The organism is Glycomyces endophyticus (genome assembly GCF_039531525.1).
GTDB classification, from domain to species: Bacteria; Actinomycetota; Actinomycetes; order Mycobacteriales; family Micromonosporaceae; genus Glycomyces; species Glycomyces endophyticus.
The window spans coordinates 1-55537 of record NZ_BAAAQF010000001.1; the positions used below are offsets into that span (position 1 = coordinate 1).

At 74.2% G+C, this 55537-nt stretch carries 55 protein-coding genes and 1 pseudogene (1 of these 56 cut by a window edge); 31 read left to right on the plus strand and 25 right to left on the minus strand.

What is annotated here, in order from left to right; translation table 11 throughout:
• Positions 1-23: 23 nt before the first annotated feature.
• Positions 24-1010 (minus strand): aldo/keto reductase, encoded by a 987-nt coding sequence (locus ABD419_RS00005; RefSeq protein ID WP_344480099.1) that lies wholly within the window; start codon positions 1008-1010, stop codon positions 24-26.
• A gap of 473 nt (positions 1011-1483) precedes the next feature.
• Here ABD419_RS00005 and ABD419_RS00010 point away from each other — a divergent pair, with 473 nt between their 5' ends.
• The 9 genes from ABD419_RS00010 to ABD419_RS00050 all read left to right on the plus strand — a co-directional run bounded on the left by ABD419_RS00010 (position 1484) and on the right by ABD419_RS00050 (position 15393).
• On the plus strand, positions 1484-2014 hold the full coding sequence (locus ABD419_RS00010) for a bacilysin biosynthesis protein BacA (RefSeq protein ID WP_344480102.1): 531 nt from the start codon (positions 1484-1486) through the stop codon (positions 2012-2014).
• A gap of 9 nt (positions 2015-2023) precedes the next feature.
• Entirely contained in the window at positions 2024-3286 is a 1263-nt protein-coding gene (locus ABD419_RS00015) for a DUF6421 family protein (RefSeq protein WP_344480106.1), read from the plus strand.
• A complete protein-coding gene (locus ABD419_RS00020) occupies positions 3280-4527 on the plus strand; it encodes an ATP-grasp domain-containing protein (RefSeq protein WP_344480109.1) in 1248 nt (415 codons plus the stop codon). The genes ABD419_RS00015 and ABD419_RS00020 overlap by 7 nt, the downstream gene beginning before the upstream one ends.
• On the plus strand, positions 4524-6596 hold the full coding sequence (locus tag ABD419_RS00025; protein ID WP_344480112.1) for a branched-chain amino acid transaminase: 2073 nt from the start codon (positions 4524-4526) through the stop codon (positions 6594-6596). Before ABD419_RS00020 ends, ABD419_RS00025 begins: the two co-directional genes overlap by 4 nt.
• Entirely contained in the window at positions 6589-7836 is a 1248-nt protein-coding gene (locus ABD419_RS00030) for an MFS transporter (RefSeq protein WP_344480115.1), read from the plus strand. Before ABD419_RS00025 ends, ABD419_RS00030 begins: the two co-directional genes overlap by 8 nt.
• A 150-nt stretch (positions 7837-7986) precedes the next feature.
• Complete coding sequence (locus tag ABD419_RS00035; protein WP_344480117.1) at positions 7987-9939, plus strand: ATP-binding cassette domain-containing protein; 1953 nt, start codon at positions 7987-7989, stop codon at positions 9937-9939.
• Positions 9940-10027: 88 nt separating this feature from the next.
• Positions 10028-13381 carry a DUF4132 domain-containing protein gene (locus ABD419_RS00040; protein ID WP_344480120.1) on the plus strand — a complete coding sequence of 1118 codons (3354 nt, stop codon included), beginning with the start codon at positions 10028-10030 and terminating at the stop codon, positions 13379-13381.
• 204 nt (positions 13382-13585) lie between these two features.
• Complete coding sequence (locus tag ABD419_RS00045) at positions 13586-14422, plus strand: sugar phosphate isomerase/epimerase family protein (protein ID WP_344480122.1); 837 nt, start codon at positions 13586-13588, stop codon at positions 14420-14422.
• A complete protein-coding gene (locus ABD419_RS00050; RefSeq protein ID WP_344480125.1) occupies positions 14419-15393 on the plus strand; it encodes a Gfo/Idh/MocA family protein in 975 nt (324 codons plus the stop codon). The genes ABD419_RS00045 and ABD419_RS00050 overlap by 4 nt, the downstream gene beginning before the upstream one ends.
• 36 nt (positions 15394-15429) lie before the next feature.
• On the opposite strand, the gene ABD419_RS00055 is transcribed toward ABD419_RS00050, so the two are convergent.
• Positions 15430-16065, minus strand: a complete 636-nt coding sequence (locus ABD419_RS00055) for a TetR/AcrR family transcriptional regulator (protein ID WP_344480128.1) — start codon at positions 16063-16065, stop codon at positions 15430-15432.
• A gap of 79 nt (positions 16066-16144) precedes the next feature.
• Here ABD419_RS00055 and ABD419_RS00060 point away from each other — a divergent pair, with 79 nt between their 5' ends.
• The 6 genes from ABD419_RS00060 to ABD419_RS00085 all read left to right on the plus strand — a co-directional run bounded on the left by ABD419_RS00060 (position 16145) and on the right by ABD419_RS00085 (position 22239).
• The gene (locus ABD419_RS00060) at positions 16145-16522 is read left to right on the plus strand and encodes a DUF1761 family protein (protein WP_344480131.1); all 378 of its coding nucleotides are present in this window, start codon (positions 16145-16147) and stop codon (positions 16520-16522) included.
• Positions 16523-16544: 22 nt separating this feature from the next.
• Complete coding sequence (locus ABD419_RS00065; RefSeq protein ID WP_344480134.1) at positions 16545-16826, plus strand: DUF1905 domain-containing protein; 282 nt, start codon at positions 16545-16547, stop codon at positions 16824-16826.
• A gap of 217 nt (positions 16827-17043) precedes the next feature.
• On the plus strand, positions 17044-17415 hold the full coding sequence (locus ABD419_RS00070; protein WP_344480137.1) for an acyl-CoA thioesterase: 372 nt from the start codon (positions 17044-17046) through the stop codon (positions 17413-17415).
• Between the two features lie 28 nt (positions 17416-17443).
• A complete protein-coding gene (gene rocD, locus ABD419_RS00075) occupies positions 17444-18643 on the plus strand; it encodes an ornithine--oxo-acid transaminase (protein WP_344480140.1) in 1200 nt (399 codons plus the stop codon).
• A gap of 159 nt (positions 18644-18802) precedes the next feature.
• Positions 18803-19996: a sulfotransferase family protein gene (locus tag ABD419_RS00080; protein WP_344480143.1), complete on the plus strand. Its 1194-nt coding sequence runs from the start codon at positions 18803-18805 to the stop codon at positions 19994-19996.
• 131 nt (positions 19997-20127) lie between these two features.
• Positions 20128-22239: a heavy metal translocating P-type ATPase gene (locus tag ABD419_RS00085; protein WP_344480146.1), complete on the plus strand. Its 2112-nt coding sequence runs from the start codon at positions 20128-20130 to the stop codon at positions 22237-22239.
• A gap of 36 nt (positions 22240-22275) precedes the next feature.
• On the opposite strand, the gene ABD419_RS00090 is transcribed toward ABD419_RS00085, so the two are convergent.
• From ABD419_RS00090 to ABD419_RS00100, 3 genes are all read right to left on the minus strand, one after another.
• On the minus strand, positions 22276-23202 hold the full coding sequence (locus ABD419_RS00090) for an EamA family transporter (RefSeq protein WP_344480149.1): 927 nt from the start codon (positions 23200-23202) through the stop codon (positions 22276-22278).
• 50 nt (positions 23203-23252) lie between these two features.
• On the minus strand, positions 23253-25772 hold the full coding sequence (locus ABD419_RS00095; RefSeq protein WP_344480152.1) for a glycosyl hydrolase: 2520 nt from the start codon (positions 25770-25772) through the stop codon (positions 23253-23255).
• A gap of 112 nt (positions 25773-25884) precedes the next feature.
• A complete protein-coding gene (locus tag ABD419_RS00100; protein WP_344480155.1) occupies positions 25885-26247 on the minus strand; it encodes a DoxX family protein in 363 nt (120 codons plus the stop codon).
• Positions 26248-26284: 37 nt separating this feature from the next.
• Between ABD419_RS00100 and ABD419_RS00105 the strand changes: the two genes are divergently transcribed.
• A complete protein-coding gene (locus ABD419_RS00105; protein WP_344480158.1) occupies positions 26285-26821 on the plus strand; it encodes a TetR/AcrR family transcriptional regulator in 537 nt (178 codons plus the stop codon).
• A gap of 22 nt (positions 26822-26843) precedes the next feature.
• Here ABD419_RS00105 and ABD419_RS00110 read toward each other — a convergent pair whose 3' ends face one another.
• Entirely contained in the window at positions 26844-27608 is a 765-nt protein-coding gene (locus tag ABD419_RS00110; protein WP_344480160.1) for an AraC family transcriptional regulator, read from the minus strand.
• A 70-nt stretch (positions 27609-27678) separates the two neighbouring features.
• On the opposite strand from ABD419_RS00110, the gene ABD419_RS00115 reads away from it, so the two are divergent.
• Both ABD419_RS00115 and ABD419_RS00120 read left to right on the plus strand, forming a co-directional pair.
• Positions 27679-28491, plus strand: a complete 813-nt coding sequence (locus ABD419_RS00115; protein WP_344480162.1) for a phytanoyl-CoA dioxygenase family protein — start codon at positions 27679-27681, stop codon at positions 28489-28491.
• Positions 28488-28748 (plus strand): hypothetical protein, encoded by a 261-nt coding sequence (locus tag ABD419_RS00120; RefSeq protein ID WP_344480165.1) that lies wholly within the window; start codon positions 28488-28490, stop codon positions 28746-28748. Before ABD419_RS00115 ends, ABD419_RS00120 begins: the two co-directional genes overlap by 4 nt.
• A 39-nt stretch (positions 28749-28787) precedes the next feature.
• Here the strand turns inward: ABD419_RS00120 and ABD419_RS00125 are convergent, their stop codons facing one another.
• The 5 genes from ABD419_RS00125 to ABD419_RS00145 all read right to left on the minus strand — a co-directional run bounded on the left by ABD419_RS00125 (position 28788) and on the right by ABD419_RS00145 (position 31668).
• Positions 28788-29105 (minus strand): DMT family transporter, encoded by a 318-nt coding sequence (locus ABD419_RS00125; protein WP_344480168.1) that lies wholly within the window; start codon positions 29103-29105, stop codon positions 28788-28790.
• Complete coding sequence (locus ABD419_RS00130) at positions 29105-29461, minus strand: DMT family transporter (protein WP_344480171.1); 357 nt, start codon at positions 29459-29461, stop codon at positions 29105-29107. Before ABD419_RS00130 ends, ABD419_RS00125 begins: the two co-directional genes overlap by 1 nt.
• Positions 29458-29988: a TetR/AcrR family transcriptional regulator gene (locus ABD419_RS00135; RefSeq protein ID WP_344480174.1), complete on the minus strand. Its 531-nt coding sequence runs from the start codon at positions 29986-29988 to the stop codon at positions 29458-29460. The genes ABD419_RS00130 and ABD419_RS00135 overlap by 4 nt, the downstream gene beginning before the upstream one ends.
• Before the next feature lie 82 nt (positions 29989-30070).
• Entirely contained in the window at positions 30071-30715 is a 645-nt protein-coding gene (locus ABD419_RS00140) for a response regulator (RefSeq protein ID WP_344480177.1), read from the minus strand.
• Positions 30712-31668, minus strand: coding sequence for a sensor histidine kinase (locus ABD419_RS00145; protein ID WP_344480179.1), 957 nt, complete (start codon positions 31666-31668; stop codon positions 30712-30714). Before ABD419_RS00145 ends, ABD419_RS00140 begins: the two co-directional genes overlap by 4 nt.
• Positions 31669-32010: 342 nt before the next feature.
• Between ABD419_RS00145 and ABD419_RS00150 the strand changes: the two genes are divergently transcribed.
• The gene (locus tag ABD419_RS00150) at positions 32011-32892 is read left to right on the plus strand and encodes a CPBP family glutamic-type intramembrane protease (protein WP_344480181.1); all 882 of its coding nucleotides are present in this window, start codon (positions 32011-32013) and stop codon (positions 32890-32892) included.
• Here the strand turns inward: ABD419_RS00150 and ABD419_RS00155 are convergent.
• A complete protein-coding gene (locus tag ABD419_RS00155) occupies positions 32854-33546 on the minus strand; it encodes a hypothetical protein (protein WP_344480184.1) in 693 nt (230 codons plus the stop codon). The genes ABD419_RS00150 and ABD419_RS00155 overlap by 39 nt on opposite strands.
• Before the next feature lie 79 nt (positions 33547-33625).
• On the opposite strand from ABD419_RS00155, the gene ABD419_RS00160 reads away from it, so the two are divergent.
• Positions 33626-34108 (plus strand): hypothetical protein, encoded by a 483-nt coding sequence (locus ABD419_RS00160; protein WP_344480187.1) that lies wholly within the window; start codon positions 33626-33628, stop codon positions 34106-34108.
• A gap of 7 nt (positions 34109-34115) precedes the next feature.
• Here ABD419_RS00160 and ABD419_RS00165 read toward each other — a convergent pair whose 3' ends face one another.
• The 3 genes from ABD419_RS00165 to rraA form a co-directional block, all read right to left on the minus strand.
• Positions 34116-34652, minus strand: a complete 537-nt coding sequence (locus ABD419_RS00165; RefSeq protein ID WP_344480190.1) for a hypothetical protein — start codon at positions 34650-34652, stop codon at positions 34116-34118.
• A gap of 137 nt (positions 34653-34789) precedes the next feature.
• On the minus strand, positions 34790-35203 hold the full coding sequence (locus ABD419_RS00170; protein WP_344480193.1) for a hypothetical protein: 414 nt from the start codon (positions 35201-35203) through the stop codon (positions 34790-34792).
• Between the two features lie 57 nt (positions 35204-35260).
• Positions 35261-35740, minus strand: a complete 480-nt coding sequence (gene rraA / locus ABD419_RS00175) for a ribonuclease E activity regulator RraA (RefSeq protein ID WP_344480196.1) — start codon at positions 35738-35740, stop codon at positions 35261-35263.
• Positions 35741-35884: 144 nt separating this feature from the next.
• Between rraA and ABD419_RS00180 the strand changes: the two genes are divergently transcribed.
• Positions 35885-36352, plus strand: a complete 468-nt coding sequence (locus ABD419_RS00180; RefSeq protein ID WP_344480199.1) for an iron chaperone — start codon at positions 35885-35887, stop codon at positions 36350-36352.
• 32 nt (positions 36353-36384) lie between these two features.
• Here ABD419_RS00180 and ABD419_RS24925 read toward each other — a convergent pair.
• A pseudogene (locus ABD419_RS24925) lies at positions 36385-36561 on the minus strand (siderophore-interacting protein); the annotation flags it as partial.
• A 19-nt stretch (positions 36562-36580) separates the two neighbouring features.
• Here ABD419_RS24925 and ABD419_RS00185 point away from each other — a divergent pair.
• Positions 36581-36748 (plus strand): hypothetical protein, encoded by a 168-nt coding sequence (locus ABD419_RS00185; RefSeq protein WP_344480202.1) that lies wholly within the window; start codon positions 36581-36583, stop codon positions 36746-36748.
• Between the two features lie 19 nt (positions 36749-36767).
• On the opposite strand, the gene ABD419_RS00190 is transcribed toward ABD419_RS00185, so the two are convergent.
• Together ABD419_RS00190 and ABD419_RS00195 are read right to left on the minus strand one after the other, a co-directional pair.
• Entirely contained in the window at positions 36768-37592 is an 825-nt protein-coding gene (locus ABD419_RS00190) for an MBL fold metallo-hydrolase (RefSeq protein ID WP_344480204.1), read from the minus strand.
• 84 nt (positions 37593-37676) lie between these two features.
• Positions 37677-38498 (minus strand): helix-turn-helix domain-containing protein, encoded by an 822-nt coding sequence (locus ABD419_RS00195; protein WP_344480207.1) that lies wholly within the window; start codon positions 38496-38498, stop codon positions 37677-37679.
• A 108-nt stretch (positions 38499-38606) separates the two neighbouring features.
• On the opposite strand from ABD419_RS00195, the gene ABD419_RS00200 reads away from it, so the two are divergent.
• The gene (locus ABD419_RS00200) at positions 38607-39809 is read left to right on the plus strand and encodes a Gfo/Idh/MocA family protein (RefSeq protein ID WP_344480210.1); all 1203 of its coding nucleotides are present in this window, start codon (positions 38607-38609) and stop codon (positions 39807-39809) included.
• Positions 39810-39847: 38 nt separating this feature from the next.
• Here the strand turns inward: ABD419_RS00200 and ABD419_RS00205 are convergent, their stop codons facing one another.
• The 6 genes from ABD419_RS00205 to ABD419_RS00230 form a co-directional block, all read right to left on the minus strand.
• Positions 39848-40471 (minus strand): copper resistance CopC family protein, encoded by a 624-nt coding sequence (locus ABD419_RS00205; protein ID WP_344480213.1) that lies wholly within the window; start codon positions 40469-40471, stop codon positions 39848-39850.
• 90 nt (positions 40472-40561) lie between these two features.
• A complete protein-coding gene (locus ABD419_RS00210; RefSeq protein WP_344480485.1) occupies positions 40562-42397 on the minus strand; it encodes a glycoside hydrolase family 127 protein in 1836 nt (611 codons plus the stop codon).
• Between the two features lie 80 nt (positions 42398-42477).
• On the minus strand, positions 42478-43287 hold the full coding sequence (locus ABD419_RS00215) for a carbohydrate ABC transporter permease (protein WP_344480216.1): 810 nt from the start codon (positions 43285-43287) through the stop codon (positions 42478-42480).
• Complete coding sequence (locus ABD419_RS00220; RefSeq protein ID WP_344480219.1) at positions 43284-44255, minus strand: carbohydrate ABC transporter permease; 972 nt, start codon at positions 44253-44255, stop codon at positions 43284-43286. The genes ABD419_RS00215 and ABD419_RS00220 overlap by 4 nt, the downstream gene beginning before the upstream one ends.
• 16 nt (positions 44256-44271) lie before the next feature.
• The gene (locus ABD419_RS00225) at positions 44272-45528 is read right to left on the minus strand and encodes a sugar ABC transporter substrate-binding protein (RefSeq protein ID WP_344480222.1); all 1257 of its coding nucleotides are present in this window, start codon (positions 45526-45528) and stop codon (positions 44272-44274) included.
• A gap of 73 nt (positions 45529-45601) precedes the next feature.
• The gene (locus tag ABD419_RS00230) at positions 45602-46624 is read right to left on the minus strand and encodes a LacI family DNA-binding transcriptional regulator (RefSeq protein ID WP_344480225.1); all 1023 of its coding nucleotides are present in this window, start codon (positions 46622-46624) and stop codon (positions 45602-45604) included.
• Between the two features lie 203 nt (positions 46625-46827).
• Between ABD419_RS00230 and ABD419_RS00235 the strand changes: the two genes are divergently transcribed.
• A complete protein-coding gene (locus ABD419_RS00235) occupies positions 46828-48540 on the plus strand; it encodes a CBM35 domain-containing protein (protein ID WP_344480228.1) in 1713 nt (570 codons plus the stop codon).
• A gap of 99 nt (positions 48541-48639) precedes the next feature.
• Here ABD419_RS00235 and aztA read toward each other — a convergent pair whose 3' ends face one another.
• On the minus strand, positions 48640-49299 hold the full coding sequence (gene aztA, locus ABD419_RS00240; protein WP_344480231.1) for a zinc ABC transporter ATP-binding protein AztA: 660 nt from the start codon (positions 49297-49299) through the stop codon (positions 48640-48642).
• 60 nt (positions 49300-49359) lie between these two features.
• On the opposite strand from aztA, the gene aztB reads away from it, so the two are divergent.
• The 7 genes from aztB to ABD419_RS00275 form a co-directional block, all read left to right on the plus strand.
• Positions 49360-50208, plus strand: coding sequence for a zinc ABC transporter permease AztB (gene aztB, locus ABD419_RS00245; protein WP_344480234.1), 849 nt, complete (start codon positions 49360-49362; stop codon positions 50206-50208).
• Entirely contained in the window at positions 50209-51369 is a 1161-nt protein-coding gene (locus ABD419_RS00250) for a PQQ-binding-like beta-propeller repeat protein (protein WP_344480237.1), read from the plus strand.
• Positions 51363-52280 carry a zinc ABC transporter substrate-binding protein AztC gene (gene aztC / locus ABD419_RS00255; RefSeq protein ID WP_344480240.1) on the plus strand — a complete coding sequence of 306 codons (918 nt, stop codon included), beginning with the start codon at positions 51363-51365 and terminating at the stop codon, positions 52278-52280. The genes ABD419_RS00250 and aztC overlap by 7 nt, the downstream gene beginning before the upstream one ends.
• A gap of 56 nt (positions 52281-52336) precedes the next feature.
• Positions 52337-53491 carry a zinc metallochaperone AztD gene (aztD, locus tag ABD419_RS00260; RefSeq protein WP_344480243.1) on the plus strand — a complete coding sequence of 385 codons (1155 nt, stop codon included), beginning with the start codon at positions 52337-52339 and terminating at the stop codon, positions 53489-53491.
• 174 nt (positions 53492-53665) lie between these two features.
• Positions 53666-54328 carry a hypothetical protein gene (locus tag ABD419_RS00265; protein ID WP_344480246.1) on the plus strand — a complete coding sequence of 221 codons (663 nt, stop codon included), beginning with the start codon at positions 53666-53668 and terminating at the stop codon, positions 54326-54328.
• Positions 54329-54497: 169 nt separating this feature from the next.
• Positions 54498-55118, plus strand: coding sequence for a DUF4333 domain-containing protein (locus ABD419_RS00270; protein ID WP_344480249.1), 621 nt, complete (start codon positions 54498-54500; stop codon positions 55116-55118).
• A gap of 208 nt (positions 55119-55326) precedes the next feature.
• On the plus strand, positions 55327-55537 hold the beginning of the coding sequence (locus ABD419_RS00275; RefSeq protein WP_344480252.1) for a BTAD domain-containing putative transcriptional regulator. Its footprint extends 3152 nt past the window's final position; only the first 211 of its 3363 coding nucleotides appear in the window; its start codon is at positions 55327-55329; the stop codon falls past the right edge of the window.

Sequence of the window (55537 nt, forward strand, 5' to 3'; positions counted from 1 at the left end):
CGCGGGCCCGCGCGGCGGACGGTTCAGGCGGCGAGGACGGCGTCGACGTCCGCGACATGGGCGGCGGTGAGCGGGCCCTTGTCGAGGGCGCCGGCGTTGTCCTCGACCTGGGCGACCGTGCGGCAGCCCGGGATCGGGATCGTGGCGCCGCTGACGGCCCAGAGCCAGCCGAGAGCGCCCTGGGCGAGGGTGCGGCCGCCGCCGGTGAGGATCTCGCGGACCGACTCGACGCGGGCGAGGTGGTCGGGCGAGGGGCGGCCGTCCTCGCCGAACAGGGTCATCCAGCCGACGCCCGATCCGCGCACGTCTCCGGCGCCGACCCGCGTCTCGGCGGTGTACTTGCCGGTCAGGAGGCCCATGGCGAGCGGGCCGCGGTTGATCGAGGCGAGGCCGTAGCGCTCGCACACCTCCAGCACGCCGCGGTCCGCGCCGTGGACGACCGAGAAGTCGTGCTGGACCGCCGCGCAGTGCGCGCCGTCGCGGCCCCAGGCCTCGGCCCGGTCGGGGAGGTCGGTGCTCCAGCCGTACGCGCGGATCACGCCCTCCGCGACGAGGTCCTCCAGGGTCCCGAGCAGGTCGGCGGCGCGGTCGGGCGCGAGGTCGCCGATGTGGAGCTGGTACAGGTCGACGTAGTCGGTGCCGAGCCGGGCGAGGGACGCGGTGACCGCCTGGCGCACATAGGCGGCGGTGTCGTTCCCGCCCGCGGCGTACTTGGTGGCCTCGTCGAAGGTCCAGCCCCACTTGGTGGCGATGACGACCTGGTCGCGGCGGCCCGCGAGGGCGCGGCCGAGGACGCGCTCGCCGTGCCCGGCGCCGTAGACGTCGGCGGTGTCGAAGAAGTCGACGCCGAGGTCGAGGGCGCGGTGGATCGCGGCGGTCGACTCGGCGTCGTCGACCTCGCCCCAGCCGCTGGGGCCGCTGTCGTTGTGGAAGGGACCGCCGATCGCCCAGCAGCCCATGCCGATCCCGCTGACGTCGATGCCGCTGTTTCCGAGAGTTCGTCGCATCATGGGTCCGACGCTATGGCCTGGAGTGCACTCCAGCGCAAACCCGCAGTTCAGTCCGGGGCGCGCGGCGGCGGCCCACCTGGACAGTGCACTGTGGCCTCATGAACGCGCACAGCGCACATGGTGGCCCATGGGCCACAAAAGCCGATTCGGAACTCACACGGCGCATTCAGTGAAAAGCACTATCGACGGTCATGAGGCACGCCTATCTCTCTATTTGGGACAGCTCTATTGAAAGTGGAAGTGCTTCAGTAGCATCACCTTCGGTTGCCGTCCCGTACCCCAGGGCGCACCGCGCGCCCCCGCTCCCCCACCCCGAGCGCGGCGCCCCGACCCCGGCCACGACCCCCTCGCCGGCGGACCTCCGACCCGGCCCCGCGGTCAGCGGGCCGGCCCCGCCGACGCTCAACGGCGAGCGGACGGCCCTCCGCGCCATGCACGCCGGCCACTCCGCCGCTCCAAGAAGGACCCGACGCGTGAACACCCCCGAATGGCGCCGCCGCTTGCGCCGCCTGCACACCCTCGGCCCCGCGGGCACCAACCTCGAAGCCGCCGCCCTGGCGTACGCGGAGGGCACCGGGCCCACTGTGGACGTCGTCCTCCACACCGCCATCGAGGAGGCGCTCGACGAGCCCGTCCTCGACGGCACCCACGCCATCGTGGCCTGCGCCGTGTACCCCGACCTCCACACCCTGGTCTTCTCCAACCTCCACCGGCTGCGGATGGTCGACAGCTTCCTCATGCCGACCCACAACATGGTGCTGGCCGCCCGCACCGAGGCGCAGCCGCGCACCGTCGCCACCCACCCGGCGCCCGCGCAGCTCGTCGCCGACCGCGACCGCACCCTCGTCACCAGCAACTCCCAGGCCGCCATCGACTGCGCGAACGGCCTGGTCGAAGGCTGCGTGACCACGATCGTCGCCGCGCGGCGGCACCGGCTCCACGTCCTCACCGACTTCGGCCCGGTCCCGATGATCTTCACCGTCCACCTGCTCAGCGCCTCCTGAAGGAACCCCATGACGACCACCCCCGACGCCGCGAGCGAGCAGCTCCGGCGGGCGCACCGGCTCCACGCCTCACTCGTCGCCGACGTCGACCGGTTCCGCCTGCGCCAGAGGCCCGACGGCACGGTCGCCGACCCGCACGCCGAGGACGAGAAGGACCTCGGCGGCATCCGCGACCAGGCCGTGGCCTGGTACACCGAGCACGGCTTCCACGCCCAGGCCGAGGCGCTCGACGCCGACGTGCGCGGCTGGCTCGGCGCGGGCATCGACACCGTCCCGGACTTCACCCGCAGCCGGGACGCCCTCGCCGCGCCCGAGGACGGCGCGGACTTCCTCTTCGTGGCCCCGCTGCGCAACACCAACGGCGTCGCGCCGGTCGGCCAGCGCCTGGAGTGCTTCTACGGCCGCCGCGAGGAGCCCGACTGCTACCCCGAGCTCCAGCGCGACCACCCGCACCCCAAGAACAACAGCCAGTGCGTGCGGCTCCTGGCCGGCAGCGCGGGGATCGCCGAGGGCAACTGCCTGGTGTTCTTCCCCGAGAACGTGGCCGCGCCGCAGAAGCCGCCGGTCCAGCCGTACGCGATGTTCCTGTTCAGCAAGTTCCGGCGCATCCACGAGACGTACGCGCTGCCGGGGGCCGAGGCGGTCCTGGAGGAGGTCACGATCCCGCGCGCGTCGACGGGCATGAGCGCCTACGACTGCTACCAGGCCCGGTCGGTGTGGGGCTACCTGCACGACTCGGCGCACTACCAGGGGCCGTGGCCGTTCGACGAGCACATCGCGCTGAAGATGAACTGGTTCGTGGGCGTGCTCGAAGAGATCAAAGTGGACGCCAAGACGGTGATCGCCTGCGCCGACGGGGACATCGCGCGGGCCGACGCGGTGATCGACATGATCCTGCTCGAGCGGATCTTCCGGTACCCGCTGGAGCCGGACGCGACCCGGCTGTTCGACTCGGGCACCGGGGTGTTCCTGTACTCGTGGTTCCGCGAGGCCGGGGCGATCACCGCGGGCGCGGGCGGGCTGCTGCGGCTCGACCGGGAGGCCGCGATCGCGGCGCTGCGCGTGTACGAGGCGACGATCGAGGCGCTGGAGCGCAGCGTGTCTACTGAGGACGAGTATCGCGAGCGGGCGAAGGCGCTGGTGCGGCGGTACCTGCCGCCGGGCGAGGGCAAGGACCGGTACCGGTTCACCGACGACCAGCGGGTGCTCCTGCGCGCGCAGCCGGCGCTGGCGCAGGTCCCGCCGCTGCGGTTCGGGATCGCGGCGTGGTGAGCGCGCGGCGGCCGCGGGTCGTCCTCGTGCAGCCGCGGCTGAACATGCCGTGGGTGTTCGCCAGCGCGGCCGAGGCCGGGTTCGACCTGGTCGTGGTGCCGCGGCCCGGCGACGACCTCTCGGACCCGCCCGCGCCGGTGGTCGGCGTGCTCGAACTCGACACCGGCGATCCGGAGGCGGCGATCGCGGGGCTGCGCGCGGCGCACGCGCGGCGGCCGTTCCAGGGGATCGCGACGTTCTTCGAGGCGGCCGTGCCGTTCACGGCCCTCGCGGCGCGGGAGCTGGGCCTGCCGGGGCTGCCGGTGTCGGTCGCGGCGGCGGTGCGCGACAAGAGCGCCATGCGGATGGTGTGGACGGCGGCGGGGCTGCACTCGCCGCGGTTCCGCACGATCACCTCGCCGCGGCGGTGGAGCGAGGCGCTGGACCTGCGGTTCCCGGTGGTGGTGAAGCCCGCCAACGGGTTCTCGAGCATCGCGGTGTCGAAGGTGGACGATCCGGCGCATCTGGAGCTGGCGGTCGTGGCCGCGTGGGACCTGACGCGCCGCCAGCTGGGCGGCATCGACGCGGTCGTGGTGGAGGAGTTCCTGACCGGGCCCGAGTACGCCGTGGAGGCCATGGGCCACCGGGGCGAGACCCGGATCTGCACGATCGGGTACAAGGGCGAGCCGCAGGGGCCGTACTTCGAGGAGGGCGTCTACCAGGCGCCCGCCGACCTGCCGGCGGCCGCGGTTGCCGCGATCGAGCGGGAGGTGTCGGCCGCGCTCGCGGCGATCGGCGTCGAGGACGGGCCCAGCCACACCGAGCTGCGGCTGGTGGACGGCGTCCCCCATGTGCTGGAGACGGGGGCGCGCATCGGGGGATCGGGCGTGTCGTCGTATCTGGCGAAGGAGGTCGCGGGGGTGGACCTCGTGGCGGACGCGCTGCGGGTGGCGGTGGGGGCGGTCCCGCACAGCCACCTGCGGCCGATCGTGGCGCGCGGGGCGGCGGCGAACTACATCGTGCCGTGCGGCGGGCAGGGCGTGATCGCGGCCGTCGACGGGCTCGACGAGGTCGCGGCGCACCCGGACGTGGACCACGTGGTGCAGATGCTCGGGCCCGGCGACACGGTGCGACCGTACCCGGACTTCTCCGGCTACCCGGCGTTCGTGCTGTCGCGGCACGCGGACGCGAAGGCGGCGGTCGCGTTCCACGAGCAGCTGCCGGCGATGGTGCGGATCTCGTACACGGAGGAGGGCGCGTGAGCTTCGAGGACCGCGACGGCCGGATCTGGCTGGACGGGCGGCTCGTGCCGTGGCGCGACGCGCGGCTCCACGTCCTGAGCCACGGGCTCCACTACGGCGGCGCGGTGTTCGAGGGCGAGCGCGCGTACGGCGGGCGGGTGTTCCGGCTCCGCGCGCACACCGAGCGGCTGCGGGCCTCGGCGGCGGCGATGGGCATGGACCTGCCGTTCACCGACGCGGAGATCGACGCGGCGACCGCGGAGGTGCTGGCCGCCAACGGCATCGGCGACGGGTACGTGCGGCCGGTGGTGTGGCGCGGGGGCGAGCAGCTGAGCGTCTCGGGCGAGGGCAACCGCGTCCACGTGGCGATCGCGCCCTGGGAGTGGCCCGCGGTGTTCGACGGCGACGCGAAGCGGCGCGGACTGGACCTGGCGGTGTCGTCCCGGCGGCGGCCGCATCCGGCGGCGTTCCCGGTCACGGCCAAGTGCGCGGCGCTGTACAGCGCGGGCACGCTCGCGCGGGCCGAGGCCGAGGCGCGCGGGTGCGACGACGCGCTGCTGCTCGACCACCGCGGCGACCTCGCCGACGCGACCGGCGCGAACGTGTTCCTGCGCTTCGGGGACGAGCTCCACACGCCCGAGCCGGGCGCGATGCTCGCCGGGATCACCCGGGCCGCGGTCATCGGGCTCGCGGGCGAGGCCGGCATCGCGGTCGTGGAGCGGCGCATCGCGCCCGAGGAGGTCGCGGACGCCGACGAGGTGTTCCTCACGGGCACCGCGTACGAGGTGCAGCCGGTCCGGTCGGTCGACGGCGCGGTGTTCCCGGTCGGCGAGTGGACCCTGGCGCTCATGGACCGGTACGCCGCGCTCGTGCGCGAGGGCGCGGGCGCGCCGGCCGCGGTCCCGGAGGCGGGCCCGCCGACGGTGGCCCTGCTCGGCGGCAAGCTGAACCTGGTCGAGCGGGTGCGCGCGCTCGGCTGCCGGACCGTGGTGTTCGAGCGGCCCGAGCTGATCGCGCCGGAGGTCGTGGCGGCCGCCGACCACGTCGTGCTCGGCGACTACGCCGACCTCGACCGCACCTGCGCGATCCTGCGGGCGTTCGCGGACGACCCGGGCGGCCTGCGGGTGCTGTCGTACACCGAGCCCGGGATGCTCCCGGTGGCGGAGGTCAACGCCCGGCTCGGCCTGGAGGACAACGACATCGCGACCGTGATGACCACGGTGGACAAGACGCTCATGCGCCGGCTCCTGGACGACGAGCCCCGGTTCGCCGTCGTCCACGCGATCGTCTGCGACTGGGACGGCGTCGACGCGTTCCAGGCCGCGCACGGCGACGCGGTGATCGTCAAGCCGGTCGACGGGGGCGGGAGCATCGGCGTCGTCCGGCTGCGGCGGCGCCACTCCCCCGGCGACCGGCCCGAGCTGCCGCCGTTCCCGCTGCTGGCCGAGCGGTTCCTGGAGGGCCGCGAGTTCTCCGTCGAGGGGATCGCGGCGCACGGCAAGCACACCGTCGTCGGGGTGACCGAGAAGTTCCTGCACCCGAACGGCCCCGTGGAGATGGGGCACCGGTTCCCGGCAGCGATCGACGAGGCCGATCGGGCCGCGATCGCGGCGTACACCGACGAGTTCCTGGCGCTCGTGGGCGTCGAGCACGGGCTCACCCACACCGAGGTGATCCTCACGGCCGACGGCCCGCGGATCGTGGAGACCCACACCAGGCACGGCGGCGACCACATCACCGACCTGGTGCGGATCAGCACCGGGTACGACCTCCTCGACGCCGCCGTGCGAGCCCGGTGCGGCCTCCCGTTCACCGCCGACGCGCCGCCGCCCGCCCGCACCGCGGTCATCCGCTACCTCGACGCCCCGCCCGGCGTGGTGCGCCGCGTCAGCGGCGTCGAGACCGCGCGGTACCTGCCGGGGGTGCAGGAGGTCCGCGTGGACGTGGCGCTCGGCTCGCGGGTGCGCGAGGTGCGGTCCTCGCTCGACCGCGTCGGGCACGTCGTCGCCGCGGCCGAGGACGCCGAGACCGCCGACCGGATCGCCCGGGAGGCGCTGGAGGCCGTCGTGATCGAGACCGACGGTGGCTGACCTCGCCGCGGGAGCGCGGCGCTGGCTCGGCGAGCTCGTGCCGCCGCGGGGCCCGGTGCGGCGCTTCGCGGTCGCGACGCTGTGCAAGTCGGCGGGGGCGGGCCTGTTCATGGTCGCGGGCGCGCTCTACTTCACCCGCATCGTCGACCTCGGCGCGGCGCAGGTGGGCCTGGGGATCGCGGCCGGGTCGCTGCTGGCGATGGCGCTCATGATCCCGGCCGGCCGCGCGGCGGACCGCCTCGGCGGCAAGCCGTCCTACACGGCCGTCCTGGGGCTCGCGGCGGCGGCGATGCTCGCGTTCGCGTTCGTCGACGGGTTCGGGGCGTACCTCGCGGTGATGGCCGTGTACCTGGTGGCGGACAAGGCGCTCGGGGGGATCACCGGGCTCGTGGTGCACGGGCTGGGCCTGGACGGCGGCACCGACCGCGTCCTCATCCGCTCGTACCTGCGGGCCGCGGGGAACACCGGCATCAGCCTGGGCTCGCTGGCGGCAGGGGTCGTGCTGTTCGTCGACACCGCCGCCGCGTACCGGATCATGATCGCCGCCACGGCGGTGCTGCTGGCGACGGCGGCGGTCCTGGCCGCGTCGGTGCCCGTGCCGCGCACCGCGTCGGAGCCCGTGCGGCGCTCGCCGCGCCGGGTCCTGCGCGACCGCGTGTACCTGCTGGTCACGGCCACCACCGGGGTCACCTCGCTCCAGTACCACGTGCTGGCGTTCGCGATCCCGCTGTGGGTCGCGCAGTGGACCGAGGCGCCGCTGTGGACGGCCTCGGTGGTGCTCATCGTCAACACGCTCATCGTGATCGGCCTCCAGGTGCGCGTCGGCGCCCGCGTGCGCACCGTGCCGGAGGCCGGGGACGCTGCCCGCACCGCGGGGGTCCTGCTCGCGGCCGGGTGCCTGGTCGTCATGGCGTCGGCGGCCGTCCCGGCCCTCGCCGCCGTCGCGGTCCTGCTGGTGTGGACGGTCGTGCACTCGGTCGCGGAGATGCTCCACGCCGCGTCGGACTTCTGCCTCAGCTTCGAGCTGGCCCCCGACGACGCGCAGGGCGAGTACCAGGCGGCGTTCGCGCTCGGCGACTCCCTCGCCCACGCCGCTGGGCCGGCGCTCCTCGCGGTCACGGTCCTCGCCCACCCGTACTGGGCGTGGCCCGCGCTCGGCGCGCTGCTCCTGGCCTCGACCCTCGCCACCCGCGCGATCGCGGCCCGCAGCGCCGCACCGGCGGTGACGGCCGCGGCGTGAGGACGGCGGCTCGCCGGGCTTCGGGCCCGGCACGGGCAGCGCGGGCGGGTGTCGCGATCCCGACAGGTCGCGAGTCCCGTTCGGGTCCCCGTTCCGTCGGTGGCGCTTGGGATGATGCCTGCCGTGCGTGCGCGAACCCCGGGAGGCCGAATGCGACGTAGGTGGAGACTGGTCCCGAGACCGCGGCGGCGTTCGAAGCCCGAGGCGGCGGACCTGCCCGAGCTGGAGGACGTCGCCTGGTACCGGCATGCGGAGGACGCCGAGACGGCCTCGTTCTGGCGGATGGCGCGGCGCCTCCCGCGGCTGCTGCGGCAGGCGTTCACGACCGCGTGGACCGCGTCCCGCACGTGGACCGCGACCGCGGTCGGCCTGAGCGCGTTCGCGGGCGTGGCGACGACGACCGCGCTGCTGGCGGTCTCGGACGTGACCGGGACGCTGTTCGCGGCGGCGCCGACCTGGGACCGGGTCGCGGCCGCGGCCCCGTCGCTGGCGCTGCTGGCGGCCGCGACCGCGGCCCGGGCGACGCTCGGCATCGGGGCCGGGTACGCGCAGCAGCGCCTGAACCCGCTGGTGCTCAACCGGACCGAGCGCGAGTTCTTCCGGCTCATCACCGGCGTGCCGCGGTCGGCGTTCGACGACGACACGTTCGCCGACCGCCTCAAGGCCGCCAAAGACCGCGGGTCGCGGGCGGTGGTCGACCTCGTCGGCGACGTCGTGGACCTCTTCACCGCCGCCGTCACGGTCGCCGCGGTCGCCGTCGCGCTCGCGGTCATCGAACCGGTCCTCATCCCGCTGCTGTTCGCGGCGGCCCTGCCGACCGGCTGGGCCGCCGTCCGGTCGGCCCGTCTGATGTACGTGTCGAGCCGGTCGCGGGTCTCGCGCCGCCGCCGCCTGTGGATGGTCGAGTACCTCATGGACAACCGCTGGACCGCCGACGATCTGCGCTACCACGAGGCGGGCCCGTGGCTCCGTGGCCAACACCGGGCCATGGTCGACGCCGAGACGCAGGCCGACCTCGAGGTGATCCGGTCGCAGACGGTCACGCGCGCAACGGGACAGGCCCTCTCGGGCGTCGCGGTCGCGGGCGTGTACGCGATCCTGCTGTGGATGCTCGCCACCGGGACGGTGCCGCTCGCGGTCGCCGCGGCGGCGGTCGTGGCGCTCGGGCAGGGCTCGGCGGCCATGTCGAACCTCCTCGTCGCGGTCAACACCGTGTACGAGGACGGCCTGTACGCCGCCGACCGGCACGAGTTCGACACGCTCGCGGCCGAGCGCATCGCCGTCCAGCCGCACCTCGCGGCTCCCGCGCCGGCCGGCGGGGACGCCGGGCCGCTGCCGGTGCCGGAGGTGATCGAGCTCGTCGACGTGTCGTTCCGCTACCCGGGCAAGGAGACCGACGCGGTCAACGGCGTCTCGCTGGTGATCCGCCGGGGCGAGACCACCGCGCTCGTCGGCGAGAACGGGTCCGGCAAGACCACGCTGGCGAAGCTCCTGTCCGGCCTGTACACGCCCACCGGCGGCCGGATCCTGTGGGACGGCGTCGACATCGCCCGCATCGACCCCGGCCGATGGCGGCCCCACGTGGCCGTCATCGCGCAGCAGGTGCAGCGGTGGCCGTTCACGGCCGAGCTGTCGGTGCGCCTGGGGCGCTCGCAGGTCCCGGCCGACCGCGAGCGCCTCGCCGCGGCGGCGCGCGACGCCGGGGCGCTCGACATGATCGAGGGGTTCGACCACGGCTGGCAGCAGCTCCTCGACACCGAGTTCCGCGGCGGCACCGACCTCTCCGGGGGCCAGTGGCAGCGGCTGTCCTCGGCCCGCGGCCTGTACCGCGACGAGCTGGGCCTCCTGGTCGCCGACGAGCCCTCGGCCGCCCTCGACGCCCGCGCCGAGGCGGCCCTGTTCGACACCCTCCGCGCCCGCTCGGGCCGGGCCGCGACGGTGTTGATCTCGCACCGGCTCCAAGGGGTCGTCCACGCCGACCAGATCGCGGTCCTCCAGGACGGCGCGCTCATCGAGCTCGGACCGCACAGGTCGCTTGTGGACTCCGACGGCGCGTACCGGGAGCTGTGGAGCCTCCAGGCCCGCTCGTACGCGACCGAGTGAGCCGCGGTTCCGTAACCGCGCCTTGACGATCGGTGCGTTCGAACCGGCGGGCGACGGGGTGTCGGGCGGTGTCCCTATGCTTCGCGGCATGACGCAGCTTCCTGACGAAGACGTTCTCATCCTCCCCGCCGGCTGGCGGCGGCACGTGCCCGCGCGGCGAGGGCGGCCCGCCGCGGCCCCGGCCCCGGTCGACCCCGGGGCACCCGGGGCGCTCGCCGACCGGATCGCCGGGCTGCGGCCGCTGCTCGACCGGTGGCTGACCGAGAAGCACGACGCGCGCTCCGCGGCGGAGCTGGCCCGGCACCTCGACACCGCTCCGGACCCGGTCGGCGCGGCGGCCCTCCTGCACCTCGTCGAGGTCAGCGGAAGGAAGGCGATCGACCCCGCGGCCCGGCTGCGCCACCTCGACGCGTGGGTCGCCGAGCACGGGCTCGGCTTCGCCGCGGTCGCGGTCATGGAGTCGGCGACGGTCTACAACTGGACGTACTCGACCGGCGACGCCGCGATCGGCGAGTCGGGCCTGAGCACCTACCTCGAATGGGAGGAGCCGGAAGGCTGGCGCAAGGCCCAGGCGGCGGTCGTGCGGATCCGGGCGCTGCTGGCGGCGGCGTCCGAACAGGACTACCGGGAGGCCGTGGCGGTGATGGCCGCCCACCGGACCGACCCGCAGCGGCGCATCGGGTCCGCGCTGCTCATGCCGGCCGAGGCGGCGTGGGTGGCCGAGGCGGTCCCGCTGGTGACCGGGTACTTCGAGGAGCGCCGCGCCGACGACTGGATGTTCTGGGCGATCGCGGCCGACCCGCGCGACTGGGAGCTCACGCTCCACCGCGGCGTCGACGGCAAGCACGTGGACGAGCGGTCGCTCGCGGTCCTCCTCGACGGCGTCGGGACGCTCGCGCTGCCCGCGCTCGCCCGCGTCCTGGAGTACTCGTTCGCCGGGCTGTCCAAGCCGCGGCGCGCCGCCCTCCTGACCGCGATCGGACTGCTGCCCGACGACGAGGCGACCGCGCTCCTGGTCGCCCACCTGCACCTGCCCGGGGCGATCACCGCCGCCAGGGAGACCGCCGAGCGGTTCCCGCGGCGCACGCTCCGCGCGGTCGCGGCCCGCGCGGCGGATCCGGAGGCGCGCAGCGACCTCGAAGGGCTCGTCCGGGCGTCACCCGCGCTGGAGGCGGCGCTCGCGGACGCCGAGGAGCCGGTGCGGGCGGCGGTGGCGGCGCTGTTCGACACCGACGGCCGGGTGCCGGAGGCCGAGCCGGGGTCGCTGCCCCCGCTGCTGGCAGACCCGCCGTGGAAGCGCAAGCGCCGCAGGGAGGACCGCCCCGTCTTCGAGGGCCTGGCGCCGGAATCGGCGACGCGCCTCGTCTGGGGTGGTCCCGATGAAGCACGGGAGTGGGCGGCGCTGCGCGAGGACAACCCGTACACGACGTACAGCGAGCGGGAGGTGCGGTCCAGGCTCGCCCGGCTGGAGGAGCACGGGACGTGCGAGGGCATGGACACGTTCCTCGGCTGGGCGCGCATGGAGGACGCCGAACCGCTGCTCGACCGGTGGGACGGCGACTCGAGCCACCCCTACGACGTGACGCTCCAGCGGATCCTCGGCCGCTTCGGCGCGCGGGCCGCCGACCGGGTCGTACGGCTCGTGAAGGGCCGCAACGCACTCGCCGAGGTGCTGATCCCGGTCGAGAGCCTCGACGCCGCACGGATCGCCGCCGACTGGCTCGCCCGCTCCCGCGCCTCGGCGCCCGCCGCCACGCGCTGGTTCGCACGGCACGCGGCCGCCGCGCCGCACCTGCTCGTCCCCGACGCCCTCGGGAGCGACGCGGACCTGCGCCGCGCGGCCACGGTCGGCCTGCGGCACTGCATTACCGAGTGGGGGGCCGAGCCCGTCGCGGCCGCCGCGAAGGCGTACGGCGAGGAGGCCGCGGCGGCGATCGGCGCGCTCATCGACGCCGACCCGCTGGACCCGCTCGACGCGAAGATCCCGAAGCCCGGCGCGTGGGCGGCGCCCGAGATGCTCCCGCAGCTGCTCCTCGAGGGACGGCGGTCGGCGCTGCCCGCCGCGTCGGTCGGGCACCTCCTCACGGTCCTCGCGCTCGACACCCCCGAACGGCCGTACCCCGGCGTCGGCGTGGTGGCCGAGGCCTGCGACCCCGACTCGCTCGCCGCGTTCTCCCGGGCCCTGTTCGACCTGTGGGCGGCGGCCGGGTCGCCGTCGAAGGACGCCTGGGCCTTCACGCAGCTCGCGCACTTCGCCGACGACGGCACCGTCGCGCACCTCGCCGAGCTGGTGCGCCGCTGGCCGGGCGAGGGCCAGCACAAGCGCGCGGTCGAGGGGCTGCGGGTGCTCGGCGCGATCGGCTCCGAGACCTCGCTGCGGGCCCTGCACGCGATCGCCCGCAAGGTGCGCTTCAAGGCGCTCAAGCAGGAGGCGGGCCGCCAGGTCGAGGCGGTCGCCGCGCGGCTCGGCCTCTCCGCCGACCAGCTCGCCGACCGCCTCGTGCCGCGCTTCGGGCTCGACGACGCGACCGGCCTCGTCCTCGACTACGGGCCGCGGCGGTTCGCGATCGGCTTCGACGAGCGGTTGCAGCCCTTCGTGACCGACGAGGACGGCCGGCCGCTCAAGACCCTGCCGAAACCCGGCGCGACCGACGACGACGCGCTCGCCGACCCCGCGTACCGGCGCTTCGGCGAGCTCAAACGCGAGCTGCGCGCGACGGCGAAGGAGCAGGTCGCGCGGCTCGAACGGGCCATGGCCGTGCAGCGGTCGTGGACCACCGCGCAGTTCGGGGACTTCTTCACCGGCCACCCGCTCATGCGCCACCTCGCCCGCAGGCTCGTGTGGGAGGCCGAGACGGCGCACGGCAAGGCGCACTTCCGAATCGCCGAGGACGGCACGTTCACCGACGCGGCGGACGACGTGTACGCGCCGCCCGCGGAGGCGGCGATCAGGCTCGCGCACCCCGCGTCGCTCGGCGAGCGCCTGGCGGACTGGTCTGAGCTGTTCGCCGACTACGAAGTGCTGCAGCCGTTCCGGCAGCTGGACCGGCCGGTCTACGCGTTCACCGCCGAGGAGGCGGCGACCGGCCGCCTGGACCGGTTCACCGGCACGACCTTCCCGGTGGCGCGGATCTACCCGCTCGCGCACGCGGGCTGGCGGCGCGCGGCCGAGACGAACGCGCTCTGGCTCTCGCCCGGCCTCCACTTCCCGCTGCCCGCAGGCGGGTTCGTCATGCTCGTCCTCGACCCCGGCGTCGACGGGTACCTGGGCCGAGTGGACACCGACCAGCCGGACCAGACCGTCCGCAGCGTCCACTTCGCACCGACAGCGGACTACGACGCCGCGCCCGAGGGCGGCCGCCTGGACGCCGTCGACCCCGTCACCGCCTCCGAGGTCCTGCACGCCCTCGCCAAGGCCACCGGGGGCGCGGCCCGGCCGTGAGCGGCCCGCCTCCCGCCGGTCGGAATCGATCGGCGGGAGGCGTTGCGGAATCGGGACAGGGTGCGTAGAGTGACCGGCAAACGCTTCCCAATCCCTCGTCCGCGACCGCGCGCACCGCCGCGCGGCGGCGGGGCCGCGCCCTCCGCAGGGCGCACGGGAGGCGCAGGCTCGGTTCCGCAACGGCGAGGAAGCAGGTGAGCGCCAGTGCAGGCGCAGTGGACCCTCTCAGGATTCGGCGACGAGATCGACCCCGACCCGTCCGTCCAGGCCGCCGTCCTGGCGGCGTACGACGCACGGCACGTCGAGGTCCGCAGCGCGTGGGGGGTGAACGTCGTCGACATGGACGACGAGGTACTCGGCCGCGTCAAGCGGGCGCTCGACGCGCGCTCGGCCACCGCCTCCGCGGTCGCCTCCCCCATCGGCAAGAGCCAGGTGTCGCAACCGGTCGAGTACGAGGTGGAGCGGCTGCGGCGGCTCGTGCGCGTCGCCGACGCCCTCGGCACCCGCTACGTGCGGATCTTCTCCTACTACCGCGAGGCCGACCAGACCCCCGAGGCGGTGCGCGACGCCGTCCTCGAGCGCATGGGCCGCCTCGCCGAGACCGCCGCCGCCGAGGGCCTGGTCCTGCTGCACGAGAACGAGAAGGACATCTACGGCGACACGCCGGCCCGCGTGCTCGACCTCGTGTCCACCGTGGACTCCCCCGCGCTCCGCGTCGCCTGGGACAGCGCGAACTTCGTGCAGGTCGGCGTGCGCCCCTTCGACGAGGGGTACGCGATCCTGCGCCCGTACATCGAGTACCTCCAGGTCAAGGACGCCTACCTCGACACCGGCGCGGTCGTCCCCGCCGGCGAGGGCGACGGGCAGCTCCGCGAGACCCTGGCCGCGCTGGTCAAGGACGGCTTCACCGGGTTCGCCTCCCTCGAACCCCACCTCGCCGCCTCGCCCTCGGAGCCCAACCGCGAAGGGCCCGAGTCGTTCGGGCGCGCCGCCCGCGCGTTCGCGGCGCTGGCCGCCGAGGCCGGGGCGGTGCTGGTGTGAGCGCCCACCGCTTCGCACTCGTCGGCGCCGGGGTCATCTCCGCCCGCCACGCCGAGGCCCTCGCCGCGTTCCAGGGTGAGGCCGAGCTGGTGGCCGTCGTGGACCTCGACCCCGCGCGGGCGAAGGCCGCGGCGGAGCGCTACGGCGCCGAGCCCTTCGGCGACGTCGCGGCCGCGATCGAGGCCACCGGTGCCGACGTCGCGGTCGTGTGCACCCCGACCGGCCTGCACGGCGAGGCCGCGATCCGGGCCCTCGACGCGGGCGCGCACGTCGTCATCGAGAAGCCCGCCGACACCACGGTCGCGAAGATCGACCGCATCATCGAGGCGCAGCGCCGGACCGGACGGATCGTCGCCGTCGTCTCGCAGCACCGCTTCGACCCCGCCACCGAGGCCGTCGTCCGGGCGATCCGCGACGGCGAGCTGGGCCGGCTCACCTCCGGGACCGCGAACATCGACTGGTGGCGCGGCCAGACCTACTACGACTCCGGCGCGTGGCGCGGGACGTGGGAGTTCGACGGCGGCGGCGCGCTCATGAACCAGGGCGTCCACACCGTCGACCTGCTCGTGGCCGCGATGGGCGAGCCGGTCGAGGTCACCGGGTACACCGCCACGCTCGCCCACGAGCGCATGGAGACCGAGGACGTCGCCGTCGGCGCCGTGCGCTTCGCCTCCGGCGCGATCGGCACCGTGCACGCCTCCACCGCGGTCTACCCGGGGCTGTCCTCCCGCCTCCAGATCCACGGCGACAAGGGATCGGCGGTCATCGAGGACGACCGCCTCGTGTACCTCCACCGCACCCCGCCCGGGACCGACCGCCCCGAGGTGTTCATGGGGATCCAGGGCGAGCGCCCGAACCAGGCGGCCGAGGCGCTCGATCCCGATGCGCCCCAACCGGACGCGCTGGTCGAGCAGTACCGGGACCTCTTCGCCGCGCTGCGCGGCGAGGGGCCGGTCCGCCTGGACCGGTGAGCCGACGGTCCCGGCCGGAGCCGCGGCGCTCCGCGCTCAGCTCCGGCCGGGACCGTATCCGGCGAGGAAGAGGTCCACGGCGCTCGCGACCGGTGCGGGCGGCGTCTCGGCGTCGTCGGCGCCGGTCAGCAGCAGCCGGTTGAGCGGTGACCCGATGACGAGCCAGGTGAGCTGGTCGGCGGCGGCGAGGGGGTCGGGGACGTCGAGCCGGCCCTGGTCGCCGAGGGTCTCGAGCGCCGCCGCCAGCGCGCGGATGTTGCGCTCCCAGCTGTGCTCGAGGTAGCCCGCGGCGACGTGCGGGAGGCGGCGGGCCTCGCCGGTGACGAGGCGCCGCATGCCGAGCACGGCCGGGGAGAGGATGCCTGCGCGCATGACCTCGGCGAGGGCGGTGAGGTCGGCGCGGGTGTCCGCGCCGGCGGTGAGCCGGTCGAGGTGGGGCCGCATGGCGTCGCGTCCGGCGTCGGCCCAGGCGCGGACGACGGCGGCGAACAGCGCGTCCTTGGAGGGGTGCTCGCGGTAGAGCGAGGCCTTGGAGATGCGGGCCCGGGCGGCGACGGCGTCCATGGTGGTGCCGGCGTATCCGGATTCGAGGAAGACTTCGCGGGCGGCGGCGATGAGGTCGTCGCCGGTCCTCCCTGGCGGGCGGCCGCGTCGGCGGGCGGTGTCGGTCATGCCCTCATTTTAGTACTTGACGGGACTGAAAACGAGGGCTAGCGTATTTCAGTACTAGCAAGTACTGAAGGAGTCCACCATGATCCTCGCCATCGCGGTCGCCGTGATCGCCTCGTTCGCCTGGAGCGCGGCCCTGTACGCCGCGCCGCCGGTCGCCGCCTACGTGGGACGGCACAGCACGCCGCGGCCGGGCGTGCCGGTCGCCGTCCAGATGGGGGCGGTCCTCGCCCGCAGCCTCGTCGCGGCGTGCCTGGTCGCAGGGCTCATGCACGCGGCCGGGTGGGACGGCTTCGGGGCCGGGGCCCTGCTCGGCCTGGCGCTCGGCGCGCTCCCGGCGGCGATCCTCTCGGGCGCGGTGGTGCACGAGGGCGTCCCGGTCGCGCTCGCGGCGGTCCACGCGCTCGACTGGGTCGTGAAACTGGCCGTGATCGGCGCGCTCGTCGGCGCGCTCGCCTAAGCTGCGGATCGGAGGAGGCGTCATGACCGCAGGACCGCTCGACATCACGTTCAGCGCCGTGCTCGGCAAGGTCCGGGCCGGGGACACCTGGACCTGCGTCCAGCTGCCCGGGTCGGCCGAGGTGTTCGGCACCCGGGGCCTGGTCAAGGTGGAGGGGACCGTCGACGGCGTGCCGTTCCGGGGCGCGTTCATGGCCCTGGGCGACGGGACCCACAAGCTCCCGGTCGCGGCCGCGATCCGCAAGCGGCTCGGCAAGGGCGACGGCGACGAGGTCGAGGTCCGCCTCACCCGGCGCCTGAACTGACACCGCCGTCTCGTTCCAGGAGGCGGGCGCGCCGTGGGCGCCGCCGGACCTGTCGGCCGACTCCTCCGCGCCGCTGACGGCCGCGTCGCTCCACCCGCGGCGTTCACAACGTTTACAGTGCGGTCGGAAAGATTCCACAAGAAACCACATTCGCAACGCTTCCAACGGGAATCACGGCTGCGCATACTGAGGGCCACGTGACGGGAAGGAAGTCCGGATGAGCACAGGTCCGACGATCGCCGATGTGGTGTTCCCCGAGCAGCTCAACCACCGGGGGACGCTGTTCGGCGGGGCCGCGATGGCGCTGATGGACCGGGCCGCGTTCGTGGCCGCGAGCCGGGAGGCCCGTGCCGACGTGGTGTGCGCCGGGGCCGACGAGATCACGTTCTCGCAGCCCATCAAGCCCGGCGACCTGGTCGAGGCCACCGCGGTCGTGGAGCGCCGCGGGCGCCGCTCGATGACCGTCTCGGTCGTCGTGGTCGCCGAGACCCTCCCGACCGGCGAGCGCCGCGAGGCGGTGCGGGGCCTCTTCCACATGGTCGCGGCCGCCCCGCCGAAGTGGGAAGCGGAAGCGCCGCAAGCAGACTGACGACCAGCCGCCTACCGAAGGGACGTCCATGAACCGATCGAGCGACCTGACCGCACTCGAAGACCGCTACGGCGCGCACAACTACCACCCGCTGCCGGTGGTCCTGGCCGAGGGCGAGGGCGCGTGGGTGACCGACACCGAGGGCAACCGCTACCTCGACTGGCTCGCGGCCTACTCGGCGGTCAACTTCGGACACCGACACCCGCGGCTGGTCGAGGCGGCGAAGGCCCAGCTCGACCGGCTCACCCTCGCCTCCCGAGCCTTCCGCACGGACACGCTCGGGCCGTTCCTGTCCGGCCTGGCGGAGCTGTGCGGCAAGGACGCGGTGCTGCCGATGAACACCGGCGCCGAAGCGGTCGAGACCGCGATCAAGGCCGCCCGCAAGTGGGGGTACACCCGCAAGGGGGTCGCCGCGGGGAAGGCCCGGATCGTGGTGTTCGACGGGAACTTCCACGGCCGCACCACCACGATCGTCGGGTTCTCCTCCGACCCGGACTCCCATGAGGGCTTCGGGCCCTACGGCGGCGGGTTCGACTCGGTCCCTTACGGCGACGTCGAGGCCCTGCGCGCCGCGATCGGTCCGGACACCGTGGCCGTCCTCATCGAACCCGTCCAGGGCGAGGCAGGCGTGGTCGTCCCGCCCGAGGGGTACCTGCGCGCGGTCCGCGAGGCCTGCGACGAGCACCGGGTGCTCATGATCGCCGACGAGATCCAGTCCGGGCTCGCCCGCACCGGCCACACGTTCGCCTGCGACCGCGAGCAGGTGGTGCCCGACGTGTACCTGCTCGGCAAGGCCCTCGGCGGCGGCATCGTCCCGGTCTCGGCGGTCGTCGCCGACCGGGAGGTCATGGACGTGTTCACGCCCGGCACCCACGGCTCGACGTTCGGCGGCAACCCGCTCGCGGCCGCGGTCGCGACCGAGGTCGTCGCCATGCTCGCCACCGGCGAGTGGCAGGCCCGCGCCCTGGAGCTGGGCAAGCACCTCGAAGCCGCGCTCGCCGGGCTGGAGGGCGTGGACGGCGTCCGCGTCTGCGGCCTGTGGGCCGGCGTCGACCTCGCCGAGGGCGGGCCGACCGCCCGCGAGGTGTGCGAGCGCGCGGCGGCGCTGGGCCTGCTGTGCAAGGAGACCCACCACCGCACCGTGCGCATCGCCCCGCCGCTGGTCGTCGAGCCCGAGGAGATCGACCGCGGCGTCGCGATCCTGAAGCGGGCCCTCGCGGGCGGGTAGCATGGGAACCCCCGGGCCCGCATGCACCCCACCGCATGAGGGCCCGGGTTCCACGTCCCGGGCCGCGCCGCCCCTCCGGTCCCCAATGGCCGGGAGCGCGAGTACGTTGGGGCCGAACGATCACACGGCCGGCCCCTTCCCCATCACCCGAGGACGTCCATGAAACGACTCTCCACCACCGCCAAGGTCTTCAACGGCGTGCTCGCCGTGGCCGGCGGGCGGCGCGACCCCGACCGCGCCTGGGACAAGCTCGTCAACCAAGCGCTCGACAACACCGGCGGCGACCTCGCGGGCAGCGAGGCGTACATCGCCGACTACCGGTTCCTGTTCGACTGCTTCGTCGAGTCCGACCTCTCGCCGCTCGGCTGGGTGTCGGTCAACGGCGAGGCCCGCGGACGCCTGGAGAACCGCTTCCGCATCCTCAAGACCATCGCCGAGCGCCCCGAGATCGCCCGCGAGCGCGTCACCGCCCCGATCTTCGTGACCGGCCTGCCGCGGACGGCGACCACGCTGACGCACAACATCATCGCGGGCTCCCAGGGCCACCGGGGCCCGCTGCTGTGGGAGCTGCACTACACCGACGTCGAGGTGGACGAGGCGACCCGGGCGCAGCGCGTGCGCAGCGTGAGCCAGCAGACGAACGGCCTCCTGAAGTTCTCCCCCATCTACGAGCTGATCCACCCGCTGCACCCCGAGAAGCCCGAGGAGTGCGTCTACATCCTCCCGCACGGCGTGCACCAGCAGACGCGCGCGACGATGCCGAAGTACTGGAAGTGGTTGCAGCAGCACGACTTCACGGCCGACTACGAGTTCCTCAAGCAGGCGCTCCAGGTGCTCCAGCACGGCCGTCCGCGCGCCCGCTGGGTGCTCAAGACGCCCGAGCACCTGAACCACCTCGACCTGCTCGTGCGCACGTTCCCCGGCGCGAAGGTCGTGTGGACGCACCGCGACCCCGTCACGGTCATGGGCTCGGTGTGCAGCCTCGTGGAGACCACGAGCATGCTGCACCAGCGCCGGGTCGACCCCCACGACGTCGGGGCGCTGTGGCTCGACGTCCTGTCCTCGGCCACCGAGCGCGGCCGCCGGGCCCAGCCGCAGCTGCCCGCCGGAACGGTCGTGAACCTGCCGTACCACGCCGTCGCCTCGGACCCGGCGAGCCACCTGCCCGGTCTGTACCAGAAGCTCGGCGCCACCTGGACCGACCTGGACGAGGGCCGGCTGGAGAAGGTCATGGAGCGGCCCATCCGCGACCGCCGCCACGAGTACACGCTCTCGCGCTACGGCCTCGACCCCGACCAGGTCCACGCGGCGTTCGGCGACTACCAGAACCTCGTCGCCGGGCTCAGCCGCTAGGGCCTGTCCTGTCCGTCCCGGCGGGGCGGCGCCGGTCGCCGCCGCCCCGCCGGCGTTCGCGGGGCGCGTCGGTTTGCAATATACCCCCTAGGGGTATAAGGTCGGGCGACGGACGACGAGAGGAGGCTCCGGTGAGCGGTCAGCACGCCCACGCCGACGGCACGGGGCAGCACGGTCACGGCGAAGGCCATGGCGGGCACGGGGATCACGGCGGACATGGGGCGCATGACGCGCAAGGCCCGCATGACGCGCAAGGCCACGACAAGCACGCCGGGCACGACCCCGAGGCGTTCCGCCGCAAGTTCTGGCTCAGCCTGGCCCTGACGGTGCCGCTCGTCGCCACCAGCCCCATGGTCATGGACTGGTTCGGGTACACCCTGGACTTCCCCGGGATCGGACTCGTCGGGCCGGTCCTCGGCACCGCCGTGTTCGCCTACGGCGGGTGGCCGTTCCTCGTCGGCGGCGTGCGCGAGATCCGCGACCGCGCCCCCGGGATGATGCTCCTCATCGCCACCGCGATCTCGGTCGCGTACCTCGCCTCCCTCGCCACCAGCCTCGGGCTGTTCGACCTCGAGTTCTGGTGGGAGCTGGGCGCACTCGTCACGATCATGCTGCTCGGCCACTGGCAGGAGATGAAGGCCATCGGCCAGGCCCGGGGCGCGCTGGCCGCGCTCGCGGCGCTCCTGCCCGACGAGGCCGAGCGGGTGCGCGAGGACGGCGGCACCGAGACCGTCCCCGCGAGCGGGCTCGGCGTCGGCGACGTCGTCCTGGTCCGATCCGGCGCCCGCGTGCCCGCCGACGGCGAGGTCGTCGCGGGCGAGGCCGAGATGGACGAGTCCATGATCACCGGCGAGTCGCGGCCCGTGGCGCGCGCGTCCGGCGACCGGGTCGTGGCCGGCACCGTCGCCACCGACTCCGCGATCCGGGTGCGCGTCACCGCGGTCGGCGACGACACCGCCCTCGCGGGCATCCAGCGCCTCGTCTCGCAGGCCCAGGAGTCCCGCGGCCGGGGCCAGGTGCTCGCCGACCGGTTCGCCGCGCTGCTGTTCTACGTCGCCATGGGCGCCGGCGTCGCCACCTTCGCGGTGTGGTCGCTCCTCGGCGACCTCGAAGCGGCCGTGGTCCGCACCGTCACGGTCCTGGTCATCGCCTGCCCGCACGCGCTCGGACTGGCGATCCCGCTGGTCGTCGCCATCACCACGGCGGTCTCGGCCAAGTCCGGCATCCTCGTCAAGGACCGGCTCGCGATCGAGCGGATGCGCACGGTGGACGCCGTTTTGTTCGACAAGACCGGCACCCTGACCAAGGGCGAGCACACCGTCGCCGGCGTCGCCGGGGCCGGAGAGCGAGACGCCGACGAGGTCCTGCGCCTGGCCGCCGCGGTCGAGTCCGACTCCGAACACCCGCTCGCCCGCGCCATCGTGGCCCACCGCGGGCCCGGCGGCGGCGCGGCCGCCTCCGACTTCCGCTCGCGCACCGGCAGAGGCGTGGAGGCCACTGTGGAGGGGAGCCGGTACGCGGTCGGCGGCCCCGCGCTGCTCCGCGAACTCGGGGTCCCGGTGCCCGAAGCGCTGGAGGGGGACATCGCGGCCTGGTCGGACCGGGGTGCGACCGTGCTGTACCTCGTCGGCCTCGACGGCGCGGCCGCCGTGCTCGGCGCGCTCGCGCTGGAGGACGAGGTCCGGCCCGAGGCGCGGCAGGCCGTCGCCGACTTGCGGTCCCAAGGCGTGCATACGATCGCGATGATCACCGGCGACGCCCGGGCCGTGGCCGAGGCCGTCGCCGCCGACCTCGGCTTCACCGCGCGCGACGAGGTCTTCGCCGAGGTCCTGCCCGCCGACAAGGACCGGGCCGTGGCCGACCTCCAGGCGCGCGGCCTGCGCGTGGCGATGGTCGGCGACGGGGTCAACGACGCCCCCGCGCTGGCGCGGGCCGACGTCGGCATCGCGATCGGCGCAGGCACCGACGTCGCGATCGAGTCGGCCGGGGTGGTCCTGGCCTCCTCGGACCCGCGCGGCGTCGGCGGCGTGCGGCGCCTCTCGAAGGCGAGCTACCGCAAGATGATCGAGAACCTCGGCTGGGCGGCGGGCTACAACGTCGTCGCGATCCCCCTCGCGGCCGGCGTCCTGGCGGGCGTCGGGATCACGCTGAGCCCCGCCGTCGGCGCGGTGCTGATGTCGGCGTCCACGATCGTGGTCGCCCTCAACGCCCAGCTCCTGCGCCGGGTCAGGCTGACGCCCTAGACGGACGCTGCGCCGCGGACCGCGACGGTCCGCGGCTCAGCGGCGGGGGCGCTCGGCCCTGAGCACGATCGCGACGGCGAGCAGCACGACCGCGCCGCCCGCGACGATGGGCGCCGTCACCGCCTCCCGGAGCACCAGCCAGCCGAGGAGGACCGCGACCACCGGGTTCACGTAGGCGTACGTCGCCACCAGCGAGACCGGCGCGGAGTGGAGCAGCCACACGTACGCCGAGAACGCGACGACCGAGCCGAACACCACCAGGTAGGCCCACGCGGCCCAGGAGGCGGCCGAGTACGCCGCCGGCTCGATCCGCTCCCCCGCGCACAGCCCGGCCGCGAGGAGGACCGCCCCGCCGATGGCCATCTCGTACACCGCGGTCGCGAACGGATCGCGCGGCAGCCGCAGCCGCGACTGGATCCAGGACCCGAACGCCCACGACACGGACGAGAACGACACCAGCGCGACCGTCCAGAAAGGGAAGTCGCCGGTCAGGCCGTTCGAGGCCAGCAGCGCGGCGAGCCCCGCGAAGCCGACGACCGCCCCCGCAACGGCCGACCGCGCCGGGCGCTCCTTCGCCAGCGCCCGGTAGAGCAGCACCCACAGCGGCACCGCCGCGACGAGCAGCGCCGTCAGACCCGAAGGGGCGCCGCCGCTCTCGGCCACGGTGACCATGCCCTGCCCCAGCACCGGCAGCAGCGCCGCCAGGAGCGCGCACGACCACAGCTCGGCCCGCCCGATCCGCAGCCGCCGCCACCCGCCGCGCAGGGCCAGGACCGCCCCGAGCAGCACCCCCGCGACGAGGAACCGCCCGCCCGCCGCCGACAGCGGCGGCATGTCCTCGACCATCACCCCGATCCCGAGGTACGTCGAACCCCAGACGAGGTACACGGTGCCGAGCGCGGCCCCGACGAACAGCAGCCGGGGCGGCGCCTGCTCGGGGGCGGTCGCGGGGGTGACGTCCATGGCGGCGGTCCTTCGGGGGCCCGGTGTGCGTTGGGCACCAACGGTACCGCTCAGGGGGCGGTCGGGCGGGGCCGGTGGAGTTCGGGGGCGGTGAAGAGGCCGGTGCGGGTGGGTTCGCGGACGAGGTCCATCTCCTGCATGGCGAAGCGGCGTCCGTGGGCGGCGGTGGCGTCGGTGTAGACGCGCTGCCAGGCGTCGGAGCGCATGGCGGGCACGGAGGTGCCGTGGACGCGGAGTTCGATGCGGTTCTCGCCTTCGCGGAGGCGGTCGCCGAGGTCGAGTTCGCACGGGAGGTCCCAGAGGACGCCGGCTTCGGTCCCGTTGACGACGGCGACGGCGACGGCGGCGAGGGGTTCGGCGGCGTGGGCCTGGAACGACTGCGGTTGGCGGGCAGTGCGTGCGGGGACCGGGAGGCCGGCGGTGCCGAGGACGAGGCGGGTCGGGAGCGGCGCGTGCAGTTCGACTGCGGCCGTGTAGGTCCCAGTGGTGCCGGTGAGGCCGTGCGCTTCCCACACGTGCGGGAGCGTCACGGGTGCGGTGCTGCCGTCGGGGCCGGTGAAGTGCCAGTCCGCGAGGCGGATCGGGTCGGCGGGGCCGGGCGGCGGCGGGGCCGGGGGTCCGGGGCGGGGCGAGGTGGCGACGATGCGGGCCTCGTAGGGGGCGAGCGCGAGGCGGATCGGGCCGTGGCCGGGGGTGGCGGCGCCGTCGTGCGCGTCCCAGGTCTCCCACGAGGCGTAGGGGGTTCGGGGGGTGAGCGTCGCGGTGCGGGGTTCGGGTCCGGTGTTCGCGAGGAGGTAGAGCTCGGCGTCGTCGAGGCGGCGGTGGACGACGCCGACGTCGGGGTGGCCGGTCTCGGCGTCGGGGGTGACGAGGTCGCGCAGTGCGCCGGTCAGGTCCGGGGCGGTGGTGCGGCGGGCCTCGGGGAGGAGGTCGGCGTCGACGGCGATGACGGGGAGGCCCGCGGCGGCGAGCGCGCGGATGCGGGATTCGTCCTCTTCGGAGAGGCGGGTGGCGCCGGCGATCACAAGTGCCTTGTGGCGGCGCAGGATCGAGGCGGCCGGGGTGCGGGCGTCGATCACGTCGAAGTCGTGGCCGGCGCGGCGCAGGGCCGCGGGGACGTCGCCGAGGAGGGCGGTGCTGCGGCGGTAGAGGTCGAGTTCCTCGCCGGGGCCGAAGGAGGCGTAGGCGTCCTCGTAGGGGAGCCAGAGGGCGAGGTCGGCGACGTGCTCGCCCTGGCGCATGGCCCAGGACAGGCGCTGGAGGTAGCGGAAGAGCGCGGGGGCGGCGGGCCACCAGGCGTTGCGGTCGGTGATCGCGCCGGAGGCGTAGAACGCCCACCCGGGGTCGGCCGCGCCGCGGGGCGAGGCGGGCCAGCCGTGGCCGATGAAGTGGTTGACGCCGGCGAGGAGGTGCTCGTGGGCCTCGCCTTTGAAGTCGATGGGGCGGGCGCGGAACGACGGCGAGTTGATCCAGGTCCAGGTCTCGGAGGAGACGACGGGTGTGTCGAGGTGGTGGGCGGCGGAGGCGGCCCATTTGGTCCGGGGCACGCTGTGCCGGCCCCAGCCTTCGCCTTCGATCATGTCGGCGTGCCGGTAGCCGCTGACGCGGGCGGGCGGGGCGCCGTAGTTCTGGACGCGGAAGCGCACGCCGCGCTCGCGGGCCCAGGCGTGGATCGGGGCGAGGAACCGGTCTTCGAGGAGGTCGGCGAGGGTCCGGTGGAAGTCGGCGCGGAACCGCGCGCCCTCGGGCCGATGCGCGTGCAGGTGGTGCAGGTGCGGGAGGGGGTCGTATCCGCGGCGGGCGCGGAACTCCGCGGCGAGGTCGGGGGTCCAGTCGGCGTGGTAGACCTCGAGGCTGTCGCAGAAGACGGCGGTGACGTGCTCGGCCCCGGCGGCCTCCAGCAGCGGCTCGGCGACGGCGGCGAGGTGGTGGGCGGTGGCGGCGTGCGAGTAGTGGTCGAGGACGGGTCCTTCGGCGCCGGTCGAGGAGCGCTTGACCTGCTGGCCGGTGGGGCCCGCGGTCGCGAGGAGGAGCGTGCGCGGGCCGCGGCCGGGCGGGACCGCCGCATCGTCGCCGTCGAGTTCGAGGGGCGCGAACGCGCCGTCGTGCTCCCCCGGCGCGCCGTCGGCGAGGAACGCGGCGACGGGCCGGTCGCCGGGCCACCGGCCCGGGAGGTGCAGGCGGGCGGCGTGCGGGCCGATCGGGCGCTCCTCCCAGCGGAGGCGCTGCGCGGCGAGCGGCGCGGGCACGTGCGCGCCGCCGTAGGACCAGCCGCTGCCGAGGGTGAGGTCGAAGCGCAGGCCCAGTGAGCGGGCCCGGCGGGCGGCGTGGCCGACGAGGGCGAGGAACGGCGGGGAGCCGAAGGCGTGCGGCTGCGCGGGGGCGAGCGGGTACACGAACGCGGCCTCGACGCCGCCGATGCCCGCGCGCGCCATGGACTCCAGCTGGTCGTCGATGTCGGCCTCGGTGATCGAGGTCCCGAACCACCACCAGCGCACCATGGCCCGGGCCTCGGCCGGGGGTTCGCGGAACGCCGCCGCGAGTTCGGGCTCGATCCGGCTGGTGCGCACGGGGACTCCTCTCGGTCCGGGCCGCGCCGCCTGCCGCGGCGGGCCCGGTACCGACTCTAGGCGCTCCGTTGGAGAACGGTTGCCGGGGTCGGGTGGGAGGACTCCGGGCAGGTCAGCGCGAGAGGAAGCAGTAGACGAGCGTGAAGACGCTGAGCAGGAGCATCCCGGTGGCGTTGAGGAACAGGTTCCGGCCGAAGTCGCGCGCCCGCACGTGCATCGCGATCGCGGCGACGAAGTAGAGGACCACCGCGGCCGAGGTCAGCGCGCCGAGGTACGGCACCCAGACGCCGGCGACGAGCCCGGCGGCCGCGGCGAACTTGACCGGCGCGGCCGCCCACCACCAGCGGCGCGGGAAGCCGACGTCTTCGAAGCACGCGGCCACGAAGGGGACCGGGCGCAGGCACAGCAGGCCGTCGCCGAAGGAGACGAAGGCCAGCAGGAGCACCGGCCAGAGGGGGTCGGGGAAGGCGTTCATGACTTCACCGTACCATACCGTATGGTATGGTGGGGCGATGACGACTCGCGACCGCTGGATCGACGAAGGCCTCACCGTGCTCGCCGAGGAGGGCGCGGCCGGACTGCGCATCGACCGGATCGCCGCCCGGCTGGACCTCACCAAGGGCTCGTTCCACCACCACTTCGCGGGCGCGGACGACTACCGCGCGGCGCTGCTGGAGCGGCACGAGCGCGAGCAGGCCGCCGCGCTCGCCGCGACGGCGGCGGCCGCGGCGGACGGGCCCCCGGAGGTGGCCCTCGCGGTGCTCGCCGACCGCGTCCTGGACGTCCTCGACACCGATCGCGAACGCGCGGTCCGCGCCTGGAGCGCGAGCGACCCGGCGGCCCGCGCCGCCCAGGAGCGCCTCGACGCCGCGCGGCTCGCGCTCCTGGAGCGGTTGTGGGCCGAGCGCATCGGCGAGGGCGAGCAGTCGCGGACCGCCGCGCTCCTGCCGCATCTCCTGGTCGCCGGCATCAGCGCGGTGCACCCCCGCCCGTCCCGGGCCGAGATCCGCGCCGTGTTCGCGCTCCTCGCCGAGATCGCGCCCGCGTAGCGGCACACGGCGGGGGTCGCCGCTAGGGCTCGCCCCGCCGCACGGCCCGCGGCGAGCGGCCGAACTCCCGGCGGCAGGCCTTGTTGAACGCCTGGAGGTCGGGGATGCCGACCGAGGCGGCGATCGCCGGGATGGACAATGTGGACTCTCTCAAGAGGTGCTCGGCCCGCTGGAGGCGGCGGCGCCTGACGTGCGCGACCACGGTGGACCCGGTCCCGGCGCGGAACAGGCGGGTCAGGTGGTTGTGGGACAGGCCGACCGCCGCGGCGATGTCGGGGACCGCGATCGGCCCCGGCAGGCGCTCCTCGATCCGGGCCAGCGCGGCGGCGACCGCCGGGTGGGGCCCCTCCCCCGCAGCGCGCGGGCGCAGCTCGGTCAGGCGCCACAGGACCGCCCAGGCCTCGGCGGCCGCCCGGACCGGGTCGGTCGCGGTGACCGCCTTGCGGAGCATGGCGTCGAGGACCGGGACCTCGGCCCCGGCGTCCTGCATCACCGGCACCCGGTGCGCGCCGCCCCGGTCGGCAAGGCGCGCATGGAGGTACAGGTGCTCGGAGCGGCCGCGGTAGCGGAAGCGGATCTCGGTGCCGGCCGGGACCAGGCTGACGTGCCCGGGCCGGATCGGATGGACGGTGCCGCCGACGTCGAGCTCGCCTTCGTAGGCGTACAGGTGCAGCTGCCACAGGTCGGGCAGGCGGAACCGCTCCTCGGCGGCCGTGAGCCCGTGGACCCCGACCCCGGCGTTGACGACCTCGGGCGGCGCCCCGAGCGGCACCTCGGCGAACTGCATAGTGAGAACCAACCACTAGTCGGTGATTACGACCCATTACAACGGGCAACGTACTCCATAGGCTCGTCGCATGGCAACCACAGCACCGCTCCTGACATCGGTGGAGGTCGCGCGGTTCGTCGCGCACGGCTTCCACCGCATGGACGCCGTCGTCCCCGACGAGCTCAACGCGCAGGCGATCGGGGTCTTCGACGCCGGCGTCCCCGAGGTCCCCTACGGCACGCCGGTGAAGCGGGCGTTCGAGGAGGGCTCGTTCGCGCGGCGCCTCCTGGACGTGCCCGAGGTCGCGGGCGCGCTCCGCAGCCTCGTCGGGCCCGACCCCACGGTCGACCACCACGCCGTCCACGTCCGCGAGCCGCACGAGGGGTCCGCGCAGCCGCTCCACGGCGACGCGATCATCGACACCCGCATGGACGCCTTCGACGTCCAGCTCATGTACTACCCGCAGGAGGTCACCGGGACGATGGGCGGCACCCTGTCCGTCCCCGGCTCGCACCTGCGCCGCACCAACGAGTCCGACACCGGCCGCTACCAGAACCTGCGCGGCCAGACCCGGCTCACCTGCCCGCCCGGGACGGTGGTCCTGCTCCACCACGGGATCTGGCACGGCGGGCGGCGCAACGACTCCGACGTGCGGCGCTACATGTTCAAGATCCGCTTCAACCCCACGGTGCCGCAGGTGCGGCTGTGGGACACCGCGGACCTGGACGACCCCCGCGTCCCGCAGGAGCTCTCCCGCTTCTTCCCCTGGTGCGAGCACGCCACCGGCCGCCTGGAGGTCTACAACCGCATCCGCCTGTGGCGCGCCATGACCGGCGACGCCTCGTTCGACATCGACTACTGGGCGACCCGCGTCGCCAACCGCCCCGGGAGGGCCGCATGAAGCAGCAGGTGCTCGTCCTCTACCTGAACACGTCCGCGCTCGACTCGGAGGTGCTGGCCTGGGCGTTCTACGACGGCACCGGGAAGACCGACCCGACCACGGGCGACAGCGACCTCCCGCCGTACGACACCGGCGTCGAGGCCCTGCGCGACGGCTGGCGGCTGTTCCAGGCCTCCCAGCTCATCCCGCCGTACCCGGGCCACGAGTACGACACCTCGTTCATGAAGCACGAGTTCTTCTTCGAGAAGCTGGAGTAGCCGTGCGGCGGGCGGCCCGGAGGCCGCCCGCCGCTCCGGTCAGTGCCCGCCGATCTCGACCAGGAGGACGCCGGCGCCGACGAGGGCGATGCCGAGCCCCATGAGCTTCGTGAGCGGCTCGCCGAACAGGAAGCGGCTCGCGACGGCCGTCAGGGCCACGCCCGCGGCCACCCAGATCCCGTACGCCACACCGATGCCGAGGCCCCGGTCGAGTGCGAGCGTCAGGCCGGTGAAGGCGAGGCCGTAGCCGGCGACCACCACGGCGTACCAGCGCTTGCGGCCGTCGGCGGCCGCCTTGAGGGACAGGCTCGCCGCGACCTCGGAGAGGATCGCCGCCACCAGGAACGCCCAGGCCATCACGCGGCCCCTTCCGTCCGGCGGGCCGCGGCCCGCTCCGCGCCGAGCTCGATCGTGACGACCCCGGCGATGATGAGGGCGATCCCGGCGCCCATGACCCCGGTGAGCGGCTCGCCGTACAGGACGGCCCCGAACACCGCGGTGAGGACGACGCCCATCGCGCCCCACACCCCGTACGCCACTCCGAGGGGCATGCCCGCCTTGAGGACCGCGCCGAGGAACGCGAACGCCGAGACGAACCCGGCGACCACGACGACGTAGAGCAGGGGCCGGTCGATCGCGGCCTTGAGCGAGAGCGAGGCGGTGACCTCGCTGACGATCGCGCCGGCCAGCAGCAGCCAGGGACGCGCGCTCATCGGGACGCCCCCGTCATCGACCGGGCCAGGTCGCGCAGCGCCGCGCGCTCCTGCGCGTCCGGCGGCAGGTTGTCCATGGCGTCGGCGAACCAGAGGCCGTCCGCGATGAGCCGCACCGCGGTCAGCCGCGCCCGCTCGGCGGGCCCGAGGTCCTCGGGCACAGTCAGCCAGGGGCGCATCCGCTCGACCCAGCGCGCGGTCAGCCGCTCGCACAGGCGCGGGTCGGCGAACATCACGAGGTCGCTCAGGTCGGCCTCGCCCCGGAGGGCCCACTCGAGGTAGGCGCCGATCCTGGCCGCGGGGGCGGCTGTCTCGACGGGGCCGTCGAGCAGCCCGGCGACCTCGCCCTCCCAGTCGTCGACCACGCGGTCGACCAGGGCGAGCATCAGCGCCTCCTTGGTCGGGAAGTGGTACATCAGCCCCGGCTTGGTCAGTCCCGCGTGCTTCGCCGCGGACTCCAGCGACAGGGACTCGCCCGCCCGGAGCATCGCGATCGCGCCGTCGAGGATCTGCGTTCTCGAACTCATGCCCGCTACTTTACCTTCCGGAAGGTTGGTGGACGCAAGCGAATGTGACCTGCGGCATCGATGCGGCCGGAAGTGTTGGGACTCAAGGGTTCGCGATGCCGGTGCGCCAGCACCAGGCGGCGATGCCGACGCGGTTCGCGGTGCCGAGCTTGGCCTGCATGCTCGCCACGTGGGTCTTGACGGTGCCGACCGAGATGAACAGCTCGGCGGCGATGTCGGCGTTGGAGCGCCCCTCGGCGACCAGCCGCGCGAGCTCGGTCTCGCGCGGCGTGAGCGGGTTCGGCGGCGCGGTCCCCGGCTGCGGGGCGAGGTGCTTGAGCAGTCGGACCGTCACGGCGGGGCTGATGAGCGACTCCCCGGCGACGGCGGCCCGCACGGCCTCGGCGAGGAGCGCCGGGCCCGAGCGCTTGAGGATGAACCCGCACGCGCCGGCGGTGAGGGCCGCGTGGACGTACTCGTCGTGGTCGAAGGTGGTCACCACGACCACGCGGACCGCGTCGGCCGACGTGTCGGCGGCGAGGAGCCGCGTCACGTCGAGGCCGTCGAGGCGGGGCATCCGGATGTCGACCAGGGCCACGTCGGGGCGGACCTGCCGGGCGAGGGCCACGGCCTGGACGCCGTCGGCGGCCTCGGCGACGACGCGCATGTCGGGCTGGAGGTCGATGAGGCGGCGCAGGCCGCGGCGGACGCCGTCCTGGTCGTCGGCGATGAGGACCCGGATCGTCACCGGGCCTCCCCGGCGAGCGGCAGCGTCGCCTCGACGGCCCAGCCGGAGCCGGCGGGGCCGGCGCGCAGGTCGCCGCCGAGCGCCTCGAAGCGGGCGGTCAGCGTGACCAGGCCCGTGCCGCCGTGGCCCCGCGGGCGCGGGAGGCGGGTCCGGGACTCGCGGCCGCCGGTGTCGGCGATGCGGATGCGCAGGGCCCCGCCGGCGTCGGTGAGGGCGACCTCGACCGATCCGGTGCGCGGGGCGTGCCGGCGCACGTTCGTCAGGGCCTCGGCGACCAGGCGGTGGACCGCGTCGGCGGCTTCGCGCGGCACCCGCGCCGCGACGCCGTCGTCGAGGACGAGGCGGACCGGAGTCCGTGCGGCCGAGGCGAACCGGTCGACCAGGTCCGGGACGTCGGCGAGTCCGTAGGTGCGGGCGCCGGGCGCGCCGTCGCCCCTGAGCACGGCCACCGTCCGGTCCATGGCCGCCAGCGCCTCGAGCCCGGCGCGCTCGATGCGGTCCAGAGCCTCGGGCGCCTGCGCCGGGTCGCCTTCGGCGCGGGTGGCCTGCGCGTCGAGCACGATGCCGGTCACGTCGTGCGCGACCAGGTCGTGCAGGTCCCCCGCGAGCGCGAGCCGCTCGAGCCGCCGCACGTCGTCCAGGGCCCGCGTGCGGCGGCGGACGGCGAGCCGCCGCGCGGCGCCGACGTCGACGGCCGCGAGCGCGGCGATCGTCCAGCAGCCCAGGAAGAACGCGTACTCGGTCCCGGTCGCGGCGGCGCCGGTCAGCATCCGCAGCGGCTGCACGGCGAGCGCGGCCACGGCCAGGGCTGCGGCGGCGACCGCGCCGCGGACGGGCGCGTGCCGCGCGGCGGTCGCGGCGAGGCCCGCGAGAGCGGCGAGTTCGAGGAGGAGCCAGAACCCGGCGAGCCCGGACACCGGGTCGCGGTGGAGGAGCGTGCACAGCAGCGCCACGGCGGCGGCCGCGGCCGCGGCGACACCGGTGCGGCGGCACCGGCGTGCGCGCGCACCGGGGAGGGTGAGCGCGGCCGTCGCCGCGACCGCGGGCAGGACCGCGGTCCAGGGGGCGGACGCGAGGGCGGCGGGGCCGCCGAGGACGGCGGCGGGCGNGCCGCGCCGAGCGCGCCGGACAGGTGGGGCTTGCTGACCATGCCCGGAACCGTACCCAGCGGCGACATGGCGCGGCCTCTGCCGAAAGACGGATCTTCGGCGTCCGGCGATCCCTCCGCGGACCGATTCACGCCGGGGCCCTTCAGGACCGAGGCTGGAGGCCCGTCGTCACACGAGGAGGCCTCCATGGTCCAGACCCTGTCCCCGCCGCGCCGCGGCGCGCTCGTCCGCCTGATCGGCGAGCGGCCGCTGGCGAGCTTCACCGTCCTGTCGTTCGCGCCGTCGTTCGCGTACGAGCTCGTCCTCATCCTGGTGCTGCGGCTGCCGCTGGTGCCGTGGATGTTCGCCGCGCCGTTCGTCGGTCCGTTCCTGGCGGCGTTCGTGATCACGGCGGCGGCCGAGGGCCGGGCGGGCGTCCGGGCGCTGGTGCGCGACCTGCTGCACTGGCGGGTCGGGGCGCGCTGGTGGGCGCTGGCGGCGCTCGGCCTGCCGGCGTTCCTGATGCTGTGCGTGCTGCCGCTGCCCGGTGCGGCGGCGGCGTTCGGGCCCGACGCCGGGGCCGTGGGCGGCTGGGTGCTGGTGTTCGCGCTGGTGCTGGTCGTCGGCGGGCCGCTCGGCGAGGAGCCGGGGTGGCGGAACTTCGCGACGCCGCGGCTGCAGGAGCGGTTCGGCCCGGTGCTCGGCACGGTCGTGCTCGGGGTGATGTGGGGGCTGTGGCACCTGCCGCTGTTCCTGATCGACGGGTACAACCACGCCGGGGGCGGCCTCGCGGGCGCGGTGGTCCCGTACCTGGTGTTCCTCGGGTTCACGATCGCGATCGCGTTCCTGTTCACGTGGATGTACAACCGGACGGGCGGCAGCGGGCCGATCGCGGTCGTGGCGCACACGTTCCTCAACGTGTCGCTGCTGCCGGTGCTGTTCCCCGGGGTGGACGACAGCCTGCGGTACGAGGCGGTGCAGCTGGCGGGGTTCTCGGTCCTGGCGGTGGTCCTGCTGGTGGCCACGCGGGGCCGGCTGGGCTGGACGGGTTCAGCGGAACGGGATGTGGTCCGACCGGCCCTCCCATGAGCCGTGCTCGGACAGGGGCCGGAACCGCAGGGTGGTGAACTCGCGGTGGAAGTCCCGGCGGTCCCGTTCGGCCATCGCGTCGCGGTGGCGGCGGCCCGCGCCGCCGCCGTCGCGGCCGAAGACCATGCCGGTCATCGCGCGGGCGCTGGTCCAGACGGAGAACGTGGAGACGGTCCGGAGGGGCCGCATGGCCGCGAGCGCGAGCGTCGTCTCGGGGTGGTCGCGGACCTGGCGTTCGACGGGCCGGCCCCAGCGGATGAACCGCGCCAGCTCGGGGAGGCGCATCCGGGCGAGGGTCACGGCGACCACGGGTTCGGCCGGGTCGGTGCGGCCCGCTTCCTCAGGGAGGTGGGCCAGTTCGCGGACGGCGCCCCAGCGGCGGCGGAACTCCAGGCGCACATGCCATCCGGCCGCGAGCCGCCGGCCGAGGGGGCGTTCGGCGAGGAACGCGTCGAGCGCCGCCTCGTCGTCCCATTCGGCGAACACGGCGAGGTGCCTGATCCGCATCCGCTTGGGGGACAACACGGGTGCGCCCAGTTCCATCCCGGCCAGGACCTCCATGCGGCGCAGCCCCGGCGCCGCGGGCGGGCGCAGCAGCGCGCGGACCGCGGTGTGCAGCGGCACGCGGGCGAGGTGGAAGGAGTGGAGGCGCATGACCGCATTCAACCCCGGGTCCGCCACCGGTGTTCGCGCAGGTGTCGGAATGGTTGCCGCGCATCAGTACAATCCGGGCATGAATACACTCCGAACCACTGTCCGGACGATTGCCGCGGCCGCGGGGATCGCCGTCGCGCTGACCGCCTGCTCCGGCGAGGACCCGCCCGAGGCGACCGAGGGCGGGGAGGCGTCGACCTCGGCGATGGCGAGCCCCTCGGAGGCCGGGACGACCGCGCCCGACGACGGGGGCTCCGCCGCCGAGGGCGTGGGCGACCTGGCGGGCGTGTGGAGCCTGGACGCCGAGCCGCCCGAGGCGTCGACCCTGACGGTCGACGAGTCGGGATACGCGAAGTACACGACCGAGGGCACGATCGTGGACTACTGGGAGGGCACCGCCGTGCCGTCCTCCGGCTCGACGTTCACGATCGAGTTCACGCCGGACTCGGAGGACGACACGGGCGGCGAGGACCTCGACTTCACGGCCGAGGTGACCGTCGACGGCGACACGCTGGCGTGGACCTCCGACGGCTACGACTCGACGTACACGCGCGACGAGTGACCGATGGTCACCCGAGGCGCTGCCGCGGAGGCGGCGGCGGCGGTTCGTCGGTGTCCGGCAGCGGCGGCATGATCTGCGGGTCGTGGAGGACGCCGCCGTGGCCGAGCAGCAGCTGGGCGAGGCCGGCGATCCGCGGCCACTGGGCCCGCACGTACGCGACCGCCTCCGGGTGCTCGGGTTCGAGGTCGCCTTCGGCGAGCTCGTCGAGCATCAGGGGCGCGTCGATCCACGAGCGGGTGAGCTCGCCGGAGTACTCGCGGACCGCGGCGATCATGACCGGGTCGCGCAGTGCGCTGCGGCCGTGGACGTCCGGGTCGTAGTCGCTCTCCCCGATGTAGCCGATCCCGGGCCGGTGCTCGGGATGCGAGACGACCTGCGTGATCGTGGCGCCCTCGTCGTGGATCGCGCAGGCGCGGGCCGCGATCTGGACCGCGAGCATGGCGATGCCCAGGCCGGTGGCGTCGGGCGGGTCGTACAGCGGGAAGCCGCGTTCAAGAGCGAAGCCGTTGCGTTCGGGCTGGGCATGATGATTCCTATCGACCATTTTGCACCTTCCTCGGCGTCGGATACTTGATTGTCGGTTATGCCCGAGTACCCGATCGACCCCGCCCTACACCCGCGCGCCACCCGATCGGGGGACCCGATCCGGATGCCCGATCCGGGTGCCCGCTCCGGCGGGCTTCAGTCCGCGACCGTGACGGCGATCTCGACCGGCTCCGGCGGCGGGCCGCCGTCCGCGTCGCCTTCGCACGCGTCGAGGGGCGTGCGGAAGCAGTACTGGAACCGCAGCACCGCCTCGCCCGCGGCGAGCGCCTCGAAGTCCCAGGAGAGGAACTCGCCGCAGCCGGTGCCGTCGCAGCCGGCGTCGTCCTCAGTGGACTTTCCGGCGTCGGCGAGCACTCCGGACTCGGTGCCGCCCACGAGGTACCAGTTGTCCCCCACGGAGTCCCTGACCAGGCCGATGTCGACGCGGAGGGTGTCGCCGACGGCGACGGCGGCCTCCCCGGCGTCGAGCGCGACGGTCTCGTCGGCGGTCGAGCATCCGGCGAGGGCCGTCGCAGCGGCGAGGGCGAGGGCGGTCGGCAGGGTGCGCATGGTGGCGACGATAGCGGTCCGCCGCCACCGCGCGTGCGGTCCACTTCGGAGTGATGGTCAGCCGGCGGCGGGCAGGACGACGGTGCCGTCGGCGTCGCTGTAAAGCAGGGCGCCGGGGGTGAAGGTGCACTCGCCGAAGGCGACGGGCACGTCGCGGTCACCGGCGCCGGTCTTGGTGCTCTTGCGGGGATTGGTGCCGAGGGCCTTGACGCCGAGGTCGATGCCCGCGAGGGCGTCGGCGTCGCGGACGGCGCCGTTGACGACCACGCCCTCCCAGCGGTTGGCGGCGGCGATGGCGGCGATGACGTCGCCCATGAGGGCGCAGTGGAGGGAGCCGCCGCCGTCGACGACGAGGACGCGGCCCTCGCCGGGCTCGCCGAAGACGGTCTTGAGGAGGGCGTTGTCCTCGAAGCAGCGGACGGTGGCGATCCGTCCGGAGAACTTCGGCCGGGCGCCGAAGCGGCGGAACTGGAGGTCGCAGGAGCCGAGGCGCTCCTCGTGCTCGTCGTAGAGGTCCGCGGTGGCGAAGTCGGTCATCTCAGGCTCCTCGGGTCGTCTCCGACATCATGCCGTACGGGCTCCGCGTGCGCCCGCCCGTCATCGATCACGAATCGAGAAGCGCGGCCCAGCAGGGAAAACTAGCATCGGAGAGGTCAGGGAACGAGACCGAAGGAGCCCGTGATGACCGCGAAGCAGACCTCTAAGCAGACCACCGCCGAGACCGGCGGCGGGTTCAGCGACGACGAGCGCTCGGCGATGAAGGAGCACGCCGAGGAGCTGAAGACGGAGCGGCGGCGCGGCAAGCGCGCCACCAAGGCCGACGGGGAGGGCGACCTCCTGGCGAAGATCGCCGAGATGGAGGGCGACGACCGCGCGCTGGCCGAGCGCCTCCACGCGATCGTCGCCGCCAACGCGCCGGACCTAACCCCGAAGACCTGGTACGGGATGCCCGCGTACGCCCGGGACGGCAAGGTCGTGTGCTTCTTCCAGAGCGCGCAGAAGTTCAAGGCCCGCTACGCGACCCTGGGCTTCAACGACACCGCCGCGCTCGACGACGGCGACATGTGGCCGACCGCGTTCGCGCTGACGTCGATGACCCCCGCGGTCGAGCAGCGGATCGCCGAGCTGGTGAAGCGCGCCGCGGGCTGACCCGCGCCCCGCGGCCCGGCGGGCCGCTCACGCGTCGGCGCCGATGCGCCAGCCGGTCCGGCCGGCTCGTGCAGGACGACGTCGACGGCGAACGTGCCCGCGTCCGTGTCGGCCTCGGTGATCGTGTACGCCCGCTGGTGCTCGACGTCCTTGCCGTCCGGGTCGGGGAACCAGAACCGCGGCCGGGCGGTTGGCGCGGCCTCCGCGTCGCCGCAACTGGAGTCCGAAGTGGACCAGGTGCGGGACGGCGTCCTCGGTGGGGTCGTCGCGCTGCTCCAGGTCGGCGAGGAGGCTCTCTCCCCCCACGAGGCGTTCGAGCTCCCACCGGCCCTCGACGTGCCGGTGGAGCGCCGCGGTGGAGACCCGAACTTCTGTGTGGCGACGAGGCAATGGTGATCCAGGTCTCGTTCGAGCGTCAGCTCCGTTCGCTGCGTTCGGCCAGGCGCCGGACCTGCTCGGCGCCGATGTCGGTCGTCCACTCCCAGCCGGGCGCGGCCGTGTCGCCGACGCGGAGGTCGGCGGGGACGCGGCCTTCGCGCAGGGCGAGCACGTACGCCCGGTCCGCCTCGATCCTGGCGCGGATCCCGGCCGCGTCGGCGACGGACCCGTGGCCGGGGACGAGCACGTCGACGCCGGCCGCGGCCGCCTCGAGCAGCTCCAGGCCGGTGAGGTACTCCCCCACCGGGTCGTTGTCGTCGCCGAGCTCGTCGAGGTTGGGGACCAGGACGTCGGAGAGCATGTCGCCCGCGATGAGCACCCCGCGCTCCGGGACCAGCAGCGCCGCATGGCCCGGCGCGTGCGCGGGGTGCTCGACGATCCGGACCTCCGGGCCGTCCCACGGGAGCCGCACCGCGCCCTCGGGCAGGCCGGTGAGGAGGCCGAACAGGTCCAGCGGGGTCTCCTCGGCGATCTCCGGGGGCAGGCCCTCGGCCACGCTCGACCGCCAGTCCGCGTCCGCCCGCACCTCGCGCATGCGCTCGGCGCAGCGGGCGGTGCCGTACCGGGGCGCGTCGCCGAGGTCGGGGTGCCACAGGACGTGGTCCCAGTCGGGGTGCGTCGCGAAGCCGGCCGCGACGGTCCGGCCCGACTCGCGCAGGTCGCGGGCGAGGCAGGACAGCTCGGCCTCGGTGAGGCCGGGGTCGACGACGAGGTCGCCGCCCGGGCCGCGGACCACGACGGCGTTGTTCTCGAGCAGTTCGCTCCGGTGGATCAGCACGCCTTCGGCGATCGGTCGCAGCACGGCGGGGCTCCCTTCTGGTCGCGCGCCCCGGGGACGTCGGGCGCGGCGCCCGCTGCAGGTGGAGACGACGCGCCGGTCGGGCAGTCATCGGTGCTGGCGGCGGTAGGCGGCGGGCGGGAGCCCGCACTCGGCGGTGAACGCGGCGTAGAACCGGCTGACCGAGGTGAAGCCGGAGTCGGCGGCCACGGCCGCGATCGGCAGGTCGGTCGTGACGAGCAGGCGCCGCCCCTCGGCGAGGCGGCACCGGGAGAGGTAGTCGATCACGGTGGTGCGCACGATCTTCCGGAAGTGGGTCATCGCGTAGTTCGGGTGGAGCCGGGCGGCGGCGGCGACGTCGGCCACCGTCAGCGGCTCGCGGAAGTGCTCGGCGATGTGCCGCACCATCGCGACCGCGTGGCGCAGCGCCGGATCGCCTCCGGAGTACCGGAGCGCCGGCTCCTGCGGGGCGTCCAGCGCGAGGCGGCGGACCCGCGCCTCGACCTCCAGCAGCAGGATGCGGCGGCGCTCGGGGAGCGCGCTCGAGAGGTCGGCGGCCCACTGGGTGAAGTTCGCGGGGTCGGACGCCATCGCGGCCGAGGGCGGCGCGATGAGCGGCATCCCCGACAGCAGGCGGCCGACGAGGGCGGTGGGCAGGCCCCAGCCGAGGAAGGTCGCGAACGGCACGTGGACCCAGTGCGCCCGCGTCACGGAGTTCGCCACGAGCTGGTGGGGCACGGCGGCCCAGAACGCCGCGACCGACCCGGGGCCGATCTCGACCGGGGTGCCGCCGAAGAGGTACAGCATCGTGCCGCCCTCGGCGACGAAGTTGATCTCGAGGTCGTCGTGCTGGTGGGCGGTGTCCATGAGCACCGGCCGCCCGGCCCAGCCGACCAGCTCCGGCGGGGCGAGCCCGATCTGAGGATCCAAGAACAACTCGTTCCGAACAGTGAAGACTTCTCTGATCGGAATGTATACCGTGATGCCGCAGCGGCCGGCACCGGCCGCGTCCACCGCCCCGTCTTCAAGGAGTCACCTGTGTTCGCTATCGGCATCGTCGGCGCCGGGCAGTTCGCCGGCGCGTTCGCGAAACTCTTCAACGCCCACCCCGGGGTCTCGCGCGTGACCGCCACCGACCTCCTCCCCGACCGGTCGGCGGCGCTCGTCCGCGAGCTCGGGCTGGCGGGGACGGTCGAGGACTTCGACGCGATGCTGGCCTCCGACGTGGACGCCGTCGCGATCTTCACGCAGCGCTGGACCCACGGGCCGCTCGTGGTGCGGGCGCTGCGCGCGGGCAAGCACGTGTACTCGGCCGTGCCGATGGCGTTCACCGTCGAGGAGGTCGGCGCGATCATCGAGGCCGTCGAGGAGACCGGCCTGACCTACATGATGGGCGAGACCAGCCGGTACCACCCCGTCACCGTGCTCGCCCGGCAGAAGGCGGCCGAGGGCGCGTTCGGCCGGATCTTCTACGCCGAGGGCGACTACGTGCACGACATGGACCACGGCTTCTACGCCGCCTACCAGTACAGCGGCGGCGAGGACTGGAAGCGCACCGCCAGCTACCCGCCGATGAAGTACCCGACCCACGCCATCGGCGGGGTGCTCGGCGCGTGGGACACGCACGCCGTCAGCGTGAGCGCGATCGGCGTGCCCGACCTGCGCGGCGACGGCGTGTTCGACCGGGAGGTGAGCATGTTCGGCAACGACTTCTCGAACGCCACCGCGCTCTTCGAGACGGCGAACGGCGGCAGCATGCGCACCAACGAGTTCCGGCGCGTCGGCCTCGCGGGCGGCGTCCCCGAGTCCCGGTTCGCGTTCTACGGCACCGAGGGCATCCTGGAGCAGAACTCGAAGGCCACGCTGTGGCACGACCGGTCGGGCCCGCTGCACGACTGCACCGACCTGGTGCGGCCCGGCGAGGCGACCGGCGCCGACGACCCGGTGCTGGCCGGGGTCGACCCGCGGCTCCACGACTCGTTCCTCTCCGGGCACGCGCCGGTGCACGACACGTCCGGGCTCCCGGTCGAGTTCAAGGGACTCGGCAACGGGCACATGGGCAGCCACCAGCTCCTCGTGCACGACTTCGTGACCGCCGTCGAGGAGCGGACCCTGCCGAGCGTGCACGCCTGGGAGGCGGCGCGGTACACGCTGCCGGGCATCGTGGCCCACGAGTCCGCGCTGCGCGGCGGCGAGCGGCTCCGCATCGAGGACTTCGGCGACGCGCCGCGTGCCGCTTAGGGCGCCGGTGGCGCGCCGCCCGGTCGTGACGGCGCCGCTCAGGCGTCCTGGTGCGAGCGGCGGCGGCGGTCGAGGCGCCTGATCAGGGGGATGCCCCCGGCGATCACGAGAACCGCCGCCAGCGCCGCGGCGCCGAGGACGAGGTTCGAGCCGGAGGACTCGGCCGCCGGTGCGGCGTCGTCCTCGGTGCCGGCGTCGGCCTCGGCGTCGGCGTCGATCGGGTCGCCGCCGACGGCGAGCATCGCGTCGACGGCCTCCACGCTGAAGCTGAAGGTCGTCTGCACGGTCTGGCCGTCGGCGAAGACGGCGTCGACCGTGACGGTGTAGGCGCCGAGGTCGGTGTACCGCATCGGCTGGATGAGGACGGTGTCGTCGACGCGGGGCGGCTCGAGCTCGATCGGGGCCTGGTCGGGCCCGGTGAGGGTCAGCGCGCTCCCGGTCGCGTCGAGGGCGTCCGAGTAGATCACGGCGATCTCGCCGGGCGCCGCGTCGAGCACGGCGCCGTCCTCGGGCGAGGTGGCCCAGAGCTCGGGCTGCGCGTGCGCGGGGGTGGGCGCCGCCAGTGCCGACGCGAGGGCGGCGAGCACGACGAGGAGGAGCCTCGCCCCTGCGCGTCGCAGGGGCGTCCGCTCCGTCTGGCGGGCATGGTGCTTCGATCGCATTGGTCGCTCCCTTGAGTGCCGGTCCGAGTCGACGGCCAACTGCGTGATAAATCTACCAATATCAATTTGTCGATGCGAATGGCGGTCGCGTCAGGCGGCGGGGAGGAACACCCGCATGGTCGCGCCGCCGCGGCGGGCCCACCGGTGGTACGGGACGAGCCGCAGCTCGGCGGCCTCCCCGGAGTCCGGTGCGGACTCCGGGCCGGGCCGGTAGGGCGGCGTGCCGGGGGCGGCGGGCGCGGGGCGGACGGCGGTGACGCGGACCGTCGCGCCGTCGCCGGTGTCGACCGGCGGCCGGGAGCGGTCGGCGCGGACCTCCTCGATCGGCAGGCCCGGCGGCAGGTCGTGAGACTCGGCGCACAGGACGAGCGGCCCGCGCTCGACCGCCGCGCAGCCGCGGACGGCGTCGATGCGCTCGTCGGGCCGGGTCCAGCGGGGCGCGACCGGGAGGTCGAGGCGCACCGAGGCGCCGGCCGCGAGCGGGCCGGTCGCGGCCCAGCCGGGATCGACCGCGCGCTCGTCGGCGCCCGCGTCGAGGACCGCGCCCGCGGCCCAGTGCGGCACGCGCAGGCGCAGGTCGACGCCGCCGGGGGCGTCGAGGACGTCCACGCGCACGGTCCCGGTGCGCGGGTACTCGGTCGCCACGCGCAGGCGCACCGTGTCGCCGGAGTCGAGCCGGACCTCGAGTTCCCCTGCGGCGTACTGGAGCAGCGAGACCGTCCGGTCCTCGACCGCGGCGGCGTACGACTGCCAGCTCGCGAGGGTCCGGGCGAGGTTGGTGGGGCAGCAGGAGACGTCGAACCAGGGGGCGCGCACGCCGCCCTCGGCGCGCGCGTTCACCGCGTCGGGCCGCACCTCGTTCGCGGCGCTGCGCTGGTGGAGCGGGTTGGCGTAGAAGAACGCCCGTCCGTCCTCGCTCGGGGAGGCCGCGATGACGTTGTAGAAGGTCCGCTCCATCAGGTCGGCGTAGCGCACGTCCCCGGTCGCGAGGTACAGGCGCCAGGAGACCATGTTGGAGGCGATGCCCGCGCAGGTCTCGCAGTAGGCGCGGTCCGGCGGGAGCTCCCAGTCCTCGCCGAAGCCCTCGTCCTGGTGGCGCGAGCCCATGCCGCCGGTCAGGTACGTGCGGCGCTCGACGGTGCGGTCCCATTGGCGCGCAAGGGCGTCGAGGAGGTCGCCGTCGCCGGTGTCGACGGCGACGTCGGCGGCGCCCGCGGCCAGGTAGAGGGCGCGCACGGCGTGGCCGCGCCACGCCTCGGCCGCGAGGACCGGCTGGTCGTCCTGGAAGTACGAGGAGTCGAGGAGGACCACCGGTTCGAGCGTGCCGTGGCCGCGGCGCTCGACGAAGCGGCGCGCCTGGTCGAGGTAGCGGGGCTCGCCCAGGGCCCGGCCGAGCTCGGCGAGGCCGACCTCGATCTCCGGGTGGCCGCAGATCCCCTGGTTCCCGTCGGGGCCGAAGGCCGCGCAGACGTGGTCGGCCGCGCGCCGGGCGACGGCGACGAGGCGGTCCTCGCCGACCGTCCGGTGGCGCGCGACCGCGGCCTGGAGGAGGTGCCCGGTGCAGTACAGCTCGTGTCCCGAGGACAGGTCGGAGTACCGGTCCGCCTGCCCCGCATGGCCGTAGCAGGTGTTCAGGTAGCCGTCCGGGTCCTGCGCGGCGGCGATCCGGTCGACGAGCGCTTCGAGCGTCTTGTCCGCCCACTCGTCGCCGGTGCGGCCGTGCTCCCAGGCGAGGGCCTCCACGAGTTTGTAGATCTCGGAGTCGGAGAACTGCCAGCCCGGGCGCGGCCCGGCCGTGTCGCCCGCGGCGGTGCGGTCGAAGTTGGCGATCCAGCCGAGCCGCTCCATCCACTCCAGGCAGTGGGCCAGCGTCGCGCCGGTGTTGACGGACTGGAGCGTGTGCCAGAAGCCCTCGGACAGGCGCATCTCGTCGATGGCGATGCCGCGGCGCGGGCCCCGGGCGGGTGCGACGGGGACCGGGCGGGAGGCGTGGTGGTTCAAGGGATCTAGTCCTTCACGGCCCCGGCGGTCACGCCGGCGGCCACGTAGCGCTGCGCGACGACCAGGAGGATCGCCGCGGGGAGGGAGGCGACCACGGCGGTCGCCATGATCGCGTTCCACTGGGTGGTGTTGTTGCCGATGTACTGGTAGATCCCGAGGGTGATCGGCACGAACTCGCCTGAGCGGTTGAGCGTCGAGGCGAAGATGAAGTCCGACCAGGCCCACAGGAACGCGAAGAGCGACACCGTGAGCGTCGAGTTCCGGCTCACCGGCAGCACGATCTTGGTGAACGTGCCCCAGGGCCCGGCGCCGTCGACGCGGGCGGCCTGCACCAGCTCGCGCGGGATGCCGGCCATGAACGTCGTGTACAGGAGCACGCCGAAGGGGACGGCCACGGTGGAGTCCGCGATGATGAGCCCCCACACGGTGTTGAGCATGCCGAGGCGCACGTAGATCGCGTAGAACCCCATCGCCATCACCACGGCCGGGATCATCTGCGCCACCAGGAGCAGGAAGTTGAGCGCCTTGCCGCCGCGCAGGTTGAGGATCGCGAGCGCGTAGCCGGCGGGCGCGGCGATGACCACGGTCAGGAGGACGCAGCCGGCGCCCACGACGAGGCTGGTGCCGAGGGCCGGGAGCTGCTGGGCGAGCGCCGCCTCGAACCCTTCGAGCGTGGGGTGCGCGGGGAACCAGTTGGTCTGGCGCAGTTCGTTGGCGGGGGTCAGCGAGACGTTGACCATCCAGTAGACGGGGAACAGCATGACCGCCGTGAACACGACGCCGAGCACGGTCTTCCACCAGGGGCGGGCGGTCATCGGCGGACCTCCGGGCGCTGGAGCCGGAGGTGGAGGAAGCCGAACACGAGCGCGATCACGATGAGCAGGTTGCCGATCGCGGCCGCTGGCGAGAAGTCGGGCTGGCCGGTGCCGAACGCCTCCCGGTAGGACCACACCGCGAGCGTCAGCGAGGCGTCCCCGGGGCCGCCGGTCGTCATGATCCAGATGACGTCCACCACCTTGAGCGTGTAGATGAATCCGAGCAGCAGCGTGATGGCCGAGACCGGGCGCAGCAGCGGGAGCGTGATGTGCCAGAACTGCTCGCGGGCGCCGGCGCCGTCGAGCGAGGCGGCCTCGTAGGTCTCGGCCGGGATCTGCTGGAGTCCGGAGTAGAGGATGACCAGGTTGAAGGGGATGCCGAGCCAGATGTTCGCGATGACGACGGCGGTGAGCGCGGTGTCGGGCGAGGTGAGCCAGTTGACCTGCTCGCCGCCGAACGCCTCGATCACGGAGTTCACGATGCCGTTCTCGCTGTTGAGCATCCACGCCCAGGTCGAGGACGAGACGATGAGCGGCAGCAGCCAGGGCACGAGGAACAGCGCGCGGAGCACGCCCGAGAGCCGGAAGTTGTCGCGGAAGAACACCGCCAGCGCCAGGCCGATCGCGTACTGGAACACGATGGAGACGACGGTGAACAGGGCGGTGTTGAGCGCGGCGGTGCCGAAGGAGTCGGAGCCGAACACCTCGGCGTACTTGGCGAGCCCGACGAACTCGGGGTTCCCCTGCACGAACGCGCGCACAGTGTAGTCGTGGAGGCTCAGTTCGACGTTGCGCCACAGCGGGTAGGCGTAGAACACGAGCAGGTAGGCCAGGAGCGGGGCGGCGAAGCCGACGGCGGTCCAGGCGCTGGGGTCGAGGCGGCGGCGGGCCCGGGGGCGCGCGGCGGGGCCGGTGCCCGCCGCGCGCTCGGACGCGCGCCCGGTCCGGTGGACCGAAGTCGCGGTCATGTGCGGGTGCTCCTCGTCAGCCGATCGCGGCTTCGGCGTCGGCCTGCGCCTGGGCGAGGGCGTCGGCCGGGGTCGCCGATCCGGAGAGGGCGTTCTGGACGGCGGTCCACAGCGCCTCGGAGATCATCGGGTAGTCGGTGCCGAGGTTGTCGCTGGTGCGGCCCTTGGCGGAGCGCACGGCGTCGACCCACGGCTGGAGTTCGGGCTGCGCGGCGAGGAGCGCGTCCTGGCCCTCGGCGGTCGGCGGGATGTAGTAGGCGAAGGTCGTGGCGGTCTCGACGAAGCCCTCGGGGGTGGTCATGCACTCCACGATCTGCCGGGTGACGTCGTACCGCTCGGTGTCGGTCTGGACGGGGGCAATGATGAACTCGCCGCCGGTGGGGGCGGGGGCGGCGCCGCCGGCCTGGGCCGGGAGCGGGACGACGCCGGTGGCGAAGCCGGCGTCGGCGGCGCTGTTGACCTGCCAGGTGCCGTTGACGGCGAAGGCGTACTCGCCGGTGAGGAACTCCTCCCAGGTGGTGTTCTGGGAGTTGGTGATGACCGAGTCGGGCGCGTAGCCCGCGTCGAGCCAGCCGGTCCACAGTTCGAGGGCGGCGACGGCTTCGGGCGAGTCGAGGTCGGTGAGGTCGGCGCCGGCACCCCAGAACCAGGGCAGGAACTGGAAGGAGCCCTCCTCGGTGCCGATGCCGGCGAAGGTGATGCCCTTCGCGCCGTTACCGGTAACCTGCGCGAGCGCGGCGGTCAGGGAGTCCCAGTCGGTGATGGCCGCGGGGTCCACGCCGGCGGCGGTGAGGAGGTCGGCGTTGTAGTACAGCGCGAGGGTGTTGGCGCCGATCGGGATGCCGTACGCCTGGTCGTCGACGACGCCGGCGGCGAGGAGGTTCTCGTCCACGCCGGACACGTCGAGGCCGAGCTCGTCGACGGTGGTGAGCATCCCGGTGTCGGCCAGGGTGGACACCGCCGGGTTGTCGAGCAGGATGACGTCGGGGCTGGTGCCCTCCTGCGCGGCGAGGAGCGCCTGGTTGGTGAGCGCGGTGGTGTCGGAGGCGGTGCGCTCGATGGTCACGCCGGCCTCGTCGCCGCAGGCGGCGACGCGCTCGGCCCAGGCCGAGTCCTCGGCGTGCTGGGGGTAGGGGTCCCACCAGGTGTACGTGTCGGCGTCGCCGCCGCTGCCGCTCCCGCCGCCCGAGGAGCAGGCGGCGGCCGCGGCCAGCGCCGCTGCCGCGAGCGCGGCCCCGGCGGACCTGATGAGGGGAGATCGGTTGTCCTTCATGGTTGTTCCTCCTAGAAAGGACCCGGCGGGCGGCTTTGCCGGCCGGGAGGCGAGGGGGTTTGCAAGGCGGGTCTCACCGCCGGCGGGGCGGGGCCGTGGAGCCCCGGTCGACCAGTTCCGGTGCGACGAACCGGACGACGTGGGGCGCGTCGCCGGGGATCTGGTGCTCGATGCGGCGCACGAGCTGGCGGACGGCCATGCGGCCGAGCCGGTCGGGGGCGCTCTCGATCGAGGAGAAGGGCAGCGAGAAGGTCCGGGCGAACTCGTCGGAGTAGCGGCCGACGACGGAGAGGTCGCCGGGGGCGCTCAGGCTGCGGTCGTGCATGACGGTGGGCAGGGCCGCGGCGGCGGCCTCGTTGTTGAGCAGCAGTCCGGTCGCCTCGGGGTGGGCGTCGAGGATCGCGTGCAGGTCGCGGCCGATGTCGGGCTGCGAGGAGGAGCCGTGGACGGGGCGCAGGCGGACGCCGCGCTGGGCGGCGGCCTCGATGGCGGCGTTCTGGAGGCGCCAGACGTAGGCGCCGCCGCGTTCGACGACGTGCGCGGGCTGGGAGACGAGGACGAGGTCGCGGTGGCCGAGGTCGACGAGGTGCTCGACCATGGCGCGGCCGGCCTCCTCGAAGTCGAGGTCGAACACGTCGACGCCGGTGCAGTCGCCGGGGAGGCCGACGAGGGCGCCGGGCTGGGGGGCGGTGCGCAGGACCGGGAGTCGCTCGTCGTCCTCGGCGACGTTGAGCAGGACGACGCCGTCGACCATGCGGGAGTCGGTGAGGCGCTTGAGGGCGGCGGGCCCGTCGGGGTCGGAGCTGAGGAGGATGTCGTAGCCGAGGTCGCGCGCGGTGTTGGCGACGCCCTGGATGTACTGGAGCATGGCGGGCGCGAACTCGTCGGGCAGGAACTGGGCGAGCAGGCCGATGACGTTCGACCGGGAGGTGGCGAGGGCGCGGGCGCCGGCGTTGGGGGTGTAGCCGAGCTCGGCGGCGGCCTGCTGCACGCGGAGGCGGACCTCGTCGGAGATCGCGCGCTTGCCGCTGAGGGCGTAGGACGCCGTGGAGCGCGCCACGCCCGCGGCGCGGGCGACGTCACCGATGTTGACCACGGAGCCTCCTGATGTGTCTGCGGCCAGTCGAACCGGTTCGAAGCATAGCCCTCGACTTCGCGGGACGCAAGCGGGGACTGGGACTCGATTCGCTGGAAAAACAGGTCTTATATTGAAAGACTTGCATTGAACGAAGTTCGAAACTAGCGTGTGCATCGCAGACAACCGTCGAACCGGTTCGACGAACTCAATGAGGAGAGCACATGCACCACCCCCTGAAACGGACGCTCGCGCGCCTCAGCGCGGTCGCCCTGCTCGTCGGAGCCGCCGTGGCGGGGGCCGCGGTCCCCGCCAGCGCCGCGGGCCTGACCCTGACCGTCGACGTCGGCCAGGTCGTGCGCCCGGCGACGCAGGTCGCCGCGGGCGGGCTCTACGGCGTCGGCTCGGACTCGCAGCCGACCACCGCGATGCTGCTGCCGCTCAACCCGACCAGCTTCACCCAGCCCGCGCCGGGCACCACGCACCTGGGCAACGGCGCGACCGAGCCGTGCTGCGACTCGCTCGACGTCGGCGACAACATCACCCGCGCCGGCGCGCAGCAGTTCATCCGCATGCCCGACATCTACCCGTCGTTCCCGTACGTGTGGCAGGGCTGGACCGACTGGGAGACCAAGGTCCGCAACCAGGTCAACGCCCGGCTGGCCGACACCGACATGACGAACGTCCACGGCTGGGAGCTGTGGAACGAGCCCGACTGGACCTGGTCGTCCGCGGCGGGCACCTTCAACGACGGCTGGACCCGGACCTACCGGCTGGTGGACTCGCTCGACCCGGTGACGCCGATCGTGGGCCCGAGCTGGGCCCAGTACAACCACGACCGGATGCTGTCGTTCATGACCAACGCCAAGAACACGAACACCGTCCCCGACGTGATCGTGTGGCACGAGCTCGACGACATGAACTGGGACGCCTTCGACGACCACGTGGCCGACTACCGGGCCATCGAGACCTCGCTCGGCATCTCCCCCAGGCCGATCGCGATCAACGAGTACAACAGCTACAACCAGATGGACATCCCCTCGGTCGCCATGCACTGGATGGCCGCGTTCGAGCGCCACGGCGCCCGCGAGGCCCACCGCGCCTACTGGTTCGAGGCCGGGACGTTCGACGGCCTGTTCACGCTCCAGAACCAGCCGACGGCCTCGTACTGGCTCTACCGCTGGTACGGCGCGATGACCGGCAACATGGTCAAGACGACCGCGCACAGCTGGCTCGACGGCATGTCGTCGTACGACTCCAGCCGCAAGATCGTCAACGTGGTCTTCGGCGGCGACTGGGGCGACAACACCGTCCGGGTCAACGGCCTCGGGGCGCTGGGGTCGAGCGTGAAAGTCGAGCTGCGGTACACCCCCGGCTCGGGCCGCAACACGGCCGTCACCGCGCCGACCCTGGTCTCCACCACCACGATGACGACCAGCGGCGGGTCCATCTCGGTGCCGGTGGCAGGCATGAACGCCGAGGGCGCCTACCAGCTGATCGTCACCCCGGCGGGCGGGCCCACCACCTCGTGGCAGCAGGTCTACGAGGCCGAGAACAACACCGTGGTGAACGCGCTGACGCGCGCGTCGTCCTCGGCGTCGAACGGCTTCTACGTCGGCAACATCGACAACGACACCGACATGCGCTCGGACTCGTTCGTGGACTTCACCGTCAACGTCCCGACCGCGCGCAGCTACACGATGACCATCAGGTACGCGAACGGCACCGGCGCGACCTCGACGCACGGCCTCGCCTACAACGGCGGAGCGTGGTCGACGGTGTCGTACCCGCCGACGGCCGGCTGGGCCCAGTTCTCGACCACGACGGTGACGGTGACCCTGAAGGCCGGGTACAACGTGATCCGCCTGGCCAAGGGCTCGCCGAACTTCGCGGGCGGCACCGGGTACGCCGAGCTCGACAGCATCACGCTGGCGTGACCCGCGGCGCGCGGAGCCGGTCCCGCCGCGGGTCCGGCTCCGCGAGCCGGCGTGCGGGCACGGCTGGCGAGCGCCGGACCGACCCGGGCGGCCGGGCCCTCACCGCGAGTCGGTGCGGGCCCGGCCTCCGGTCGCTATGCGGCCGTCGGTCAACACGATGCGGTGGTCGGCGCCGGCGGCGTCCTCGGGGTCGTGGGTGGCGTGGACGACCGTGGTCCCGCGGTCGCGCTCCTCGGCGAGGACGGCGGCGATGCGGGCGCGGGACTCGGCGTCGAGGCCGGTGGCCGGTTCGTCCAGGAGCAGCAGGTCCGCCTGCTGAGCGAGGCCCTGGGCGAGGAGCACCCGCTGGCGCTGGCCGCCCGAGAGCGCGCCGAGCCGCCGGGCGGCGAGGTCGGCGACCCCGAGGCGGTCCATGCACCGGTCCACGATGGACCGGTCCTCGCGGGTAAGCCGCCGCCACGCGCCCCGGTGCGCCCACCGGCCCATCGCGACGGTCTGGCGGACCGTGATCGGCAGCGCGTCGGCGACCTCGCTGCGCTGCACGACGAACGCCGGGCGGCCCGAGTGCGAGCGGCGCAGCGTCCCCGAGGACGGCGGGTGCGTGCCGGCGAGAACGCCGAGAAGCGTCGACTTCCCTGAGCCGTTGGCCCCGGTCACCGCCGTGACCCGGTGCCGCGGAATCGAAACGGTCACCTCGTGCAGCACGGCGACCACGCCGTGGCGCGCGCCGACCCCGTCCAGCTCGATCGCTGCGGACATGTCGTGGATCACTCCCTCCCGATGTTGGAATCGAAAACGATTTTCATTATAGTTCTGGCCGTGGAATGGTTGACCGGGCCCTTCGAGGTCGGATTCGTGGCGCGGGCGCTGTGGGGCGGGATCCTCGTCTCCGCGGTCTGCGGACTGGCGGGCACGTGGGTCGTGCTGCGCGGCATGGCGTTCATGAGCGACGCGATGTCGCACGGGATGCTGCCGGGCGTCGCGGTCGCCGCGCTCCTCGGCGGGAACCTCCTGCTCGGGGCCGCGCTCAGCGCGGTCGCGATGGCCCTCGGCGTCACCGCGCTGTCGCGCTCCCCGCGGCTCTCGCAGGACACCGGCATCGGCCTGCTCTTCGTCGGCATGCTCGCCGCGGGCGTCGTCATCGTCTCCCGCTCGCAGTCGTTCGCCGTGGACCTCACCGGCTTCCTGTTCGGCGACGTGCTGGCCGTCAGGAACGTCGACCTGGCCGTGCTCGCGGGCGCGCTGGCCGCGGCGCTCCTGCTCGCGACCGCGGGCCACCGGGCCTTCACGGCGCTGGCGTTCGACCGGCGCAAGGCCGCCACCCTCGGGCTGCGGCCCGGCCTGGCGCAGGCGCTCATGGTCGCCCTGCTGACGCTCGCGATCGCGGCGTCCTTCCACGTGGTCGGCACGCTGCTCGTCTTCGGCCTGCTCATCGCGCCGCCCGCCGCGATGTGCCTGTGGGCCGACCGGATCCCGGTCGTCATGGCCGGCGCCGCGGTCATCGGCGCGGCCGCCACCGCGGGCGGGCTGCTGATCTCCTGGCACGCCGGGACCGCCGCCGGGGCCACCATCGCCGGACTCGCGGTCGCCTGCTTCTTCGCGTCGGCGCTGGCCTCGGCCGCGCACCGACGCGTCCGCTTCCGACTCACCGCCCTGAAAGGACACTGAATGCCGCTGCCCACCCGAGCCCGAGCGGCCGCCGCCCTCGCGGGCTGCGCGCTCCTCGCGGGCTGCTCCAGCGGGCCCGAGGCGCCCGCCGCCGACGCCTCGCCCACCCCGCACGGCTTCGTCGAGGGCGCCGAGGAGACCGCCGAGGCGCAGTGGCGGCTCGTCGTCGCCGAGGCCGCCACCGGCGAGGTCCGGCTCCTGGACCCGGTGACGGAGGAGGCGGTGGCGATCGGATCCGTTCCCGGCGCGGCGGCCGCGACCACCGACGGGCGCTTCGTCTACGTGTCCGGCGACGCGGGCACCACCGTCGTCGACAGCGGGGTCTGGACCGTCGACCACGGCGACCACGTGCACTACTACCGGGCCGAACCCCGGTCGGTCGGCGAGATCGACGGCACCGGGTACACCGCGGTCGGCGACCCGGCCGTGACGGTCCTGAACGCCGCGGACGGCGCGCTTCCGCTCGACCGCGCGTCGCTGGAGTCGGGCGCGATCGAGCCGGCGGCGACGGTCGGCGCGCAGGTCGTGCTCCCGTACGACCAGCGGCTGCTCGCGGTCGGGGACGGCGCGGTCCGGGTGCTGGGCCGCGACGGGACCGAGGAGGCCGAGTTCGCCGAGACGTGCGCCGATCCCCACGCGCCCGCGGTCACCCGGCGCGGCGCGGTGATCGCGTGCGCCGACGGGGCCCTGCTGGTCTCCGGCGAGGGCGGGCTGACGGCCGAGAAGATCCCGTACCCGGCGGGCGGCGGCGTCGACGGCGGGTTCCACCACCGCGCCGGCGCCGCGGTGCTGGCCGCGACGGGCGACGACGGCGGGGTCCTGGTGCTGGACGTCAAGGGGCGCAAGTGGACCGCGCTCGACGTCGCGGACCCGGTCGCGGTCGTCGCGACCGGCGAGGACACGCCGGTCCTGGTGCTCACCGGGGACGGCGCGCTGTCGTCGTTCGACCCGGCCACGGGCGCGCCGCTCGCGCGGACCGAGCCGATCGTCGCGCTCGGCGGCGGCGCCGCGCCGGCCATCCAGGTCGACACCGCCCGCGCGTACGTCAGCGACCCGAACGGAGGTGCGGTCCACGAGATCGACTACCGCGACGACCTGCGCCTGGCGCGCACCTTCGACCTCGGCTTCCGGCCCGACCTCATGGTGGAGACGGGATGGTAGCCGCACTCACGCGACGCGCCCTGGTCGCACTGCCGGTCCTCGCCGCCGCGGGCTGCACGGGCGCCGGGTCCGGGGCCTCCGGCGTCGTCGTCACCACGAACATCCTCGGCGACCTGGTGCGGAACGTCGTCGGCGACCAGGCCGAGGTCCAGGTCCTCATGGCGGCCGGCGCCGACCCGCACTCCTTCGGCGTCTCGGCGCGGCAGGCCGCGTCCCTGGAGCGGGCGGCCCTGCTGGTGCACAACGGACTCGGCCTCGAGGAGGGCGTGCTCGCCCACGTCGAGGCGGCCGCGGCGACCGGCGTGCCCGACCTCGCCGTCGGCGAGCTGGTCGACCCGATCGAGTACGCCGCCGACGAGAGCGCCGGGCTTCCCGACCCGCACTTCTGGACCGACCCGGTGCGCGTGGCCGAGGCGGTCGGGATCATCGCCGAACAGGTGGTCGCACACGTCCCGGGGGTCGACGCCGACCGGGTGCGCGCGAACGCCGACGCGTACCGCGCGGAGGTCGAGGACCTCCACGACCGCACCGCCGCCCTGTTCGGCGCGATCCCCGACGAGCGCCGCAAGCTCGTCACCAACCACCACGTCTTCGGCTACCTGGCCCGGCGATACGACTTCGAGGTGATCGGCGCGGTCATCCCCAGCGGCACCACGCTCGCCTCCCCCAGCGGCTCCGACCTCAAAGGACTCGCCGACGCCGTGGCCGCCTCCGGCGTCGCCGTCGTGTTCGCCGACGCCTCCCAGCCCGAGCGCCTCATCGAGGCCATGGCCGAGGAGACCGGCCTCGACATCGCGATCGTGCCGCTGTTCACCGAGTCGCTCACCGAACCCGGCCAGGGCGCCGGAACCTACCTCGAGATGGCCGCGGGCAACGCCGAGGCCATCGCCGGCGGCCTCGCCCCGCAGTGAACGCCCCCGCCGGAGGGTCCGCCCGGACCCTCCTCCCCACATAGAAGAGGAAGCACATGAGAATTCGCACCCTATGGGTCCCTTCGCTGCTCAGCGCCGGGCTCGTGCTCGCCGCGTGCGGCGGCCCCGCCGCCGACACCGCCGAGGAGGCCGGCGCGGACGCGGTCGAAGTGGACGACGCGCTCGTCGCCACCTACGACGGCGGGATCTACGTCCTCGACAGCGAGACGCTCGAAGTCGTCCAGGACCTGCCTTTGGAGGGCTTCAACCGGCTCAACCCCGCCGGGGACGGCCGGCACGTCCTCGTCTCCACCCCGACCGGGTTCCGGGTCCTCGACGCGGCCGCCGCGGCCCTCTCGGACGACGAGTTCCCCGCCGCCGAGGCCGGCCACGTCGTCACCCACGCCGGCGTCACCGTCCTCTTCGCCGACGGGAGCGGCGAGGTGACCCTCTTCGACCCGCAGGAGCTGGGCGACGGACTGCCGGAGCACGAGACCTACACGACCGAGCACCCCCACCACGGGGTCGCGGTGGAGCTGGCGAACGGCGAGCTCCTGGTGACCCTCGGGACCGAGGAGTCCCGCTCCGGCATCGCGGTCCTCGACGCCGACCGGAACGAGCTCACCCGCAGCGAGGAGTGCCCCGGCGTGCACGGGGAGTCGGCCGCCGCGAACGAGGCGATCGTCGTCGGCTGCGAGGACGGCGTGCTCGTCTACCGCGACGGCGCGATCACCAAGGTCGCCAGCCCCGACCCGTACGGCCGCATCGGCAACTCGCGCGGCCACGAGGAGTCGCCGCTCGTCCTCGGCGACTACAAAGTGGACCCCGAGGCCGAACTCGAACGCCCCGAGCGCGTCTCGATCATCGACACCGAGACCGCCGAGTTGACCCTCGTGGACGTCGGCACCAGCTACAGCTTCCGCTCGCTGGCCCGCGGCCCCGAGGGCGAGGGCCTGCTCCTGGGCACCGACGGCGCGCTCCACGTCATCGACATGGAGCAGGCGGCCGTGACCGCCTCGTTCCCGGTCATCGACGCCTGGGAGGAGCCGCTCGAATGGCAGGAGGCCCGCCCGACCGTGTTCGTGCGCGGCGACACCGCCTACATCAGCGACCCGGCCGCGCAGCGCCTCCTCGCGGTCGACATCGCGACCGGCGCGGTCACCGCGGAGGCGGCGCTGCCCGCGCCCGCCAACGAACTGACCGGGGTCTAGCTCCGTTTCCGGCCCGCCGCAGCCCGATCCGCACCGGGCCGCGGCGGGCCGGTCCGCCGCGCGGGTACGTCCGGTCGAGTACGCGCGGATACGTCGCCGCTCCGACGACGGTCCGGGCCGCGGCCGCGAAGGTGGAGGCATCGGCACGAGCCGATCCTTCGAAAGGCGCACAACATGACCGAGTCAGCACCCCTCGCACCGCTCACCCGAACGCGCACGACCGCACCCCTGCTGGGCGCGATCGCGTTCCTGGCCTGCTACCTCGCCGTCGACGTAGCGGCCGGCGCGGTCGCCACCGGGACCATGCCGCTGCCCGGGGACTCCCCGGACGCGGTGTACGACTACCTGCGCGCCAACACGACCGCGTCGATCCTGACCGGAGTCCTCCAGGGACTCTCGGTCCTCGGCCTCGCGGTCGTCGTCGCCGGACCGGCGACCAGGGTCGGCGGACGCCGCCGGGCGGCCGCGGCGATCGGCGCCGTCGCGGTGGCCGCGATGCTGCTCTCGGCGGGCCTGTCGATCACGACCGGCCTCGTCGCGCCCTCCGCTTCGGCGGACACCGTCGTGGCACTGCTGAACGCGGGCTTCTACGCCGGCGGCGCGGCCCACGTGGTCGCGCTCGGCCTGTTCGTACTCGTCCTCACCGGAGGGGACGCCTGGACGCGCCCGGTCCGGGTGACGGGCCGGATCGCAGGCGTCCCTGCGGTCCTGTCGGTCCTGTCGCTCCTCTGGTTCTACGCCTCCCCGCTCCTGCCGGTGGGGCGCCTGCTGTGCATGGTCGCGCTCGTCGTCGTCGGCGCCAGCCTCGCCCGGGGCGCGTCCCCGCGGACCCGCTGACCCGGCGGGGGCCCGCCGGCGGCGGGCCCCTGTCGCAACCACCGACGCCGTCGGCCGAGCGGCCGCCGCGGGCGATCCCGCCGGTATCCCGCCGGTCGAAAACCTCGACCCCGACCGGTGAGCAGGCCAGACTTGTCGCGGCAGCCAGTCCCGAACCGAAAGGCCCACCATGCCCTCCCGACCACTCGCCCTCGTGCCCGCCGCCCTCACGCTCCTCGGACTCGCCGCGTGCACCTTCGGCGGAGCGACGGTGACCGCCGCGGACGTCGCCGACGCCGCCGAGGACGCCCTGGAAGGCGAGATCGGGTCCCGGCCCGAGATCGACTGCGGCGACGACGACGCGATCGCCGTCGAGGAGGGCGCCGACGTCGACTGCGTGCTGACCGACCCGGCGACGGGCTCGGAGTTCGACGCCACGGTGACGTTCACCGGCGTCGACGGCGACGAGTGGCACGCCGACGTCCAGGTGGCCTCCGAACCGAACGGCGACGCGTCGTCCCAGCCCGCGGAAACCGAGAGCTCCGCGCCGCCCGCCGACGCCGGCAGCCTGGAGATCGAGGCGGCGCGCCTCGCCGAGGCCACCGCCGACGCGCTCGAGGGCCAGATGGGCTCGCGGCCCGAAATCGACTGCGGCGAAGTGAACCTCACCATCTACGTCGACCGCCAGACCTACTGCTCGCTGATCGACCCCGCCACCGGCGCCGAGTACGAGGTCACCATCACGGTCACGGGCATCGAGGGCGAGCAGTTCGAGTTCGACATCGAGGTCGCCGACATGCCCGCGAGCTGATCCGGAGCGAGTCGCGTTCCCGCCCTTCGGTGTGCGGACGGGAACGCGATCGACGGGCGGGGCACCGGCGGGGAGTCCCGCCGGTGTCCCGCCCGTCGAATGCCTTGCCGCGCTCCCCTGCGACCGGTGGAATGAGCGAGACGACGGGCTCGACGATGATTCACGCGGTGGTGCAGTGGCGGAAACGAACGACGGCCGACCGGATGAGGTGGCGACCGAACCGGTTGCACCCCTTGGCGAACTGCGACGCCGACACCGCGAGCGCGCGGGGCTGACGCAGCGCGAGCTCGCGGAGCGGTCCGGCGTCAGCCTCGCCGCCGTCCGGGACCTGGAGCAGGGCCGCAGCGGCCGGCCCCGGCGCGCGTCGGCGCGCAGGCTGGCGTCCGCGCTCGGGCTGTCTGCTGAGGAGTCCCGGACCG

Bases quoted from the DNA above. Each gene is read 5' to 3' on its own strand.
- ABD419_RS00150 (WP_344480181.1), top strand. From the start codon at position 32,011: ATGGTCCAGACCCTGTCCCCGCCGCGCCGCGGCGCGCTCGTCCGCCTG.
- ABD419_RS00130 (WP_344480171.1), bottom strand. From the start codon at position 29,461: ATGAGCGCGCGTCCCTGGCTGCTGCTGGCCGGCGCGATCGTCAGCGAG.
- ABD419_RS00120 (WP_344480165.1), top strand. From the start codon at position 28,488: ATGAAGCAGCAGGTGCTCGTCCTCTACCTGAACACGTCCGCGCTCGAC.
- aztA (WP_344480231.1), bottom strand. From the start codon at position 49,299: ATGTCCGCAGCGATCGAGCTGGACGGGGTCGGCGCGCGCCACGGCGTG.
- ABD419_RS00250 (WP_344480237.1), top strand. From the start codon at position 50,209: ATGCCGCTGCCCACCCGAGCCCGAGCGGCCGCCGCCCTCGCGGGCTGC.
- ABD419_RS00155 (WP_344480184.1), bottom strand. From the start codon at position 33,546: ATGCGCCTCCACTCCTTCCACCTCGCCCGCGTGCCGCTGCACACCGCG.
- ABD419_RS00210 (WP_344480485.1), bottom strand. From the start codon at position 42,397: ATGCGCCTGTCCGAGGGCTTCTGGCACACGCTCCAGTCCGTCAACACC.
- ABD419_RS00225 (WP_344480222.1), bottom strand. From the start codon at position 45,528: ATGAAGGACAACCGATCTCCCCTCATCAGGTCCGCCGGGGCCGCGCTC.
- ABD419_RS00040 (WP_344480120.1), top strand. From the start codon at position 10,028: ATGACGCAGCTTCCTGACGAAGACGTTCTCATCCTCCCCGCCGGCTGG.
- ABD419_RS00065 (WP_344480134.1), top strand. From the start codon at position 16,545: ATGACCGCAGGACCGCTCGACATCACGTTCAGCGCCGTGCTCGGCAAG.
- ABD419_RS00180 (WP_344480199.1), top strand. From the start codon at position 35,885: ATGACCGCGAAGCAGACCTCTAAGCAGACCACCGCCGAGACCGGCGGC.
- ABD419_RS00270 (WP_344480249.1), top strand. From the start codon at position 54,498: ATGCCCTCCCGACCACTCGCCCTCGTGCCCGCCGCCCTCACGCTCCTC.
- ABD419_RS00165 (WP_344480190.1), bottom strand. From the start codon at position 34,652: ATGGTCGATAGGAATCATCATGCCCAGCCCGAACGCAACGGCTTCGCT.
- ABD419_RS00115 (WP_344480162.1), top strand. From the start codon at position 27,679: ATGGCAACCACAGCACCGCTCCTGACATCGGTGGAGGTCGCGCGGTTC.
- ABD419_RS00055 (WP_344480128.1), bottom strand. From the start codon at position 16,065: ATGACCGACACCGCCCGCCGACGCGGCCGCCCGCCAGGGAGGACCGGC.
- aztD (WP_344480243.1), top strand. From the start codon at position 52,337: ATGAGAATTCGCACCCTATGGGTCCCTTCGCTGCTCAGCGCCGGGCTC.
- ABD419_RS00220 (WP_344480219.1), bottom strand. From the start codon at position 44,255: ATGACCGCGACTTCGGTCCACCGGACCGGGCGCGCGTCCGAGCGCGCG.
- ABD419_RS00215 (WP_344480216.1), bottom strand. From the start codon at position 43,287: ATGACCGCCCGCCCCTGGTGGAAGACCGTGCTCGGCGTCGTGTTCACG.
- rocD (WP_344480140.1), top strand. From the start codon at position 17,444: ATGAACCGATCGAGCGACCTGACCGCACTCGAAGACCGCTACGGCGCG.
- rraA (WP_344480196.1), bottom strand. From the start codon at position 35,740: ATGACCGACTTCGCCACCGCGGACCTCTACGACGAGCACGAGGAGCGC.
- ABD419_RS00170 (WP_344480193.1), bottom strand. From the start codon at position 35,203: ATGCGCACCCTGCCGACCGCCCTCGCCCTCGCCGCTGCGACGGCCCTC.
- ABD419_RS00005 (WP_344480099.1), bottom strand. From the start codon at position 1,010: ATGATGCGACGAACTCTCGGAAACAGCGGCATCGACGTCAGCGGGATC.
- ABD419_RS00105 (WP_344480158.1), top strand. From the start codon at position 26,285: ATGACGACTCGCGACCGCTGGATCGACGAAGGCCTCACCGTGCTCGCC.
- ABD419_RS00090 (WP_344480149.1), bottom strand. From the start codon at position 23,202: ATGGACGTCACCCCCGCGACCGCCCCCGAGCAGGCGCCGCCCCGGCTG.
- ABD419_RS00265 (WP_344480246.1), top strand. From the start codon at position 53,666: ATGACCGAGTCAGCACCCCTCGCACCGCTCACCCGAACGCGCACGACC.
- ABD419_RS00125 (WP_344480168.1), bottom strand. From the start codon at position 29,105: ATGGCCTGGGCGTTCCTGGTGGCGGCGATCCTCTCCGAGGTCGCGGCG.
- ABD419_RS00080 (WP_344480143.1), top strand. From the start codon at position 18,803: ATGAAACGACTCTCCACCACCGCCAAGGTCTTCAACGGCGTGCTCGCC.
- ABD419_RS00070 (WP_344480137.1), top strand. From the start codon at position 17,044: ATGAGCACAGGTCCGACGATCGCCGATGTGGTGTTCCCCGAGCAGCTC.
- ABD419_RS00060 (WP_344480131.1), top strand. From the start codon at position 16,145: ATGATCCTCGCCATCGCGGTCGCCGTGATCGCCTCGTTCGCCTGGAGC.
- aztC (WP_344480240.1), top strand. From the start codon at position 51,363: ATGGTAGCCGCACTCACGCGACGCGCCCTGGTCGCACTGCCGGTCCTC.
- ABD419_RS00160 (WP_344480187.1), top strand. From the start codon at position 33,626: ATGAATACACTCCGAACCACTGTCCGGACGATTGCCGCGGCCGCGGGG.
- ABD419_RS00205 (WP_344480213.1), bottom strand. From the start codon at position 40,471: ATGCGATCGAAGCACCATGCCCGCCAGACGGAGCGGACGCCCCTGCGA.
- ABD419_RS00015 (WP_344480106.1), top strand. From the start codon at position 2,024: ATGACGACCACCCCCGACGCCGCGAGCGAGCAGCTCCGGCGGGCGCAC.
- ABD419_RS00100 (WP_344480155.1), bottom strand. From the start codon at position 26,247: ATGAACGCCTTCCCCGACCCCCTCTGGCCGGTGCTCCTGCTGGCCTTC.
- ABD419_RS00035 (WP_344480117.1), top strand. From the start codon at position 7,987: ATGCGACGTAGGTGGAGACTGGTCCCGAGACCGCGGCGGCGTTCGAAG.
- ABD419_RS00110 (WP_344480160.1), bottom strand. From the start codon at position 27,608: ATGCAGTTCGCCGAGGTGCCGCTCGGGGCGCCGCCCGAGGTCGTCAAC.
- ABD419_RS00235 (WP_344480228.1), top strand. From the start codon at position 46,828: ATGCACCACCCCCTGAAACGGACGCTCGCGCGCCTCAGCGCGGTCGCC.
- ABD419_RS00135 (WP_344480174.1), bottom strand. From the start codon at position 29,988: ATGAGTTCGAGAACGCAGATCCTCGACGGCGCGATCGCGATGCTCCGG.